The organism is Lunatimonas lonarensis (genome assembly GCF_000390185.1).
Classification (GTDB): domain Bacteria; phylum Bacteroidota; class Bacteroidia; order Cytophagales; family Cyclobacteriaceae; genus Lunatimonas; species Lunatimonas lonarensis.
This window is the reverse complement of record NZ_AQHR01000029.1, coordinates 1-57,671: the sequence shown is the minus strand read 5'-3', so window position 1 is coordinate 57,671 and position 57,671 is coordinate 1. Positions and strand designations below refer to the sequence as shown.

The window sequence follows — 57,671 nt, the reverse complement described above, 5'->3', positions numbered from 1 at the left end:
ATTGCGGACCGGCCTGAAATGTTTGACGTGATCGTCACGCTCAATCTATATGGCGATATCATTTCTGATGTAGCGGCCCAGGTGACCGGTTCTGTTGGGTTGGGCGGATCATCCAATGTGGGTGAAGATGTGGCGATGTTTGAGGCTATACATGGTTCTGCGCCCGACATTGCTGGTATGGACATAGCAAACCCCTCAGGGCTCCTGAATGGTGCCATCATGATGCTGGTGCATATCGGGCAGCCTGAGGTCGCCGAAAAAATAAGCAATGCATGGATGAAAACCATGGAGGATGGGCTGCATACAGCAGATATCTATCAGGAGGGAATTTCCCAAAAGAAGGTCGGAACGCAGGAATTTGCCCAAGCGGTCATCGATCGGTTAGGAATGCAGCCGGAACACATGCAGCCGGCATCCTTTGCCAAAGGTGGTGAGGAAGGATCCGGTACGCTGGTTCTCAAAAAAAGGGAACCTGCTAAAAAGCAGCTGATCGGATTGGATGTATTCATAGACTGGAAGGAAGATGGAAGGAATCCCAACGTAATAGGGGATCGGCTCCGACAGGTGGATGCGGGTGGATTGAAATTGAGGCTGATCACGAACCGTGGTGTTAAGGTGTATCCTGACGGAATGAAGGAAACCTTCTGTTCCGACCACTGGAGGGTTCGGTTTTTGACTTCTGACGAATCGGGCATTACCCATGGGCAGGCTATCGATGTATTACAACAAGTGCTCGAGTTGGGCTTTGACTTCATCAAAACAGAACATCTCTACACCTTTGATGGTGTACGTGGTTTCTCCCTAGCGCAAGGAGAATAATCTTTTTTGGCAATCCATCCCTTTTCCACTTTAGGGGATGGGTTGCTTTATTTTCAGTCATTCGAAAAATTTTCCGATACACATGCGAGCGCCCAAACGAGTTTTGATCATCACCTACTATTGGCCTCCGAGTTCAGGTTCTGGTGTTCAACGCTGGCTTAAGTTCGCTAAGTACCTGCCGCAGTTTGGCTGGGATCCGGTGATTTTCACTCCCGAGAATCCTGATTTTGAATTAAAAGATCCCTCCCTCCTCTGTGAAGTTGATCCTCAGCTGGAAGTACTGAGATTTCCGATATGGGAGCCCTATCAGCTTTTTAGATACCTGAAAAAGGACGGCATTAAAGATCCGTCGGTTATCTTGGAAAGGAGGAAGAAATCATGGCTGGATAGGCTCGCCATTTGGATAAGGGCAAATACGCTGATTCCGGATCCGAGGGTGTTTTGGGTGCGTCCATCCGTTAAGTTTTTACGTGAAATAGCCGAAGTGAACAATTTTGCTGCAATCATCACAACCGGCCCTCCCCATAGCATGCATCTGATAGGGCGGAACCTAAAGCGGGCAACAGGGTTGCCTTGGTTGGCGGATTTCCGCGATCCATGGTCTGCTTGGGAGTTCTTGGATACACTTCCCATGACTGCAGGGGTACGAGCCAAGCACCGACAGTTGGAGGATTCTGTTTTTTCCGAGGCAGATGCGTTAATGACCATCAGCCCTACCTTTCAGGAAGAAATGAAGCAGTTGACCAATCGACCTGTGCATTTGCTCACCAATGGCTTCGATGAAGCGGATCTCCCTTCAGATTTTTCCTACAAGCAGGAATCGTATGACATCTTCGAAGTAGTTTACACAGGAGTCATCGATGCCATCCGAAACCCTCTTCCATTTTTGCATGCTTTCAGAGAAGTGTTTCAAAAATCCGGAGAGGCTGTTCGCTTAACATTTGTGGGAAAAGTCAGTGATCAGGTTAAGGAATTTGTGGCAAAGGACCCATGGCTTGCCCAACGAACGGTATTTCCCGGATATATAAGCCACGAAGCCGTTTTTACCTATTATGGGAAAGCCCATTTGCTGCTGCTGATTCTAACAGACACCAAAAATGCCAAGGGAAATATCCCTGGAAAACTCTTTGAATACCTAGCAACAGGTAGAAGAATCATCGCGTTGGGTGACGCCGAAGGGGATGCAGCAAAGCTTATACATCATGCAGAGGCAGGTCGGGTCATAAGTCACACCAAACCCAGGGAAATAGAAAGGTTTCTTTCGTTGGCATTTGAGCTCCGTCGTACCAATCCCCCAAGGAAAGGCGTTGGCCGCTATTCAAGAAGGAACCTTACTGGTTCATTAGCCGAAATATTACGTGAAATCGAACTTGCCAAAGACGGAAAGGAATAACGTACTCGTTACTCGCCGGATGATCATAGGTTTTGAGATTCTACCGAGGATTGATAAAGGCATTGCCGATCTTTGGTTTAGAGCGGGTTTTGACCGCTGAAAAAAATATAGACAGATGTCAATGAGGATTCCCTTTCTTGACCTGGACAAAGTCCATCAATCACTCCAAAAGGAGTTGAGCAGTAAATTTCAAGAACTGGTTCGTACCAGTGTTTTCTCGGGAGGGAAAGAGGTGGATGCCTTTGCCGAAGAAATTCGTAACTACCTTGGCGAACCATTCGTCATACCCTGTTCCAATGGAACAGACGCACTGGAAATAGCGATGAAGGTACTGGGGATTGGTTACGGTGATGAGGTTATCCTGCCAGCTTTGACATGGGTTTCCACGGCTGAAGCGATAAGGAATGTGGGTGCCGTTCCGCGGTTTGTGGATGTTACTGCCGAGGGGCTGATTGACCTCGATAGCATCGAGCAAAAGGTTTCCTCGGCTACGAAGGCTATCGTTCCCGTCCATCTTTACGGTAAGATGGTAGGGATGGATCGGCTTAGCCGGATTGCCGAACGATCTGGCTTAAAGGTGATTGAAGATGCCGCGCAGGCGTTTGGAGCCTTTAGCAATGGCAGATCGGCTGGTTTATGGGGAACCATCGGTTGTTTCAGCTTTTATCCAACCAAGAATTTGGGAGCACTCGGAGAGGCAGGGATGTTGGTGACAATGGATGCCGAATGGGCGAAACAATGCAGGCTTTGGGTAAACCATGGTCAGGTAGCTCGTAATGAGCACCTTATCTCCGGAAGAAACGCAAAAATAGATACGCTGCAAGCCGCCTTTTTACGCATCAAGCTGCGGCACTTTTCAGGGATGCAGGGCTTACGAAAAGAGTTGGCGGAGATCTATCTGCGGCGGTTACGTGGAATCGATGAATTGATTCTTCCCACAGGTATCTTGGGGCACGACCATAATGCCCATCTTTTTACCGTTCAGTGCAGACAACGCAACCAACTGAAAAGCTATCTGGAAAAACACGGAATCGGATCTGCGATCCATTATCCCCAAATCTTGCCCCATATGTCCCCGTTTTTGGATGGGGTTCCTTATCCGGTGGCCGAAACCGTTGCAAAAACCACGCTTTCTCTTCCCCTAAACACCGGCCTAACGCAAGAGGAGGTACAGGAAGTGGCTGAAGTGGTGGCGCGATTTTTTGAATGAGCCTATGGTTTATTGAACTTTTGCAAAATCGGTGCGATTTTTTCCCGTATCCAGTATTCAGACTCAGGAGAGACCGCCCACAGTTTAGCTCCAATGCCGAAACAGCAGACGAGAACAGTGCTTTTTATTACTACGTCAAATATGACACTATCGGGGCTGGGAAGTAGGAACCGGGCTACTGTCCAGCTGGCAAGTCCGATAGCTAGAATTTTAAACAAAGCAACGGTGAAGGGATTGAACCCCAGTCTAACTTTGATGTAAACGAATTTGATTGCATTGTACAGCAACATGGCAATAAGGGATGCGAGGGCAGCACCTTCTATTCCCCAAATGGGGATTAGCCAACTGTTTAAAAAGACAACGGCCACGCACATGATTACAGTAGCTGTAATGTTAAACAGGTAGTATTTGGAAAATACGATGATCTCACTGTTTACCGAAAACAAGGCATCGGTAATCTTTCCCAGCCCGATAAGGAAAACCACCCATTTGCCTGCCTGATAAATATCCCGGTTAGGTACGAAGTGATAGAGATTATCGATGTTTACCCAAATTAGCAGAAAGACCAAAAGACAAATCAGTAGTTGGTTGACAGCTACCTTTTTGTAGATCTGATGGATGTCAGGCAACTGGTTGGCAGCAAACTTTTCGGAAATCACCGGCATGATCACCTGGGAGATGGCCCGACGGGGCATTTCGATGACGACGGCTATGGAAAACCCGATAATATAAACCGCATTCGCATCTAGTCCAATCATAGAACTCACCATTAGGCTATCGATCTTCATGATCAGTAGGGCTCCTGCCGTGCCTAGAAGCGTGATGAGACTGTAATTCAGAAACGACGACTGGAACTTTCTGTCCAAATTTTTCCAGTCCAAGGTCAGTTTGAACAGATTACGTTTGACCATGTACGTAAGGGTAGCAACCAAAGCCAAGAAGTAAACCAAACCCAATCCCCACATCAACTGATGGAAGGAATATAAATCGAACAGATAGCCCAGAACCAATAGGGCCATGAGAAGTCGAAGAAGCACGTCTCTGATGAACGAAGGGATCGCTACTTTCAGGTAGGATCGACAGAAAGATTCAAGGATGGTGCTTAGGAGCGAAAACAGTGTGATAAGAAGTGCGACCAGTAAATAGTCATTTACCTCAGGAGAATTCTGGGCAAATAGTGAAATGATGGAATCTTTAAACCCCCAGAAGACCGCAGCCAGCAGAGTGAATCCAATTATCCCGACGACCAAGGTCTGGGTCAAGAAGGGGAACTTAGAACCATCCACCAATGGGAAGAAGCGGGTAATTCCGTTGCCTACTCCGAGTTGGGCAAAGGGAACCAACAGGATGGCTAAATCCTGTATGGTTTTGAAAAGGCCCACCTGTTCGGGCTCTAGCGCATAGGGCAAAAGCCATAGCACATTGAAATACCCGACGACTACCCCCATATAGGCGAAAAGAGTGGTCAGAAGACTTTGCCGTGCGATGGTGTTCAAAGGGATATTCTTTTAGTTTGGCTTGGCCGCTTATTTTGACTGATCAATGATGCCCAGTAGTTTTTCCTTTCTCAGTGAATAGGAAAAATGGGTGGTTATCCGATCGCGGGCTTGCCGTCTCTTTTCTGCCAGTGTTTTGTCGGTTGCCAAGTTGTCAAAAATAGTACAAAGTAATCCAAAATCTCGCTTTTCAAGGATAAAGCCCGTATTACCGATAATATGCGCAATCTCTCCCACCTTTGAGCCGATCGGGACGCATCCGCAAAGCATGGCTTCTGCCAGGGCATTTGGAAAACCTTCAGAGGCGGATAGCTGCAAGTAGAATTGGCTTTGCTGGTAGGCCAACCTCAGGGATTCCTTATCCATTGCGGGAGCGATGGTCACGTTTGGAAGTGCAGTGGAAAAGCGGTCGTCACCCACTAGGGTAAAATGAAAGTGCTTGAAGCGATGGGCAGCCTCCAAAATTAGGTCTATACCTTTCACCTTCGCCCGGTTACTGGCAGTGATACCGGTTGCAACAGTTAAAAACGAAAAATGCTTTCGGGCATTGCCCGGATCATTCCAAAACGCAGCATCGAAGCCGTTATGTATAACCTGGATAGGAGTGGCAAGGCCTGGTATAAGGTTTTTTAGTCCTTGTTTTTCAGGTGCCGCGGAATCGTAGCGATAGTCTGAAGCCACCAAGGCCTCTGAAACCGGAACAATCAGTGCGCAGTTCTTAAAGCTGAAGATACTAGCTTTCCGTAGCCATTTCTTTCGGTAGTTTCCATAATTGATGTGAGGGAGGTGCATCGCATCTGTGCCACCACACTGGATGATCACTCGTTTGTGGAACAATTTCCCGAAAATCACCGGTAATACTGTGTGGTATCCTCCAAAGAAGCACAGGTATTGGTCAGTAAAGGGCAGCAGCACGCTCAACTGGAAAAACTGGATGAAAAAGTAGACAGGCAAAAGGGCGGGTTTATCCGTAAAGGTCAAAAACTGCAGGTTGGTTTTTTCCCTGAGCATTTCCAGGTCTCGTTGGATAAATGCCGTACTAATCGGTGCAACATAAATCAACATTTAGGACACTAGGTTAATCCTCCCAAATCGGTTTTGGATCCGTTCGAAGAAAATGACCCATTTTGAGCGATGCGAGACTTCTGTGAGCGGTTGCATTTTTCTAAAGACGAAATATTGATAATCTTTTTCGTTGTAGAACACCTTATAGTTTTCCATTTTGTCCAAGTAAAAACCACTTGTAGCAAGGTCGCCGACCAATCGGGCAGTATCCAGTGGCTGGTCGATCACCTGCAGTTTATCGGACTCGTTTTTGATCATCCACTCCAAAAACCTGGGAGCGGGAACATGAATAAATAATACCGTTTCCGAATGGCTATGGCGGCTGACGGTTTTAAATAACGCGTGATGATCCTCAACAGGTATATGCTCCAGAACATCCGGAAATACTATGAAGTCAAACCTAAGCCCCGGTTTATCAAAATCCGACATGTCGGACGTTTCAAAAGACAGGTTCCGGTATTTTGTCCACAGCTTTTCCGCCTGTCGGATACTCTCTGGACTAATATCAACCCCCAGTACAGATCCCTTGTCAACTATCTTGGCCAAAAGGTGACTGACAGTGCCAATACCACAGCCTACTTCCAAAACCCGGTGATTGGGTTTCAGACCAGCATCCACCACTTTTCTAAGAATACTGAAATGCCTTGAGTTCACCCCTACCTTAAGTTGCTTGTCGGCAAACTCATCGTAAAATTTGGCTACGTTTTCAGACATGATTTAAGCTGTTTATTTGGTCAAATAAGGACGTAAATGCATCAAAACTACCCCAAGGAGAGTCAGTACGAGTAGGTACTGGGTAATGTTCATAACGGTCAGAGCTGCTGAGTAGGAGCTAGGCTTGAACTCAAAGACTACCCGAGAAGATCCGGACGGAACCGTCAATCCTCTCAGGAGGTAGTTGACACGTAAGATATCCGCAGGTTCGCCGTTTATGGTGGCTTTCCACCCGGTCGGGTAATAAATTTCAGAAAAAACCACTAATCCGGCTTCTTCCGCATTTATTCGGTACTCCAACCTGTTAGGAAGATAGCTTTCTAGGGTTACCGTGCCCTTTCCAACTTTTCTCGAGATTTCCGGTATCTCTGATACGGTCACCTGCTCTTTGGTATCGATCCCTGCAAGTGTATTGATTTCTTCCTGATTGGAAGAAACATCGATGATTTCGGAAGGAAACCATGCAGGACCATTGGCCTGGGGATTTCTGAAAACGGCGTTTTCGGCACGTCCGGCCATGATATACCTTGTATTAAGCATATTTAGCACAGGGATACTGTTGAAATCAAAATTACCCTCCTGTGCCTTTTGAATGAATTGGTTCATTTCAGGCGTAAGGATGTTTTCGATCAATTCTTGGTACCTTCCGAGCTTGGCCCCATGATACCCGCCGATGCTGTTAAACCGATAGCTAGTGCGTGCTTCGTTAAAAGGGTTTTGAAGATTAAGTACTCGGAAGTATTCGGTATCCTGAAGGATTTTTTGGTCAGCGGGACTGGCCGCGAAGTATTGTTGGGTTGGATTTTCGCTAAAACTTTCGGCATCCAAGTATCTTTTATTGATACCCCAAACGTCTACGGTGATCAGAACTGCTACTCCCAACAGGGCGGTCAACTTGCTCAATTGTCTCTTCAGAAGTGTAAAAATCAATCCACTGGTCAGAGCCAGAAAAACCAAGCTACGGAATGCATCTGCCATTAGCATGCTTTTTCTATCTTGGCGCAGTGCTTGCTGCAGCCAGTCCGGATAGGAAGCCTCTGCATTGCCCCGATAGCCCATAATTCCCGCAATGAGAATAGCGAGTACTAAAACTCCAACCACAACGATAAGGGAGATCCAGAATTTCCGGATGGTTTCTTTTTCATGACTACGGGCTACCAAGTTTTCGAGTCCCAAAGATCCTAATACAGGCACAGCAAACAGCGTCACTCCAAGAGCCATCGATACGGCCCTAAATTTATTGTAGCCGGGTAGGTAATCGAAAAGAAAATAATTGAACCACTCCAGATTCTTGCCCCATGAGAGGAGCAACGTAAATACGGCTATCCCTACGAAAATATTTCTATGCAGAGGACGGGCCATCAATATCCCAATTATGAACAATAGCACCATAATGACACTGCCATAGATAGGGCCTCCCGTTCCCGGTTGATCTCCCCAGTAGGTAGGCGCTCCGCGGACAAACTCATTAATCTGCGCGGGTTCTATGCCCTGCCTTCTCAGGGCTTCCTCAGAAGCAGAGGATTTGGGCAGGGACTGCACACTGCCACCCCCGAAATAATTGGGAATAAGGAAGGTGAGGGTTTCTAATTTCCCCTGAGACCAATGAAAGGCATAGTCCTTATCCAAACCTGATTGGGTAGTTTGGTTAGCATCAAGGTTGCTGACCCCCCGAGTGGAATACTTACTGTATTCCAACACAGAGGTGAGTCTTGTGGCATTTCCAAGTACTCCAAGCAAGGCACCAATCAGTAGGAACGAAACAACTCCGGCAAATACGGTCAGTTGCTTGTTTCGGAAAAAATACACCAATTGGCCGACGCCATATATCAGCACGCATATAAAGGTGTAGTAGGTAATCTGAAGATGGTTAAATTTAAGCTGGAGAAGAATGGCAAAGGCGGTAATCAACGCGCCGAGGGCTTTTTTTCCAGAAAAAGCCAGGTGTACTCCGGTAAAAACAAGGGGGATTAGGCAGATCGCCCAGATTTTTGCATTATGGCCCGCTTCAAGGCTCAGTAGGTTGAACGAGTTAAAAGAAAATGCGATTGCTCCGCCTACAGCTATCAGGGGACGAACTCCGAAACTAAGTAGCAGGATGTACATCGCCACCATACCAAAAAACAACGACCCTATGGGGTGGGGGAGTCCGAGGGTGATTACTTTAATAATGTAATTTGTAATGTCCCCGCTTGGATTACTATGAATTAGGTACGAGGGCATTCCGCCAAACATACGGTTAGTCCAAAGTGTTTCTTCGCCTGACTCCATTTTGAAATCAATAATCTCTTTGGCAGACCCCTCCCACTGTAGGATGTCTGATTGAAAGATCAATTTCCCTTCAAAGACGATTGGAGAGAAATACAATAGGGTAATCAGGTAAAAAACGGCAATTCCAAGTAAATGCGGAAGTAGGTCTTTTTTGAAATCAAAAGGCATGGGTCAACGATAGGGTTGGCAAATCTCTTATCGGTGCAAATTAAACATTAATCTCCACTTCTAAAATTTATAATTTTGCCGTCCTTTGAGTACCCGATCTCCTAGGTAGTAGCCTATTGACAATTCATGGGAGTTGTTTCGGTAATTGTTCGTGGCCGTAAGGTTAAAGTCATGAGCATAGCCAAACCGTATATAATCGGTAACAAACAGGTCTAACAAGACAACCAACGCTTTTCGATTGCCTTCGTTTCGGATGCTTGACCGATAAGAGGTTCCTACCCAAAAACGATTGTTTAACAGAAACATGGCATTGATATCATAACTCAAAGGGCCAGAAAAATCATCCCGGATTAGTATGCTGGGCTTAAATGTAGTCTCTACTCCCAGGTCGAAAACTCCCCCCAGCTGGAAGAAGTAATGCAGATTGTGGGCAGCAAGTACTACATCCTGATTTTCAAGATTTTGCCTTCCAACCATATTAAAAACGCTCAATCCGGCAAAGAGAGTTTCGGAATGGAAAAAAAGACCGCTGTTTATGTTTGGAATGAAAAGATTTACGCGTTCCATGGGAATGGTAGCATCCGTTGCATCGTCCGGGTGTAACCTGTTTCCGTCTACACTGTGTTCCGACGTGCCGGCACTGACCCCTAAACCCAAGAAGGAGCGATCTCCTGTTTTGATTCGATAGGCATACGTCAACAAGACACTTTGGAGGGCCGATGCACCTAACCTGTCAGATAGCAAGGAAGCCCCAAATCCCATCGATCCATCCCTGGAGGCCATATCACCGGTGATGCTGAAGGTCTCCGGTGAGCCAGGAAACGACACAAACTGGCTTCGGTAACTTGCCTGTACAAAAGGGTCTACCTTGTAACCCGCATAGGCCGGGTTTATATGTAGACTATTAAAGGCGTATTGGCTAAACTGTGGTAATTGCTGTGCACGCGTTAATACAGGGCACAATAACAGGGAAGCCGTAAATAACAGCCCAAGTCCCTGCAGATAACTGCGTAGAATCCGGATTATTTTATCACTTGCACCCATCCTTTATACCTTATTTCCTCCCCACTGGGTAAATTTCCTGACACTTGGTAATAGTAGGTTCCGGCATTTAGTCCAGCCGCATCCCAGTCATTTTGGTAATCTGCCGATTGGAACACCGGATCTCCCCATCGGTTAAAGATTACCAACCGAATTTTGTCGAATTTATGATCTGCCCGAATGATGAACGTTTCATTTTTACCGTCGTTATCCGGCTTTATTACATTGGGAATGAACAATGGATTTACTCGCTTCGAAACCTCTGCCGAATTATCCGTCGGATTTGGGTCATTGATTTCACTTGCTACCCAAGCTTCATTGGTAAACAAACCGTCTGCAAGAGCAAGTACCCGTAATCGGAGTGTTAGGATACCATCTACCGGAAAGTGGCTTACGTTCCACGTTTGTATTTGGCCTGAGTTCAATAAAACAGGATTCATGTCGCCACCGGTAGTTTCGAATTCCCAATCCAAAAACCGTAAGCCCTGAGGTATTCGATTATTGATCAATACATCAATTCCGTCATCTATGCCATTGTTTCGAACATCGATCTGATAGAAAAACTCATCACCATCAAAAATCTCTACCAAGGTGACGGTTTTGGTGATCGTCAAATCGGTTTCCCTCGCACGTACGATAAGCGGCGGACTCGAAGCCGATGCGGAGAAGTCTTCTACCGAGACGGTCACTTCGTTGATATACTCGCCATCCCTCGTTGCTATGACGTCAAAACTGATTGAAGAGGTTTCCGAAGGAGACAGGCTATCCACTATCCAGACATAATTTTCAACAGAGGATTGAGACGCGGATAAAAACAGAAGTCCGCTTGGAAGCTGGTCGTCCAATTTGATGCTTTCCAAGGGAAATGGGCTGTTGTTTGTTGCCGTAATGGTAAAGGTTATGATTTCCCCTTCAACGGCGCGTTGCCTATCTACCTCTTTGGTGATAACCACATCGATGGCACCTATCCAAACCGTAACGGTGGCCAAACTACAATTTCCCGGTATTGCCGCCTGACACAATTGATAGGTGATCAGGTAGTTTCCAGGGGTTGATCCGGAGGGTAGGATCAAAAAGCCATCTTCGTCAATCCTTGCCTGTAGGTTTACCGCTCCGCCCGTTTCATTGGTAGTAGAAACCAATTGATAGGTAACTTCGCCAGGTGTAACTGGCCTCCCCAGAAAACGGTCGTTTTCTGAAATTGGTAATACATTTTCTTGAAATCCCTTCAGGGGGCCATACGAATCGTCTGCTGCTAGGATAGGGGCTACCTGAACCTCAACCAATATGGCATTGCTTATGACCTCTCCGCAGAGCTGATCTCGTGCGATGCGCCGGAAATAAGTGTCGCTCAACAGGAGGCCTGGCTCAATTGCAGTTCCGTTCGCCTGGGGTATTCCTATCCAACTCGCTCCATCAGAAGACTGTTCCCAAGTGAACGAAATTGGCCCTTTTCCCCCTTCCGGATCTGCTCCTGCAATTGGCGCTACCGGTTCCAACTGAAAGACTACTTGATTGCCCTGGATTTCGGGATTAGTCAGTGGCGGGTACAGGCGAACGGTCACAGCCAAGCGTTCCGCAGAAGGGCACCCCTCTATTACCTGCTCTGCATAGTAGGTGTTTTCATTTACTAGGAGGGTTTGGGGAGCAATAGGTTGATTTCCCGAAGGTGTGGAATGCCAACGTATGTTTTCTCCAACCAGAACAATGTCTTCCAAAGTTAGCTCCCCTGATTCACAAAACTCCTGAAAAGCATCTCCTTCTGGGGCGTTTACAGGAGGCAGAATGGTTAGTCTAACGATGGTGCTATCTTCCCCAGAGCACAATCCAACAATCTCATATCCAAACTCATATACTCCCGGTGCCAAGCCTTCCGTATCCCAAAGGTTACCTGCCAGATTTCCCGTTTCATTGAAATCCGTCCAAGTTCCATAGGTGCCAAAGGGTGCAGACAGGTGGTCAAAAAGGTTGACCGTGGTGCCGTAGCATATTTGCGCCTCTTGGCCTATCCCTGCCTGCGCATCAAGCTGTTCGGGATCGATGGTGAATTCAAGTACTTCGTTTATACAGCTGGCAGGGTCAGGATGGGAAATCCGCACCTTATAAATGCCTTGGTGGGAAATAATCGAAAAAGGCGCAAATGAAAGCGTATTTTCGCGGCTTAGGATTATTTCCGGTGCATCTTCCCGGTACCATTCGTAGCTGACCTGTTCAAAAAACGGTAGACGAAGCTCACCGTCTTCGTCTTCGCAAAGGTTGCGGGGGGTGATAACGGGGAGATTGTTTTCGAAAAGGGTAAGTGCGGTGGTGGAGGTAGTACCGCATCGATCCACGGTTCTAAATTGGTACCTGCCAGGCTCGAGGTTGCTGAACAGGGGGTTGGTTCCGTTTTGGACGTTTACAGGTACACCGTTTATCGAGATTATGCTAAACGTCACCGGATTGTACCCATTTGTTGCCAAGTATACATCAAACGAATCATCGCCGCATGAGAACGCATTGACGGACTCAATGACAGACCTCCCGGCGAATGTGAATTCTTCGACCGGCTCAATGCAAAAGGTGAACCGGCTTTCCCCCGGCAATATGTCCTCACCGTTGCGAAAGGTCCTTACGGATTTTACGATTCGGAATTCTCCGGTAAAGGAAAAGTTGAAATTTGTCTGCCCATTTGCCAAAAGTATCGAGTTCGTATTGGTTAATTCCGAGCCATCTACATATACTCTCCCCGTTCGGGGGTGCACCCATTCACCGGTACGGATGTCTTTTTTTTGAAGGCCAAATCGTAGATTTTGTGCCGGCGGAATATCACTTTGGTAGTTAAGAGCTATATCAAACGATCCGCAATTTTCCTCTACATGTATTTCTTCCGTGGTAGTGGACGTGCCCACGATGGTTACGGGTCGCCTAAAGGTAGTCTCTCCACAGCTGGTCGAAACTTCAAAAACGTAGTCTCCAGAAGGCAGTTCAGTGAGCAAAAACCTGCGTTTATCGTCTTTGCTGATGTGCTGAGAGAGGTCAATAGGGTAAGCAGATGAAAAACTTTGGGGGCCTTGCATTAGGGTAACCGATTCCAAAAAGTAATCGAAATTCATCAATTCCAAATCGCCAAATCCCGGAGCGCAGCTTTTGAGCACGGTGAAAGATGGTGCGGAGACGATGGTGCGGTGGTTTACTGAGATGGAGGCGGTGTTTCCACAGGCGTCTTCGACAGAAAGCGTATACGTGCCGTCAGGAATGGGATTTGCAGGACTTCCAAAAAAAATATTTTCCTCAGTGTAAGGGCCCGGATATTCGCTATTGGCTACTGCGGGGTCAAACCCATCCGGGAATCTGTCGAATCGAATGGTGAACGGAGGAACAGCAAAAAGAGGTTTAACGGAAAGGCGCCTCATACCACACATTCCAGCGCCCCAGCGCAAATCATCCGAAATAGCTATCTTCCGATTGACTTCGAAGCTGATCTTTTCCGAACTCAATCCGCAATTATCCACCGCAGAGATGGTGTAGCTATATCGATTCTCCGGAAAAAAGGGAATCTCCGTGAAAAACATCCCCCCTTCCAAGTCACTTTCATTTACCGTCAGGTGGATCGTTTCGAATAAAGATGCAGACGGGTTAAAAACTTCGAGCGTGACTTCCAGCGGAAAAGCGTTGGATAAATAGGGAGTCTGAAGGGCATGGCCCACCGTAACCGTACTGCAACTTGGAAGAAGCGGTTTAAACTCCTGAATAGTGGGGTTGATTCCAAATCTGAGACTTTCTAATCGATAATTCTGAGTTCTTGTTTCCCCACATTCGTCTGTGACCCGAATGGTGTAACTTCCCTCGCTCAGACCGGAAAACACGGGGGTTTCCTGAGGCGGGAAGGCCACCGGCCCAATTAGCTCGAAGGTTTGCGCTACGCCCTCATTGACGACTACCTCTATCACACCATCCTTTTCACCGCAGACGCTTTGGGATGCCACTGAAAACCGAAAATCTTTCACATCCTGTGCTACGATTGCATTTCGGTCCAATGAAAAAGGCTGTCCGCCGGATTCCCCACCCGCGGTTACGCGGTAAGTGCCGGCAGGAAGCCCAGTGAATTCACCGGATGCATTTGATTGGATCGGATCATTCAAATTCGGGACAAGAAAAAGATCAAATGACAAGTTGCTAATATCATTTTGGTCAACACCTGTGATGCTTGCTGATATTTTTCCATTTTCCGGGCAAGTTGCTGACTGGGTTGAAAGGGTCAAAGAGGGGCTATTTTGCCCTTTTGCATACTCATTTGGTATGATCAAAGAAAAAGAAAATACAAGCAGAATAAGTACCTGCCTGAGACTACCCGGTGCCAACGAAGGTAGCAAACACATAAATGACCTAAAAACCAACTGCAGCAATTTCAAAACCTAAGTGGCCTCGCTACTCGCAAATCTCGAGCCACATTCAAAAATAACGGATTTATTTTAATTTTGGTTTGTTTTTTTGAATACACAGAGAACACTGTCCTTTTCGTTAGCTTATGATGTTGTCTCTTTGAAGCGCATGTACAATTGCCTTCAAGAGGTTTAGGGCAAAGCGGTCTTTGATTTTTTCCTCCAAAAATCGGGCATCATAAATCGTTTGGGAGCGTAACAGTACAGTTAATATTTTCCCCAACGTCACGATGTCCAAGTTGTAAAGACCACTGGGGTTACTGTAGTATTGCTCAGCCTCGTGTTTCCAGGATTGCCAGTCAAAAAAAGGTACCAACCTTAATTTCAAGACCGTATCTAGCAAACGCACGTGGATACCTTTTAAACCTAAGACTTCATAGGAGGTATGTTCAAAATTTATTATACCCAGCTTTTTTTCCGCTTTATAGAATTTGAGTTCCAATTCATGGATCACATCGAGTAAAGGCTTAAGGTTGCCACTCTTTAGATTCTTACAATGTTCGGGAAAATGGCTTATCGGTATGAATAATGGGGTAGATTCTTGTATCATGTTCATGATAATTAGTTTTAATCCCTTATTAATTTTAACACAATTGTTTTAATATAGTTACAAAAACTTAAAATTTAGAATGATAAAACTACCTAAACAGAGATATTGCTCTGTTAGGCTTTTTCAAACTCAAACCCAATGCCATTTGTAGAACCAATCGCTTTGATCTCTAATCATTTGATAATGATATGATTTCGGGGTGTAAGTAACGACTTTTTTTCTACCAAAAAAATACCCTGATCGGGGTATTTTTACATTCAAAATGCATGATTTAAGCTTTTGAATTGGACAGATGTCTTTGATAACAGCTGGATAGCGGTACTGGGGTACAGTGAGAAGGATAAAATGCCTTCGCGAAATAACCTTTTTTGGTTCAAATTTGGTGATAAATAAATTTGACTTTTAAATTTAAAAAATAGAAAAATATTTTCTTTCTTTGTTTCTGATGAGAGGTGCCTAAGTGGCGGAAATGCATTAATGAGCCGGAATACTTTTAAACGAATTTATTTTAATTATTTTTGTACCTCCAAAAACCGACTCCAAAATCATGTTCGATAATCTTAGTTTCAAGTTAGACCGGGCCTTTAAGACCTTAAAAGGTACTGGAACCATCACGGAAATCAATGTAGCAAGTACTGTAAAGGAAATCAGACGTGCGCTGATAGACGCAGACGTTAACTACAAGGTTGCCAAAGATGTGACCGATCGGATCAAAGAAGAGGCATTGGGACGAGATGTGTTGATCGCTGTTTCCCCCGGTCAATTATTGGTGAAAATCACACAGGAGGAGCTTACCAAACTCATGGGGGGGGCTAAGGAGGATATCAACCTAAAAGGTGATCCTGCTGTCGTTTTGATTTCCGGACTCCAGGGTTCTGGTAAGACGACTTTTTCGGGTAAGCTGGCTGCTTTTTTGAAAAAGCAGGGGCGTCAGGTGCTGCTTGTTGGATGTGATATCTACAGGCCCGCAGCCATCGAGCAGCTCAAAACTCTCGGCGGTCAGATTGGAGTGGAGGTATATGCCGAGCCGGAGAATAAAGATGCGGTGACCATCGCTAAAAATGCCATTGCCCACGCCAAGAAAACCGGGAAAAAAACCGTGATCATTGATACGGCCGGCCGTCTTGCGGTAGACGATAAAATGATGGATGAAATCTCCGTCTTAAAAAGCACGGTGAATCCTTCTGAGACGCTTTTTGTAGTCGATTCAATGACAGGGCAGGATGCTGTCAATACCGCAAAGACTTTTGATGAGCGCTTGGATTTTGACGGAGTAGTACTCACCAAATTGGATGGGGACAGTAGGGGCGGAGCAGCGATTTCCATCCGCCATGTGGTAAACAAACCCATTAAGTTCATCTCCACAGGAGAGAAAATGGAAAATTTGGACATTTTCTATCCCGACCGGATGGCCCAGCGGATTTTGGGGATGGGCGACGTGATTTCATTGGTAGAAAAAGCCCAGCAATCCTTTGATGAGGATGAAGCGAAGCGGATCAATGCCAAAATCAGAAAGAATCAGTTTAATTTCGACGATTTCCTTTCCCAACTGGAGCAAATCAAAAAGATGGGAAACATAAAGGACCTGCTAGGCATGATCCCTGGTATGGGTAAGGCCATGCGCGGCTTGGATATTGACGACGACTCCTTCAAGCCCATAGAGGCGATCATCAAAAGTATGACCCCAGGGGAGCGGGAGAATCCTGATATCATTGATGGAAGCAGAAGAAAGCGGCTGGCAGCCGGAAGCGGTAGATCCATTCAGGAGGTCAATAATTTGATGAAGCAGTTTGGTGACATGAAAAAAATGATGAAACAGATGAATAATATGGGGGGTGCCAAAAAGGCTCTAGGTGCTCTCGGAGGGCGAAGAAGGTAATAGGTTAATGTAAAAAAATAGTCACCGACTGGTAAATCGGTGACTATTTTCAGGGTGTTTTCAGTCTTAGATTAAAGCCCATAGGTCATTTGAAATTTTTAATCCCCTTCATTGTAAGGAGTATATAGGTCGATTTTCGCTGTGTCGATTTCCAAAAGGGTAGGGACATCCAATTCCAACACGGCCTCACGGTTTACAAGTTCAGCCATTACATCCATTTGTTGACCATAAGGCGCGTCTTCTTGATGGATTTTGTTAAAAAAGGCCAGCAGCTCTTCGTTGCTGTATTCTTCGTACCGAGCTTTCCGCTCGTCGATGATTTTCGTTTTTTGTTCGGTAAGCATTTCGTCCTTACGACCGGCAATTTTTTCTTTGTAGTTGCTGATCATCAGATCAAGTTCTTCTTTATCAGAGAAAGGGGCAGCTGTCACGACTATTTGGCTGGTTTCGCCCTCAATGTTGACGACCGTTAACGTGTCCATGTTTTGTAGGTAGTACTCGTCGCCAGTTTCCAAGTCTAGGATTCTCTCTTCTTCGAACACGAATCGTTGTTCGGACGCTTTTTGTTGACAGGAAGTTGTGATTAAGATGGATAATGCTAAAATACCTAAAGTTTTCATAATGTTATTTTTTTCTCTTGCTATCTTACGTGGGATTCTTTAATAAAGTTCTGTTTTGATTTTTAGTAAATAAAAAAACCTGAACCGTTTAAAGGTTTGTCCTAGCGAGAGGATTACCTTAGTAAATGGTTCCCAGAACCAATTGGTATCTAAAAATGAGCAAAATCCGTGCAGAAACTGCCTGAGTGGAAGTTAATATATCCACTTTTCCATAAACTTCAAAAATCCATCCTTATAGTGGTCGCTCACAGCGATGCTGATTCCTCCCAAGTTTATGGTGTTTTTGGTAACGGATTCTATGTGGTCTAGCGAAACGATATAGGACCTATGAACCCGCATGAACTGGTCTCTTGGAAGGATTTCTTCCAAATTTTTCAATGAAGTGAGTGACAAAAGGGGGTGTGGCTTGTCAATCAGGTGTACCTTCACATAGTCCTTGTATCCTTCAATGCAGATGATATCTTTTAGAAAGACCTTCACCAACTGGTATTCGACCTTTAAAAACAGGTAGTCTTTTTGAGGTACCGAAACCTGAGGAGGAAATTGGGCAGATTGGGTAATTTGATAGGCTTTTGTACTCGCTCTCAGGAATTCATCGTAACCAAACGGCTTTAATAGATAGTCCAATGCATTCACTTTGTATCCTTCCAACGCAAATTGATCGTAGGCAGTGGTGAAAATGATTTTCGGTCTATTTTTATTTTTATGACCCTCCAAAACCCTTGCCAGTTCCATTCCCGTAAGACCAGGCATTTGAATATCCAAAAAAATGAGATCAACTTCCTTCTCATGTATAAAGCTCAGTGCTTCGATAGCGTTTTCAAATTTTCCCACCAATTCGAGGAAGGGTGTTTGGGATATAAATCCACTTACCAAAGCGAGGGCTAACGGTTCGTCATCTACCGCGATACATCTGATCTTTGAATCGGCCATGCCGACAAGTTAGCGATTTTTTTGATCGGAACAGATCAACCTAGGTTGATAGATAAATCTACTCGGTAGTTTTTCTCGGGGTTGGTGTCGTCTATAAGCAGCGTGTGTTTGTTCTTATACAGAAGTGATAACCTTCTTAGGGTGTTTGCTAGTCCAATGCCTTTTCGGTTGATTTCAGGACTCGACTGATTTTTTTCGTTGATTTTATTTTCTGTCTGAAGTTGCAAACAGTTGCCTTCCATTGTCAGGTTAATTTTGATATGGCTCTCTTGGCCTGCGGTCACGCCATGTTTGAAACAATTCTCGATAAAAGGTAGCAGTAGCATGGGCGCAATCATGATGTCCTCTACCTTCTCTTGGACATGTATATCCAGTTTTACTTTCTCAGAGACGCGCATTTGCATCAACGAAATGTAGTCGTTGATGAAATTTACCTCGCTGGAAAGCAGTGTTTTGTCCTTTTCCGTTTCATACAGCACATAGCGCATCATCCTCGATAATTTTAACAGGGCAGCTTTGGCCTTCTCCACGTCAAAGTTGATCAGCGCATAAATATTGTTTAACGTATTGAAAAAAAAGTGGGGATTGATTTGGGCTTTGAGATAGGATAGCTCAGAGGATTTCTTTTGCTCCTCCAATTGCCGCCGTACCAGGTCCTCCATTTGCCATTTCTGCACGGCTGCTATGCTCGTACTTATGCCGATACTGAGTGCGTACTGAAGGTAGAAAACGATGTCCCACGTATAGCTCTTTGGTTTTGGTACATACGCTTCACCGGGCCGGAAGGCCTCATGCATAATTCTGGAAAACTCAACCCAGCTATCGTATTTTTGCAACAAAAGCACAAAAAGCAGTCCGGTACCCAACGCAATAAACAGGTACTGCCCATATTTTTCTTGAAAAAGGAACCGCGGAGCAATAAAGAAAATATTTCCGTAGAAAGACCAGATGAGTATGGTCAGAATCAAACCTTGCTTGATCCAAAATTCAGCAGGAAGGTCGATTTTCCAGGATAGTGGATTGATCACAAACAAGGCCAAGGCTACGAGCAACCATGCAAGGATGTGTACCACTACCGTAAGATTCTTTCGAAATAGGGTGGGTTTCATTTTTTTCTTTTTACGCCTAACGAATGCCCAGACGGAAGGCGGTTCGATTCAGCCGTTACATCTCAGAAATCGACTTTTTAACGGATTGTCGCAGAATCCAATCCCACAAACTTATATGGATACAGGGTAAACTTTTACGATATTATACGGTTCCTCAAATTATGTCGTCAAAATTCCCAATCCAATCGATAAAAGCCAACAAAGTGCCTTTGGGAAATAAAAACGGCTCATCAGCGGGTTTCGTCTATAAAAAATGGGCTTTCGTCTAATAGATTTTTTACTCGTGTGTGCATGCCTTTTATTTGCTGTTGAATTTTGAATAACTAGACCAAACAATGAATTTTAAATCTTTGAAAAATATCAACTACCTTATCGGTGTATTAACAGCGGTCGCAGCATTTTTTGGCAATGATTTCTCCTCTTTTGCCCAAGAAAATGGACCTCGCTACCAAATTACGGGAAAAGTCGCCGACAAATCCGATAATCCTGTTTCCTACGCATCGGTGATCCTTGTGGATGCCGAATCAGACCGAAATGTGGCTGGAGCGGTAGCGGACGATGACGGAGAGTTTTTCATAACCGGATTCAAAGACGGAAAGTATAAACTCAGGGTTTCCTTTATGGGATACAATTCTTCGTCGCCCATCGATATTGAAGTGACTCCCTCCAGTAACTACTTTAATCTTGGTAAAATTGAGCTTGCCGAAGAGTCAGTCGCTTTGCAGGAAGTAGTGGTGCAGGGTCAGCGTCAGTTGATTGAGGAGAAGGTAGACCGCACCATATACAACGCCGAAAATGATCTGACTACGGCTGGGGGGGATGCCTCAGACGTGCTACGGAGAGTGCCTATGCTATCTGTTGACCTTGACGGTAATGTATCTATGAGGGGTAGCAGCAACATTTTGGTTCTGATAGACGGAAGGCAATCGGCTATTGTTGCCAATAACATAGCTGAAGCTCTAAAACAAATACCGGCAGAGGAGATCAAGTCGGTGGAGGTCATCACATCGCCCTCGGCAAAATACGACGCGGAAGGTACTGGCGGAGTTATTAATATAGTGACAAAGAAGAATAAACTTCAAGGCCTTTCATTGAACATCAATAGTAGTGCCGGTCTTAGAGGATCCAATTTAGGTGCCAATGCCAGTGCCAAAAAGGGAAAGATGGGCTGGACTCTTGGTGGTTTTGGGCGTGCTGGCTACAACATCCTTGGAGGATTTGAAAACGAGCAGACCCTGATAGACCCCAGCGGTAACAATACCCGAATTCTTCAATCCGCCGATACGAGGAACAATATGTTGTTTGGAAGGTATAATCTGGGGTGGGACTTTGATATCAATAAATTTAATTTCCTTACGGCTTCTGTGAGTGTGGGCGTAAGAAATATGCGCAGCCGCCAGAATGGATTGCTTACCGATACGTTTAGGGAGCAGCAATTGCTTAGTTCGGTACTGAGAGATGTCAACACCGACAATCTTTCCAATTCAGTTGATTTTAATTTTAATTACACAAAGACCTACGAGAAGCCGCAGAAGGAGTTTTCGGTATCGACCCTCTACAGCAGGAACAACCTTACCAACGATTTTACCAATAGCCTATATAATGCCAGCTTTGATGATATCATCTTCAGGATAAGGAACGACAACGAAGGAATCAATGAGGAATTCACCATCCAATTGGATTACGTTACCCCTTTGGGAACGGGAGGCAAACAAATCTTGGAATACGGTGCAAAAAATATCCTGAGAAAAGCTGTCAGCGATTTTGCCTATTTCGAAGCAGACGGGCCTGGTGCTCCTTATGTTCAGAATACCGATGTCACATTTTCAAACCAATTCAACTACGATCAAAACGTAACGGCAGGCTATTTGTCACTTACGCAGAGTTTCCTGGAACATTATACGTTGAAGGCTGGCCTGCGCTACGAGTATACGACCATTCAGGCCGATTTCAGGAATTCGGAAATGCCTGCGGATATACCAGACTATGGGGTTTTTGTACCAAGTGTGAACGTCGGTAGGAAACTGTCAAACGGCAACATGATAAAAGGAGCCTACAACCGTAGGATCCAGCGTCCCTCACTGAATTTTCTAAATCCAAATATCCAGGCAGCCAACCCGCTCCAAATCACCCAGGGCAATCCTTTGCTGGATCCGGAGTTGACCGATAACTACGAAATGTCCTATAGTACCTACATCAAGGGTTCTTCGTTAAACATTACATCCTATTATCGAAATACCACAGGGTCAATTCAGCCGTTGCGTACCATTCAGGATGACGATGTGATTTTTACTACCTTTGAAAATATCGGAAGAGAGCAGGCCTTTGGGTTAAGTGTTTTTTCCAATGTCAATGTTTCAGGAAAATTCTCGTTGAACGGTAGTGTTGATAGCTTTTTTGCAAGATTGGACAACGGACTTGACGACCCCATGTTTGCGGCACAGAATGAAGGTTTTGTGGTGAGTGGCCGGTTATTCGGAAACTACACCCTTCCCAAGAACTGGCAGATTCAGGCCTTCTCCTTTTACAGGGGACGAGCCGTTCAGCTTCAGGGTACAGCAGGAGGGTTTGGTATCTACAGCTTGAGTTTCAACAAGCAATTCAATGAGCGTAAGGGAACGGTTGGTTTTGGTGCAGAGAACTTCTTTACGACAGAGTTTAGGATAAGAAATGAGTTGTATACACCGACAATTATGCAACAAAGTGTGACATCCTTGCGAAATATGAACTTTAAGGTTAACTTTTCCTATCGAATCGGTAAGCTCAGCGTCGATGGAGGTCAGCGAAGGAAGAGACGGGGAGTTACCAATGAAGATCTAAAGCAAGAAGGTGGTGGCACCATGATAGACAATTAAGACAGTTTGGGATTGAGTTTAATAATAAAGAAAAAAGGCTTCCGCGTGGAAGCCTTTTTTCTTTACATTTATTTTAGTTATTAAATGACTAGTAGGATTAATCCCGATACAATACCTTTTTCACCGCGTCAATGGTTCGCTTCGCATTAGGAAGTGTAGCTTCAATATAGGTTGGAGCGTAACTAAGCGGGATATCCATGGAGTTTACGCGTAGAATAGGCGCATCCAGGTAGTCGAATGCCAGTCGCTGTATATTGAACGCCAGATCGGTCGCAATTGAGGAAAGGGGGTTTGCTTCCTCGACAATTACACATCGGTTTGTTTTTTTGACAGACTGAATCACGGTATCGTAGTCGATAGGCCGAACGGTTCTGAGGTCAACGATCTCCACTTCTATGCCTTCTTTGGCCAAAACTTCCGCGGCCTCATAGGCTACTTTGATGATTTTCCCAAAGGAAACTATGGTCACATCTTTTCCTTTTCGCTTGATGTCGGCCACACCTAATGGCAACAGGTATTCTCCCTCTGGAACCTCCCCGCGATCACCATACATCAGTTCTGATTCCATGAAGATTACGGGGTTATTGTCCCGTATGGATGCCTTTAGCAATCCCTTGGCATCGTAGGGGTTTGAAGGAACTACTACTTTCAAGCCTGGCGTGTTGGCGAACCAATTCTCAAAATTGGATGAATGCGTGGCACCTAGTTGACCGGCATTTCCAGTCGGACCGCGAAAAACAATCGGAACGGAGTATTGTCCTCCGGACATGGAGTACATTTTTGCAGCGGAGTTTATTATTTGGTCGATGGCTACCAGCGAAAAATTAAAGGTCATAAACTCGATGATGGGTCGAAGACCGTTCATTGCGGCACCTACACCCAGACCTGCAAATCCAAGCTCAGAGATGGGTGTGTCATAAACCCTTTCTGGCCCAAACTCATCCAACATGCCTTGGCTAGCCTTGTAGGCACCATTGTACTCGGCTACCTCTTCACCCATCAGAAAGACATTTTTATCACGTCTCATCTCCTCTGACATCGCGTCCCGAATAGCGTCTCTAAACTGTATTTCTTTCATGTATACGCAAAATTTTCTATGGTCGTAAAAATAGAAAGGAATCTCCCAAATACCAAGTTCACGAGGGTAATTAACTTTTTGGCAAACCTCGGCGAATCCCTGTTTCGCTTGGAGATATCAGAATATACATCTTTCTTAGTGCATTGGATCATTACGACAGCCGCATGAAAATCTCCGTTGCTATTATTTCCGATTCACATGGCTATATTGATCAAGGCGTTATACGACACTTGGAGGAAGTGGATGAGATTTGGCATGCAGGGGATATTGGTTCGTTCGATGTGATTGGCTGGTTTCCCGAGGGGAAAATACATCGGATCATAACCGGTAATATTGATGATCACAGCATCCGCGAAAGGTTTCCGGAGGAATTAGTGTTCGAAGTAGGCGGGCTTCGAGTGCTGATGCTGCATATTGGGGGAAACCCGGCAAGGTATGCAAAAGGTGTTAAGGCAAGGATTAGGGAAGTTAAGGCTGGTCTGTTTGTCTGCGGTCACTCGCACATTTGCCGGGTGGAATACGACCGCGGTCTCGAGTGCCTATACATGAATCCAGGTGCGATCGGTATGCAGGGATTTCATCAGGTGCGCACCATGCTGAAATTTTCGATTATTGAAGGAAAACCAACTGATTTGAGGGTAATAGAATTAGGGAAAAAAAGAATGCCCAGCTCAAATTAACGGAACTGGGCATTTTAATGAGAAAGGTTTTTTCGGACTAACTCAGTTCGAAAAGCTTTTTTTGATTTCCTCAACATCTACGTTTTTGATTACAGGCTTGGCATTCAATTGCTTGATCTTAAGCACTCTTGTGTTTTGTCCCTGTCGTTTTCTTCGGAGCTTTCTTTTTAATGTAGTAACGGCCATCTTTATTCAGGATTACAAGTGATTTCAAATGAGGGGCAAAGATAGGGTTTTATTCTAAATTTCCCACGGGATTTGCTTTAAAAATAGCTGTCTCCCACAAGGCTCGTGCAAAATGCTGTTTATTCTTAGCAGCTTTTGATACCTTTGGGCAAAATTTAGCAATTGATGAGCAACACAAAACCCAGTCTCCCCAAAGGTACCCGTGATTTTGGCCCGGTAGAGATGGCCCGGAGAAACTATATATTGGAAACGATCAAAGATACCTTTCGTCTCTTTGGTTTTGAGCAATTGGAAACCCCGGCGATGGAGAACTTATCTACGCTGACCGGGAAGTACGGTGATGAGGGAGATCAGCTATTGTTTAAAATTTTGAATAGTGGTGACTACCTCAAAGGAGTGACGATAGAAGAAGTAGCACAGGGAAGCAGTGCCATTCTGCCAAAAATTGCGGAAAAGGGTCTTCGCTATGATTTGACGGTTCCTTTTGCCCGGTTTGTTGTGATGAACCGAAACGAGTTGGTATTTCCTTTTAAACGTTTTCAGATTCAGCCCGTCTGGAGAGCCGATAGACCACAGCGGGGCCGGTACCGTGAGTTTTACCAATGTGATGCGGATGTGGTAGGCACTGACAGCTTGGTATGTGAAGCAGAGATATTGTTGATGATAAAACGGGTATTTGGGGCTTTTGGCCTTACGGATTATACGATTAAAATCAATAATAGAAAGATACTTACGGGTCTCGCTGAGTTTATCGGTGCGCCCGGAAAGGAACAAGAACTCTGTGTTTCCATAGATAAATTAGATAAAATCGGATGGGAAAAGGTGAAAGGGGAGTTATTGGATAGGGGATTTGTCGCTGATGCCATCGATAAACTCGCTCCTATCGTCAGAAGGGAGGAGGGGCTCAATGCGGATACACTCGGGTTTTTTCGAGAGATATTGGGAAGCAGCATCGTTGGCTCCATGGGTGTAGATGAGTTAAGTCAGGTTTTGGATTTATTGGAGGCGATGGGAGGGGATCAATCCCATGTCAGCTTTGATCCCATGTTAGCCAGAGGCTTATCATACTATACGGGAGCCATATTTGAAGTGAAGATAAACAACGTTTCCATTGGATCGGTGAGTGGTGGGGGAAGGTATGATAATCTGACGGGCGTTTTTGGATTACCGGATGTTTCTGGTGTTGGATTTTCCTTTGGAGTAGACCGAATTTACGATGTGTTGCTTGAACTGGGACTGTTTGGAGACGTTGCGGCTGCTCCGGTGGATGTGTTGATCACGCATTTTGGACAGCAGGAAATGAATTACGGCTTGGGGATTCTATCTGAGTTACGCGCCCTTGGGATTTCGGCAGAAATATATCCTGATACATCAAAAATAAAAAAGCAGTTTGCCTATGCCGACAAAAAAAACATACCTTATGTTATCGTTATTGGATCCGAGGAAATGAATTCTGCAAAAGTGACGCTAAAAAATCTTCGTAGCGGTGAACAACATACCGACAATTTGAACAAAGTATGTGAGGTTTTGGTACAAAAAAAGCGGTCACCAAACGATTGACCGCCAAATAATTTAATCAACTTTAGCAATTGAACTGATAGGGATGGCCAAGCCTCCTTTCAGGGTGATGAACTGAGACCCTACGCACCAAATGGTGGTTTCGATTTGATAGGCTTTTTTGTTTTCCGCTTCAAAGGTTATCGAAACTTTCCCTTTGGACCCGTTGCCCAGTATCTGTGCCCGATGTAAATCGTGATTTCTGAGTTTCTTTGCCTCCTCATCTACAAGCACATCCGTCTTTGAGAAGGTTATTTCTCGTACGGCTTCCTTGTCTATCTTTAGGATTTCCTTTTCATAATTTTCCATGTCGTAGTTAGTTAGGGTTTTGGACTGTGAATGGCTTTCAGATTTTTGTTACGGTAATTTAGCAATTGTAGTTTCAAATCTTGCTGAAATTTATTTTATCGGTACAATAATGGGATTTTATGGGTATCATGGAATTAAATATTTTTCACTCCCAAGCCTGTCGAAATGAATTATTATATATTTGCGGTCAAATCAAAATACAAGTGCATATGTTTGATATCATGTCCATGATGAACAAGGTGAAGGAGGCGCAGGCCAAAATTAAGGCAGCCCAACAAGAGTTGATCTACCTTAGAGCCGAGGGGGAGGCTGGAGCTGGCTTGGTGAAAGTGATCGTCAATGGCGAACGCAAGGTCATAGACATGATCATTGACGATTCGTTGGTCAACATGGAGGATAAAGAAATGCTAAAGGATTTGATCGTCGCTGCCAGCAATTTTGCGTTTCAAGCAATTGAAGTGAAGATAAAGGAGAAAATGAAGAATGCCACCGAGGGGATAATGCCATCAATCCCTGGCATGGACTTTGGCAATATGTTTTGATGCGCTGCGCCGCTATTGTCATTCTTAATTTTAACGGGGAATCGATGCTCCGCCGGTTCCTACCGTCGGTTGTAGAGCACAGCGTCCATGACCTTATCGTAGTGGACAATGGCAGCGACGATGGATCGTTGACTTTTCTTCGCAGTCATTATCCAGCCGTACGGATAATACAACTTGCCTCCAATGTGGGCTATAGCGGAGGCTACAATGAAGGTTTGGCCCAGCTTCAGGGCTCTTATGAATTTTACCTATTGCTTAATTCCGATATGAGCGTAACTCCCGCTTGGGATCTGAAGATGGTTGATTTTTTGGTGGAGCATCCCAAGATGGCCGTTGCGCAGCCAAAAATCCGCTCAATTAATCAGGAAGGATATTTCGATTATGCTGGAGGAGCCGGTGGATTTTTGGATTCCTTTGGCTATCCGTATTGCAGGGGACGCATCCTGCATACATTGGAAGAAGATAGGGGACAATATCAGGAATCAATTAACTTGGATTGGGCTTCCGGTGCCTGTTTTTGCGTTCGTGCATCCTGCTTTCACGGGTTTGGAGGCTTTGATCCTATGTTTTTTGCCCATATGGAGGAAATAGATCTATGTTGGAGGCTCAGATCCGCAGGATGGGAAATAGGCGTGAACCCAGAGGTAGCCGTATTCCACTTGGGGGGCGGTACCCTACGCAAAAGCAATCCCAGAAAAACCTACCTGAATTTTAGAAACAGCCTGTTCATGCTTTACAAAAATCTTTCCTGTATCGCGTTTATCAGGGTTTTCGTGATGAGGATGGTGTTGGATTTTGGGGCATTGATCCATATTGCCTTTTCAAACGGCCTTCAACATGCCTGGGCCATACATAAGGCATATGTTCATTTCCTGAAAAATTACCGGAAGCTTCCTACGTCTCCACGGAACCCCGCCAAATTCATATCATCCAAACAAGCTCACGTCAAGAGCATAATTTTGGCGTATTATTTGCAACGTAAAACCCGGTTTGGAGATTTTGATTAATCAAAAAGTGCCGGATTGGCCATGCGTCGGAAATATTTCTTCAGTTTCATCATCATTGCCAAGCTTACATACAGAATAATGGGAGACCCTAGCGTGATAAATGAAGCATAAATGAAAAACAACCGGATACTGTCTATGGGGAAATTAAGTTTTTCCCCTAATTTTGAACACACTCCGAAGGCACTTTCTTGGAAATATAGTTTAATCTTTTCCATACAGGTATCATTAGATGTTTAACTGGATAAATAAAAATTCATTACTGAAGATAACCTCGACAACCTACGTTTGTTATGTTTAAACAGCCAATTTACAATTTTCTTTTCGTACTCCTTTTGTTTTCTTCCTGTAGCATTCAGCAAGTTATAAAAAAAGTTGAAAATCAAAAAATTTCGGTAAGTCCGGTTCCCTTGGAACGTTACGGCGATTCCGTGAAGTTTGAAATTAAAGTTGAGTTGCCTAGACAAGTTTTCCATAAGAATGCGAACTATCGGTTGGTTCCAGAATTTTATTTTGGAAACCAAACAAAGGTATTCGAGGCCGAAGGGCTGGTTTTTGAAGGAGCAAAGATCGAGCCATCCGTAACGCCTTCAAAAAGGCAGTCCTTTGCGATGCGATTTGAGGATGGTATGGAGTCTGGTACCCTCGAAATGTACGGACTCGCTTACAGTAATAGGGGGTGGTTTAAAAAGAGAACGAGAAGTTATGTCCTGGCCCGCGGGGTAAAGAATTCTCCATCATTGACCCAATTGGGTCAAATTTACGAAACAGGAAATATTGCAAGAATCGGTCTTTACGTTCCTAGGGAAGGTATCGAGACCTACGGTATGTTTTTGGAAGGATGGGAGCCTTTAATCAGTGCATTGAGGTCGTATAGTGGGCTAGGTTATGACGAGAAGGCGGAGATCATAGATTTGATTCAAGGGCGGGGAGACTTTACCTTTAAGGAGCGTCAGCTCCAGCAAAATCCAAATTATGCGGCTTTACGAAGGGATATCATATTGGCCATTCCCAATCTCACCTCGGGACTGACTGCCATTCAAAAGACTCCTATGGAGATCTCTGTCTTGGCCCACCACATCATAAATAACAATGCGGTCCCCCAGGTTCTAACCGAGCAGGAATTGGCCTATGCAGCGGAAAATGAGCCTCGGATAATGCAGAAGAACAAGTTGTATTTTGCAATGGTGAAGGGGTATCCCAGCGTGTTTTCCTGGAATAACCTGGGGGTAACTTACCTAAACTTATACCATCGGGAAGTAGACCGATCAAAGAAGCTTGGACACCTAAATGCTGCCAGGGATGCTTTCGATAATTCAAACGCCATTTTTCAGAATCCCTTTGCTTCTTTTAACCAGGCGCTGATTACAGCCCTCTTGGGAAATTATTTGGATTCCTATCAGGAGTTTTTTATCAGTATGAGCCTGACCCAATCTGAGGGTATCCGAATGCTCCATCAGGCGAAGTTGGGTGCAGTATCTATTTTAAATGGCGATTATAGGCTGGCGGCTATGCACCTAAATCAGTCAGAGCGCGACCAAGTCAATCTTTTCAACCGTGGGTTAGCCTATCTGATGATGCAGGATTATTATAATGCCCTTATTTCTTTTGAAGATTGCGCGGTAAAGGATATTGAAAACGGTTATCCATTTTACGGGTTGGCATTGATAGCGGCCAGAAACGGCGAAGACGATCGTTTTTTTGAGAACCTTCAAAAGGCAACCGAAAAAAATGAGTACCTGAAACAGCGTGCCATGGTTGATCTGGAGTTCCTTTTCTATCGGCAGGAGGATAGGTTCAAGGAAATTTTCCGCTAATTGCCGTCTCCGGGTTGAGTATGCAAACCAAGAAAGTAGTAGGAGTAGACGTGGGAGGTTCCCACATTACAGCCGGCTGGGTCGATCTACAGGAAATGAGATTGGATGATTCTTCAGTTGTTCGAAGCGATGTGGATTCTCTCGGCAGCAAGGATCAGGTACTTGATGGTTGGATACAGGTGCTTTCTCGCTTTGAGTTGAGCCCATCCGATTGTATTGGAATCGCCATGCCTGCCCCCTTTGATTATGAACGGGGTATTTCCCTTCTAAAGGAGCAAGGGAAGTTTAGGAGCCTCTACGGAGTCAATGTGAGGGAGCATCTGGCGAAAGGCCTGGGTATCCATTCAAGACAGATCTTCTTTTCGAATGACGCGGCTTCTTTCCTTCAAGGAGAGGCTTTGTTTCAGCGTTTTCCACCGAACGAAAGAGTGATTGGCATCACCTTGGGAACGGGCCTGGGGTCAGCCTATCGATTTGGAGAGCGGGCAGTGGATGCCGAGCTTTGGTCATCACCGTTCAAAGCTAAACAAGCTGAGGATTATTTGGGGACCAATTGGTTTGTGAAGTGGGCAATGGATGTCTCTGGATTAAGCATAAGTGGGCCAAAGGAACTGGTCCTGACAGCCCCGGAATTGGCACATCGGGCTTTTACTGAGTATGGGAAAAATCTCGGTGAATTTCTGGCCAAGCCTATCCGAGAGCATGGAATAGAGCGTGTAATTTTGGGAGGGAATATAACTAAGGGCCGTAAGTATTTCCATGAGCCATTGCTTAACCAACTGAAGGAAAAGCAGGTAAATGTCGAAATAAATTTTAGCCAGCTGGGTGAAAACGCCGTATTGTTGGGAGCCGCTAGCAATTGCGAATATCCCAAGGGCAATATCTCCTGATTTTTGGTATATTTGGAAGTCGTTTTTAAAAAAAGTAGTTGTTTTATCTTAATTGAACCGCAGATCTATGAACATTGAGAAGGAGTTGACAAAGGAAGAAGTTTTTGGGCAGGTTCGCGACTTTCTGGCGGCAAGAGGGTTGGGAATCAGCGCGGAGGATTCAGAACGTCCGTGGGGTGGGTTTTTTGTTATCGAAGAAGGGCAGATTGGTTTGTTTCGATCTCTCTTTTTTCCGGAAGTGGAATTGACCGATTTTCAATTAAACAACAAGCTTAGCCCAAAGATTTTGTTAGTGGCTCCGGAAAGGAGGCTTTCTTGGCAATACCATTTTCGACGGGCCGAGATATGGAAGTTGATTGTTGGAGAGGGGGCAATCATTCGAAGTGATACCGATGAGGAAAATGAACCTGCTTCAATGGTACTAGGAGAAGTGGTACGCCTTAGACAGGGTGAGCGGCATCGCCTGATCGGCTTGGGATCTTGGGGTGTTGTGGCTGAAATATGGATGCATACCGATCCTACCTATCCCTCGGACGAAGACGATATCGTGAGGGTACAGGACGATTTTCAACGGAAATAAAATCAGTTATTTACAGGAGGGATTGCCGAGAAGGTGTTTTTTCCGGTGAGCGAAAGCACATAGTCCGCGATTTTATCACCTTGCCTTACACCCTCCTCGATTGCATCCCGGAAGTGAATTCCGCCATAGAGTCTGGAGATGGCTGCCTCATCCGCAGCCTGTAGGAAGGAGGTGAAGTCTCGTTCGGGAAGGCCAAAATACACCTCTGAGGTATCGGTAAACTCGAAGTTATCCCCAAAATAATCGGTCAATAGACGGGCGCTCACACGGGAGATCACGCTATGTCCGCTGGTGTATTCTGGAAAGGGAGGGGTTTGCAGAAGTGGCTGCCAGGACTCATCGATGTATTTGTTGATCGCCGTAATAGGACGTATTCGATCGCTCTGGTATTTCTCCGCCCAACAGCTTACGAAGGCGTCGTGAAGGGATAAAGCAAGTACGGTGTGTATTTGGACTGTTTCGGCAAAGCTGAGGCCGGCCTGTTGGCTTGCTATGCCCGTGATGCCCATCCAGTGTCCGCCGGGGGATATTTTTTTTATGCCTATTGCCATATGTCCGCTATAGGAAACAAAGAAGGGGTTGCAGTCCCAGAAGTTCGCAATCAACTTTTGCTCGTCAGTAAGCTGGCTTGTAACGCTATACACTTCGTTTAGGAGTTCAACGAATGGACTTTCTGGCTTGTCGGAAAAAGGTACCGGTGGAGCAGGGTAATAGCCGTCCAGGTCGGTCAGGAAAAAGGTGCGCAGTGTACGCCATTCAGGATCAATTGCCGCCATGTAGGCCGGAGGCGTCGGATACCACCGTCCCGGCCTAGGACTTGGGCTGTAGCGTCTCAGAGTACTTAATTTGCCGTATCCATCCTTGGACGCATAAGCGACCACTTGGCCGGCAACCTGTTTTGCATAGGCGATATGGCGCGAAATGTCTGACTTTCGAATTTTCCGATCTTTTACGTATTGGTCGATTAATTTTTCCTGGCTACTTATCAGATTTTTTCCTGAGGGCATAATGGACTTACCCACTTCCAGCATACAATAGGTTGCACAAAACTCAATATTTAGGTTCTTTTTGGACGATCCATCAATAGAAATGGAGAAAGGCTGGACAAAGCTTTGATAAAGTGCCCCATTGCCTCCGTCAGGATTAAGATCCGCCACTACGGCATAGGCACCCAGCGTAGCGTATGCGTAGAAACGGGCAGCTCCAGGGGGAGTGGCCACATCAGTCACCATGACCTCTGTTACAGAAAACAGATGATCTATAAAAACACCCGCCTCTTTTGGAGACGAATGGGTTAACGGAGTGAAGTTAGTCGCTTGGGCACTGTTTAGGTAAACCAAAAAAGCAACCAGCCAACTGAGAACGTTCCAACGCATAATTTTTTATTCTCTGATTAAATCAAAGATATCGGAAAAATCCGAAAATGGCCAGTATTTCAGTGGTTACCGGTTCTATTAGGATATTTCTGAGTTGGGTACGGGTGTGCCGCTACTACGTTGAAATTCCTGTTCATCAACTAGGGAAATAGCACCCAATATAGCTGAATCGTCGCGCTCGGATACATAAATTTGAAGATTGTCCGAAATGGCTTTGTAAGGAAAGGTGCCAATAGCTTCCATCATGGTTTTTTCAAACAGTGGAAACGCCTTTCGGATGGATCCACCAATCACGATGGCTTCAGGGGCATACGTGTACAAAATACGGGTTATTAGTGTTCCCAAATGGGTGCCGTAGGTTTCGAAAGCATGGATGGCAGATTTATTGTTTTCCGATGCTTTTTTGGCCAATCTTTTTGCTGTGTCTTGGTATCGCTCTTTGAAAAATTTACTGGAACAATAATCCTCAAACGTCTTGTCTAAGTAGCTAACTCCCCCCCATTCTCCCGCGCCACAGATAAATCCGGTGTACAAATGGTTATTCGCGATTACTCCTGTACCAATTCCCGTGCCGAGCGTCATTCCAACCACGTGGCGATGAACCCTCGCCGGCCCAAAGTGGTATTCCCCCAATGTGAAACAATTGGCGTCGTTATTGACAACTACAGGAACATTAAATCGCTGTTCCAGGAAATCTTTGAGCTTTACTTTTTGGAAGGAAGGGATGTTGGCAAGGTTATATACGATACCACGGTCGGGGTCCACTAATCCGGGTATGCCAATGCCTATGGCCTGGAAGTTATAGGGCAGATAATGGGCGATCTGATCCGAAATGGCTTCCAGAATATACTCCTGCGATTCGGAAAAAGGTGTTTTGTTTTCCAATCGTTCGAAGATCACACCTTCGTCATTGAGACCAGAGCTGATCTTGGTTCCGCCAATGTCTAACCCTACTATTTGGTTTTTAGCTACCATGCTGAAATTCTTTACCGAAATAATTACTGCAACCCACTTGTTATGAACTCAATTTCTGGCCGATGGGTCTTGGTTTTATAGATTTACGCTAGTTGGCAGAGAAGCACGTTATGCCTGAGATTTATCAGGCATAACGCAAATTCCTCTTGTTTCCAAGATGGGTTAGAGCATTCCCTCGGTGGACTTTTCCAATTCCCGCGCTTCCCGCAGGAACTCTTCCACATCCATTTCCCTGAAAAATATCAATCCATGGCTGGATCGTACTTTTGCTGTTTCATGCTGGTAGAAGTAGTTTTTGCCCAGTAACAGCTGAACGTCTGAGAGCTGATTGACCCAAGTATTTTTGGCGAGGGTGCTGAATTTGCCATTATGGGCATAGCTCGGGAAGGAAGCATTTACTTGGCTGAGGTAGCAGTTGGTAAAGGAATCCTCCATCACCGAAATATCACCCAAGGAAACGGGAACTATCACATTGGCCTCCGCTGCATCAAACTTAAACCAAACGTTTCGGTATCCGATTATCTTGAAGTTGCTAAGATCTTCTTCTTCTCCCCATTGGCGCACTGCCTCTGCCGTTGCCTGAAGTACTTTATAGTGGGTGTCAGGGCCACTGCCCTCCGGATCCAAGGTTAGGCTGAGCTTGGTGGGTCGGATATCCCGGAGCATGTTGAGGATAGGCTCTACGTCTCGTTTCTTATCCGGCTGCTCGGTAAAGATATCACCCGTGTAGAAGCCAAGGCGAAGGTGGTGTACGTTTTTCACCTGAACACCAAAGTGCGCCCAAACCAATTCTTCCTCAAACTCCCTTATCATGCCTTTCAGCGTTTGGATGTTCTTCGGGTTTTTCTCCCCGTCATAGGAGTTTTTAAGCACTGTGATGATCTCATTGATTTGATCCCTAAGTTCCATTGTTGATTTGACCCCGTAGATGAAAACAACGGCACGTACCACCCGATGGCAAAGTCCCCTTAGCCGCTCTTCTGCGTTTCCGGAGGCTACGTTGGTCAGGTAATGGTATACGTCCTTGTCCATTTTCAGCTTATAGCCGGTATCAAAAAAGTCATCGTAACGAACCATCTGTATACGTCCTTCATCCAGAAACCGCTTGGTGTTTTTCAGTGTGTCTATTACAAAGGTGTTCGTGACGGCCGTGAATCCAGAAGTCAAAACGGCAAAATGAGCGGTATTAGAGTTTTCGTGAAGCTGTTTGGTAATATGGGGCAATATACCTAGGGAGATATCATCGTGATGGGGTCCGGTATGCAGCAGGACTTCGTTTTTCTCTTCTGCAAGGCCCCGCTCTATTTTCTCGCTAATGCTTTTGATGACGTCGTTTACCGTTTTTTCGTTTAAATTCGGGATCAGCGCCGTATACCGATCATTTTTCAGATCCTCTAAGGTAACGCGATGGCCGTACTTTTTCAGTTTTTTGCATAGGTCCAAAACCGCTCTCTCTGATTTAAGTTCTGTCCATTCACCTTCGGTGTAAAATCGTTCTACACTGTCTTCCAACTTTACCCCAGCCCCTTTGGTAAGGTAAAACCTGCCAGCTTTCAGTTTTTGAAGCACGGTGGCGGGGTAGAGGTTCGTCATTTCCGATTCCAGTGAGGCTTTTACGATGGGAGCCTTGGCTTCACCGGCAGCAATGATGATCGCCACCGCGTCCGGATTATGAACGATAGTCTCCAAACCGATCGTGATTACCAGTCGGTTTGCGGAAATCTCAATTCCACCGAGGTCTCCGGCTGCTACGGCCTGGGTTTCAAAATTGGTTTCAGTAAGTCGAGTGGTTGAAAACAGATCAGAACCTCTCGTGTTGAAGGCAATGTGTCCATCAGGTCCAATGCCACCTAGGAAGAATCCAATGCCGCCTTTTTCACGGATTTTGGCTTCGTATTCTGCACACCATTTATCAATCAGATAGATGGATTCCTGCTTCAACTTTTCCGCTTCTGATTGCGCCTCCCTAAAGCGAAGCGACAGATCTACCTTGAAGTCAGGAAAGATTTCCCGGTAAGATTTCCCCTGTGCCAGGGGGATTCCATCTGAATTTATCAGTAAGGCCTTCTTCGGATCCAATCCAAATCCTTCGATATAAAATTTATTGACGTAATGGTAAAAGCTGTTTTTTTGGGAGGATGAAATCGGATAGAATTCATCGATCTGCACAAACTGCAAGTCCTTTAGGACGGGTTTTTTAACCTGGGAAAGGTTGTATTTCTCCCTGATTTCCATTCCCTTCTTTTTTTCCCAATTTTCGAGCAAAAACTGCGTCCATTTGATGAAATACTCGGGGGTTTTTCCGGTAGGAAGACTGATCACACCATTTGGGTTATCAGCTGCCCATTCCAAAAACCTGCAAGCGGTCATCAATCCCAATTTTGGAAAATTATCAACAATGAGATAGGGTATCTTGCTGGTGATTTTTGTAATACCCGAATCTCTTAAAAAGGCTTCTTCAGCAGGTGATAAAGGATAGTTCGTTAACATAATGGCGTTTATTTTTACTTACTTCTCTGTGTGGTTCAATTGTAGTTAATGCTATCTTCAAAAATATGCTCGTTTACGATGGCAACCGCTCCCATCAATCCGACTTCACTTCCCAGTTTCGAAAGTTGGATCTCTGTTTTCTCACGCAGTTTTGCCATGCTGTAAATGTTCAATGCCTGTTGAATTGGGGTAGTAATGTATTGATTTGCCTCTGCGATTGCACCTCCCAGAATAATCAGCTCTGGGTTAAGTAGTTGAATAAGGATGGCAATACCTCTTCCCAAATCAAGCCCCACGTCTGAAAGGATGCCTATCGCACGTTGATCGCCGGCAATCGCTGCCTCTACGATGGTCGAAGGATCCAGATCAGCCCCTTTACCCTGCGCCATCTTTGCCAATATAGACTCACTGTCCAGAGCAATCGCCTCCTTCGCCAGACGAATCACGGCTGTCCCAGAGGCTACCGATTCCAGACAGCCTCGTTTTCCACAGGAACAGGATATGTCTTTGTTATCGAACAGAGGCGAATGGCTGAATTCCCCGGAAAACCCCGAGAAACCGCGGTACAGTTTCCCATCTATGATAATTCCCAAGCCTATTCCCCAGTCCACAAACATGCCCAGCACATTTTTTAACTCCCCAGTCTGAGCAAACTTAAACTCCGCCAAGGTCTTCGCACGAGCATCGTTTTCGATAAATACTGTCCGGCCAATTTTTTTGCCCCAAATCTCTTTAAGACTCTTTTTGGCGGATTTTAGGTAGGTATGATTGAAGCCCTCTACTCCATCCACTAAGCCCGGCATGGTAATCCCAACTGCAATTATCTTTTCGCCGGGGATTCCCGATCCATTGATTACCTCCTGACCGAATTCGTATATCAGGTCTATGGTGGCCGATTCACTGTTCAGGGGTATGTTCTTGGTATACACCTCCGTTACACGTCGGTTTTTTGTATTAAATATGGCTGCCCTGCCGGAAAACCGGTTCAGGTCGATGGCTACTACGTAAAAGGAGTCCTCAGCAAGACCGTATAGGTCTGGCTTTCTGCCTCCCTGGGACTGTCCTCTACCTTCCTTTACAACAATCTTTTCCTCCAACAGGTCGGAAAGCAGCAGATTGGCAGTTGGAAGACTGATGCCCACCATCTGACAGATATAGCTGGCTGTGTTGCTCCCGCCAGTATACAATTCCTTAATAATCTTGATTTTGTTGATGTAGTTTTTGATTTCAACCACACCTTCTTTTTTGTCTAATACTACTTTCGGGTCTATTAGGTTCATACCTGTTCAAAATTAATGCAAGTTAATAAAAAATTTTATTAATTAATACATACTTAGTTTAAAATATTTTTCAACATTTATCACTACATTTGGCCTACAAGCAGGGCTCGCGAGTTTCATGAGTCAGATTAAGGCATAGGATAAGCGAATCTTCCTTGCTTGAAATGTTTCGTAAGTTGTACTTAAAATTAGTGAAACAAAAGCGATTTTCTAAAAAAAGTTGTTTTTTCACAGCCTTTTCTAACCATAACGATTAAAATTTGATTGATTGCCATGCAAGGAAGAAGAAAATTTTTGAAAAAAACGATTATTGGCGCTGGAATAGGCCTGCCTGTTTCGTTTGGAACGGACTCCTTTGGACTAACAACCGGCCCGGTTGGTTCCAAGCCCTTGGTGCTTTCCACCTGGGATCACGGTATGGCGGCCAATGAACGTGCGTGGGAAGTTTTGCATCAAGGTAAATCTATAGTGGACGCAGTTGAAGAGGGAGTAATGGTTACGGAGCGTGATATGAGTAATCTTTCCGTAGGACTCCAGGGGCTACCTGATCGGGAAGGGATCACCACGTTGGACGCCTCTATTATGAAAGGAGATGGGGCCTGTGGGGCAGTCGCCTTTGTCAGGCAGGTAAAGCATCCCATTTCCCTGGCAAGGTTGGTGATGGAGAAGACACCCCATGTCATGTTGGTAGGAGAGGGAGCTAGGCAGTTTGCTATTTCCGAAGGATTTCCGATCGAGGAGGAGGTTTTGAGTGAGAGGGCAGGAAAAGCCTACCATGAATGGAAAAAAACATCTGAGTACAAACCGATCATAAATATTGAGAATCACGATACCATAGGAATGATTTGCATGGATGCCAACGGTAATATGGCTGGATCCTGTACAACCAGCGGACTTGCCTTTAAAATGCATGGCCGGGTGGGTGACAGCCCTATTATAGGTGCCGGGCTTTATGTCGACGACCAGGTTGGGGCAGCTACTGCCACTGGACTTGGCGAGTCAATTATCCGAATCAGCGGCAGTTTCTTGATTGTGGAGTTGATGAGGCAGGGGAGAACACCGCAAGAGGCCTGCGAAGAAGCAGTCCGCAGATTGATAGCAAAAAGCAAAGGGATAGAGGATATCCAGGCTGGCTTTCTAGCATTGAACAAGGATGGGGAATATGGTGCATATGCGGTTCATCCCGGGTTTAATTTTGCGCGGCACATACCGGAGGCGAAGGGTATGATTGATTCTTCCAGCTACTTTAAGAAGAAATAGGCGATGATTAAATTAGAGGTGCCTGTTTACACCGTGGAGGCGGCAATGTTGGCTGCGCAACACGGCGCCGATAGGTTGGAGCTTTGTGCCGATATAGGGGAGGGCGGAACAACCCCCAGTGTTGGGCTTCTGTGTTTTTTAAAGGAAAGGGTCACCATCCCCATCATGGTGATGATTCGTCCCAGGGGGGGGGATTTTTGTTATTCTGAGGAAGAGGTACAGGTAATGGAGAAAGATATCCGCCTCTTGGATCAGTTTGGTGCGGATGGTTTTGTCTTCGGTGTTTTGACAGCAGATGGCTCCGTTGACGAAGCGGCTAATGGAAGGTTATTGCGGGCAGCAGGAGGAAAGCCCTGTACCTTTCACCGTGCTATTGATGTTTCCAAAGACCCCATGGAAGCTTTGGAGGCAGTCATTAGGTGTGGTTTTCAACGTGTGTTAAGCTCCGGCGCACGAAATTCGGTAGGTGAGGGGCTGGATAACCTGAAGACAATGATGTGCACCGCAGGCGATCGGCTCATCGTGATGCCTGGAGGAGGGGCGCACCCCGACCACCTAAGGCAGTTGGCAACTACCGGATACCTTCGGGAAGTCCACAGCAGTGGGAAAACCTATAGGCCTACTCTCAGCCGGTTTGAGTCGTCGGATGTGGAGCTATCTGCGGATCCGGAGAGCTTTCGTAGGATACTCACGGTGTCACCCGAAAAGCTTCAGGCCTACAGGCGGGAGATCGAGTCCCTTTATTTTACCGACTTGTAGGTTTATTTAACAGGATTCATCAATGATGATTGGTTGAAATTTGGTTTTTTCGGTTTAATTTTTTACATTCACAGAATACATTAAACCCAAAAAGCCATGGTAAAGAGTTTTCAAGGAGTACGGGAAGTTCCCGTCAAAAATGGAAAAGATCAGAAAATATCCGTCAAGGATTTCATGACGGTCAATGTAATTACCTTCCATCCGGATGACAGCATAGATCATGTGATCGAGGTTCTGACCAAGAAGAAGATATCTGGAGGGCCAGTGGTGGACAGCACCGGAGGATTGGTAGGTATGATTTCAGAGGGTGATTGCCTCAGAGCGATTTCTAAAGGGCAGTATACCAATACCCCCCGATTTCCGTCACCGGTGTCTGAACTGATGACAAAGGAGGTCATTACCATGCACCCGGACATGTCTATTTTCGATGCCGCCCAGGAGTTTTTGGAAATGAGGATACGAAGGTTTCCGGTTGTGCGCAACGGCAAGTTGGTCGGGCAATTAAGTGTGAGTGATATCGTCCGTGCCATGCCAAAGCTGAAGTCTGCCACTTGGTAAAGTTGGTTGGTTTGACATGTTTGATCCTGCTATAACTTTATACTGTGTTTTCCGGAAGCTTATAGATAGCCGGCTATTCGGTAAATGGTAATGCCGAGCCATTCCTTGACCAGTTTGTGCCAAATCAGCAAGGAACCCGGACTAGGCTGAATCAGTCCTTTCCAGTCAATTACGTGATCGTTTCCATAGTAATCGACTGGAAAGGTGTGCACGTTTATGCCTACTTTTAGGAAACATCGTTCCGCCCTGTATATGTGGAAGGCCGAGGTGATCAATAAGTAGGTTTCGTTAATGGAGTAGTTTTGTGATAGCAGTAGATCCTTGGTCAGCTGGGCATTTTCGCGCGTATTTTTTGCTTGATCCTCAATCAATATATCATCTTCAGCTACCCCGCCGATTACCATGAACTCAGCCAGCTTTCTGGCCTCGCGTTGATCGTTTACGGGAGCGAATCCCTGTCCTCCGGATACTAGGATTTTTTTGATCTTACCTTCTTTATAAAGTTGTACTGCGTGTGTCGCCCTATCCGCTCCCCTATCAAAAAAAGTTCTATCGGCAGCGGTTTTGCTCAGATTGGTGACTCCGGTAAGTACAATGCCCACTTCATAGGTGGGTAGGTTCGCGATGGATTTGTAAGGAGGTTCCCACCAATTGATCAGAAGATTGGCAACAAAGCCATTGCTGAAAACATAAAGTAAAAGCAACCCTAGGATTTGTAGCCGTCGTTTCCATACCCTGTTTGGGAAAAACTGGCCTGCCAGGAGCAATAAAAAGCAAATTGTCAATGGCATGACCAAAAAGGAGAAGAGCTGGGAAATAGCGAAAAACATGATTAATTGAAGTTGTAGTAAGTTGCGTAACAGCCGAACGGATGGAACCTAGGCAAAAATAGGTGAATTGGCGAAAATCAAAAATTTTCCGTTAGTTCGAAGGAACGAAAGCCGTTTGAAATGGTTTTGATTCGCTTAGGATACAGGCGCAACCAGATGGTGCCACTCAGACAGGAAAACTCGGATGGCTTTTATGCTACGCTACCGTTTGATAACGTATCTGCAGGGCACTTTAAATCCTTTTTTTAATTCATGCCTTCATGAGGTTTTTGTAGTGATTGGTCAGTTGGTTTCGGCAATGTGAAGAAGAACGTACTGCCTTTTCCAGGTTCAGAGGTGACGCCGATGGTTCCCTTGTGGATCTCGATGATGCGTTTGCAGGACGCCAAACCTATGCCGGTCCCGGGGATTTTGTCATGCGTGTGCAGTCTTTTCATAAACCCAAACACCTGCTCTGCAAATTCCTGATCGAAACCAATGCCATTGTCACGGACAGCCACTTTGATTTCCGATTCGCTTTCTTCAAATTCAACCTGTATCTGGGGCTTGGCCTCAGAGCGATATTTGATGGCATTGCCCAAAAGGTTCTGAAACAACCGTACCAGTTGCACTTTGTTGCCAAAAATCATCGGTGAGGTGGGGATAGTGATTACCGCATCGGTTTCCTCTACCTGATCTTTGATAAGTTCCAGTGCTATTTCACAGACCTCATTTAGTGAGACTTGGGTGAACTCAGTTTCTTTCCCGTCAATTTTGGCGTGCTCCAGCAGGTCCCGGATCATCAACTTCATTCGGGATGAATTACTTTTGATTATCGAAAAATACCGATCGAGGTCACTGCCCCCTTGAATCTGCCCCTTTTTTTCAATTTGCGAGATCATGCCTGTGATCGTGGTAAGGGGCGCTTGGAGGTCATGGGAGGTCGTGTAGGCAAATTGTTCCAACTCCTGATTTACCTCTTTAAGACGCTTTACCATCAATTCTGCTTCTTTTCTTGCTTTCATCAATTCCAGCTCATATAGTTTTCGCTGGGAAATATTCAAAACGGAAAGCCTATAGATAGACTGGGATTCTAAGGCAATCCCCACGCGTTTACCATTGATCAACGTGGGGATCTTGTTGCCATGCTTGTCCACAAAATCCAGGTTGATTTCGGAAATATCGCCATGCATCTGAAGTAATGGGAACAAGTGTGTTTGCATATAGATCTTGCCTCCGATGCTTAGAAGATCCTCCACTAGCTTTTTTTCTACGATCTCAGTTCTTTCATAATCCAGCCATTTCAACAAAGTGCTGTTTATGTTCACGACGACCCCATCGGATCGCATGGATAGGTAGCCAAAAGGTGCGTTTTGGTATAAGTCCTCTGCGTCTTCCGTGAATGTTTGGTTCGTTTTCAATAGGAAGAACGTAAGAAAATTTTCAGACTCTCAATAACTTGATCCGGGTCGGTAAGGTGAGGACAGTGCCCGGGCGACTTCAATACCACCAAACTACTGTTAGGTATTTGTTGATGTACGTACTCCCCTACCTGAATAGGCGCAATGATATCCGGATGGCACTGAATGATCAATGTCGGAGAGGAAACATGAGCGAGATCCTTCCGATTATCTCCCAAAAAGGTAACCTTGGCAAAATGCTTGGCTATTTCGGGGTTCATACTGCAAAAGCTGTTTTTGAGTTCCTCTGAATACTCCGGTTTATCCGGGTTGCCTATGATTACGGGCGTAATGAAACTCGACCAGCCCAAGTAGTTACTTTCCAGGGTATCCACCAGTTCATCTATATCCTTCCGGCTGAATCCTCCTATGTAATCCAGCTCATTAATATAACATGGTGAGGGACCTACCAAAACCAACCTATCAAAAAGGTCTGGCCTTGACTTTTCGGCCAGTACACCTATTATACTGCTAACCGAATGTCCTACAAAAACCACCTTTCTAAGATTTAAGTATTCGCAGATTTCAATAAGGTCATCTGCATACCCTTGAAGAGAACTGTATTTTTCAAAATTATAGGCACTTTGGTCAGATTTACCGGACCCCACATGGTCAAACAGGACCACTCGGTACTCATCTTCAAAAGCAGGCGCCACAAATCGCCACATGTTTTGGTCGCATCCATACCCGTGGGCAAATACCATGGGCTGTTTTTCATTGCTTGAAATTTTTATGTTGTTTCTTGCTGCGATGTTCATGATGTGGTTGTGGTTACTCAACGTAGAATATCCCTTCATTTCGTTTGTTTCATCCAAGATCAGCCCAGCGTGAAAACCGATTACATGGCCTTTTGCGGGGCTGTAGGACGTCCCAGGATTTGGTTGTGTTTACTGTTTGACTTCAACAGCTTGTTGGCTCGTTGCATGGGTGTCGCTTTAAATATAGTAAATTAGTTTTTCAATCCAACGGGTTTTCTGGCCAAATGGGGTTTTGTAAGAGAGCATAAAATCACCCCTTTCGCGAGGCCATAGGAAAATGAGTGGATCGATAAAGTTCAAAAATAGGCCTGCAAACAGGCTAACGTGGATGGGAAAAAAACATCCCCACATCATGTACGATGTAGGGATGATAAAATCAAAGTACCCCTTTGGTACTTGGCAATTGGTTAAGCCGGTTGATATCCCTGGCCACGGCCATTTGGATGGATTTGGCCAGTCCTTTGAATATCGCCTCGATTTTGTGGTGTTCGTTGTCTCCTTCCACTTTGATGTTGAGGTTACATTTGGCTGTGTCGCTGAAGGATTTGAAGAAGTGGAAAAACATCTCGGTAGGCAGATCGCCTATTTTTTCCCTTTTGAACGTTGCCTCCCAGACAATCCACGGACGTCCGCCAAAGTCGATGGCAACCTGCGCCAGGCTATCGTCCATTGGTAGCAGAAATCCATAGCGCGTGATGCCCTTTTTATCGCCCAATGCCTTGAGGTAGGCTTCTCCCAATGCCAGTGCGGTATCTTCTATGGTGTGGTGCTCATCGATATGGAGGTCTCCCTGTACCGATATTTTCAAATCCGTGGATCCGTGGCGCGCCAGCTGATCCAACATATGGTCAAAAAAGGCCAAGCCTGTCGATATATCGCTTTTGCCCGAACCGTCCAGATTGAGCTCTATTCTGATTTGTGTTTCAGAGGTGTTTCGCTCAACGGTGGCTTTGCGGGGAGGCATTCGGAGGAACCGGTAAATCTCGTCCCAATCCATGGTTACCAGATCTGCTCCATCCACCGGCTCTTTTCCTATGAATATGGCTTTGGAGCCCAGGTTTTTCGCCAGTTCCACGTCTGTTTTTCGATCTCCGATCACATAAGACTCGGCAAGGTTATAATCACCAGTCAAGTACTCGGTTAGAAGACCTGTTCTTGGCTTACGGGTAGGGGCGTTTTCATGCTCGAAGGACTTGTCTATATGAATGGCTTTGAAGAACACATTTTCCTGCTCCAGCGTCTTCAACATCTTGTATTGTGCTGGCCAGAAGTCAGCTTCCGGAAAAGAGTCCGTTCCCAAACCGTCTTGATTGGTGACCATCACGAGCTCGTAATCGGTTTCTTCCGCAATCTTGCGCAGGTTTGAAATAGCTTTGGGTATGAACTCGAGTTTTTCGAGGCTGTCTACCTGAAAATCGGTCGGCGGTTCTTTGATGATCGTGCCGTCACGATCTATAAATAAAAGCTTTTTCATTAGTTGAATATTTTTTCAGTCAATAACTAAGGTCTCGCGGGGTATGAGCCTCAAAAAACACGCCTGCTTACGAGTCGGGTGCCTTTTGATTGTTCAGCATCACGCCGCCTTCGTGCGCTTGACCCGCGCGGAAATCAAGGTGTTCACTCGTACCTCGAAAGCAAGGTCACCGGGTTAGCCTATCCAGCGCTTCCACCAGTTTTTCGTTTTCCACGGAAGTACCGACGGTAATCCGAAGACAATCTTCACAGAGGGTAACTTTTGAGCGATCCCGCACGATTATCCGCTGCCTAACTAGGGCATCGTAGGTTTCCTTTGCCCGATCGATTTTTACCAGAAGGAAGTTTGCCTGTGAGGGAAATAGCTTTTGGACACTTCGGAGTCCCAGCAGCTTTCCGGTGAGTTTTTCTCGCTCCTCCAGAATTTCGGAAATCATGGTGTCCACCTTTTCCAAATTGTCCAAAGCATCCAAAACCGTGGCTTGGGTCAGACCGCTGATGTTGTAGGGCGGCTTAATTTTGTTCAATATGGCGATGATTTCAGGTGAAGCGTAAGCCATGCCCAGCCGTAGGGATGCCAACCCCCACGCCTTGGAGAAGGTCTGCATTACGAGCAGATTGGGATACCGCGCTAGTTCAGAAGTAAAACTTGGCTCATCGCTAAAATCAATGTAGGCTTCGTCGATAACGACCAATGCCGGGAAGTTCCTGAGCAATGCATGGATATCCTCTCTCTTCATCCGATTTCCGGACGGATTGTTTGGGGAACAGATAAATAGAATTTTGGAATTAGGCGTTGCCGCTTCCAAGATCGCCGGTACGTTCAGCTGAAAATCTGCGGTAAGGGAGACCCGGATGGTCGCCACGTCATTGATACCCGCACTTACCTCATACATGCCGTACGTAGGGGGCAAAAGGATGACATTGTCCACTCCCGGTCGGCAAAATGCCCGAAACAACAGATCGATGGCTTCGTCACTGCCATTTCCCAAAAACAACTGATTCGGCTGGACGCCTTTTATTTCTGCAATCCTTGCCTTTAAATCTTGTTGATAGGGATCGGGGTAGCGGTTGAATGCCGTATCCGTAATCGACCCGTAGGGGTTTTCATTGGCATCCAAAAAAATCCCTTCTTTACCGCTATACTCATCCCTAGCCGAAGAATAAGGCTTGAGCGAAGCGATATGGGGCCTAAGGAGCCGGTTTAGTTCAAAGCCCATTTTGTTTGTTTCGGTTTATATGATCCAATCGAAGGGAAACGGCTTGCTTATGAGCTACTAGGGATTCATTTTCAGCCATTATCTCCACGGTGGGGCCGAGGTTTTGTAGCCCCTTTTCAGTGATTTTCTGATAGGTGATTTTTTTTACAAAACTGTCGAGTGAAACGCCGCTGTGGTTGCGGGCATACCCGTTGGTCGGTAGGGTGTGGTTTGTGCCTGAGGCGTAATCCCCCGCTGATTCCGGGGTGAAATTACCCAGAAACACCGAACCGGCATTTACGATGCGGGAACAGACTTCCTCTTCATCACTTACGGACAATATCAGGTGCTCGGGAGCGTACTCGTTTATTAGATCTATTGCTTTGTCCGCATTGGGGATCACGATTGCCACACTGTTGTCGAGCGCTTTTTGGGCGATTTTTTGGCGGGGAAGCGTTTCGACCTGGGCATCCACCTCTTTGAGGATCTTTTTTGCCAGTTTTTCCGAATCGCAGACCAGCACCACTTGACTATCCACTCCGTGCTCGGCTTGGGAAAGCAGGTCTGACGCTACGAAGGCGGGAACCGACGAGCCGTCCGCATACACCAGCACTTCCGACGGGCCTGCGGGCATATCAATTGCCACGCCTTTTTTTACAGCCAGCTGCTTGGCTGCCGTCACGTACTGATTGCCCGGGCCGAAAATCTTGTCCACCTTGGGTACAGACTGAGTCCCGTAGGTAAATGCGGCAATCGCCTGGGCACCTCCCGCCTTTATGATCCGGTCTATCCCTACCAAACCTGCGGCGTAAAGGATTGCGGGGTGAAGTTTTCCCGCGGGGTTAGGGGGTGAGCAGAGGACGATTTCTTCGCAGCCGGCTAATTTGGCAGGAATTCCCAGCATTAAAACCGTAGAAAAGAGTGGGGCAGTGCCTCCGGGGATGTAAAGGCCTACTTTTTGTATTGGTACACTTCTGCGCATGCAGGTGACACCGTCCATGACCTCCATTTCCAGGTCTGGGGTTTTTTGTGCCTCATGAAATTTAAGTATGTTCTCCCTTGCCTGTTGGATGGCTCGCTTGAGTTCATCCGAAACCTGCTGGTCTGCTTCCGCAATTTCCTCCCTGGTCACCAGCAGCCGGTCGATTTCCACGTGATCGTATTCCAAGGCAAATTTACGCAGCGCTTTATCTCCCTGCCGCTTGACCTTTTGCATGATGGGTTTTACGATTTTTTCGATATCCTTCAGCTTGATGGCCGGCCGTGCCAGTTCTTTTTTCCAGCTGTTTCTTGGAGGATTTACAAGGACTTTCATAGAATTACTAATGTCATTTCAGCATTGATACTTGCCATTTGGTTGGCAATACGTCGGGTTGTGGACGAATACCCAATAAAGAGGTTTTTATCTGTCATAACCGGTTTATCAAAGGACCATCTTTTCAATGGGAACCACCAAGATGCCTTCCGCACCTGCGGCGCGCAGTTCTTCGATGTTTTCCCAAAACTGGTCTTCGGCTATGACCGAATGAACCGAGGACCAACCTTCCTGTGCTAGGGGTAGGATGGTAGGGCTGCGCATGCCGGGAATCAGTGAAACGATTCTGTCCAGCGAACTGTTTGGCGCATTTAGCAGCACGTACTTATTGCTTTTTCCTTTTTGTACGGCATTCATGCGGAAAAGCAGCTTGTTTACGATATCCTGTTTCTCCGCGGAGATTTTTGGGTCTGCAATCAGGACCGCTTCCGATCGGAAAATCTCTTCTACTTCTTTCAGGCCGTTCATCATCAGGGTGGATCCGGAACTGACGATGTCGCAGATCCCTTCCGCTAGGCCAATGCTGGGCGCAATTTCCACAGACCCGCTGATTTCGTGGATCTCGGCTTGGATGTTTTTTGCAGTGAGGTAGTCACCAAGTATCTTGGGATAGGAAGTAGCAATGCTCTTGCCTTTGAAATAGTCAATGCCCATGTAGTCTTCACTTTTTGGAATGGCAAGAGAGAGTCGGCACTTGGAAAAGCCCAGCTTCTTCAACACGGTGACTTCCTTGTTTTTTTCGACTAATTCATTTTCCCCTACTATTCCCAGGTCTGCCACACCGTCAGCCACATAGCCGGGAATATCGTCGTCCCGAAGGAACAAGAACTCAATTGGGAAGTTGGTAGAGGTTGATTTTAGCTTGCCGGTTCCGTTGTAGAACTTGATGCCACACTCCTTGATCAGGCTGAGGGAGTCGTCACTGAGTCTTCCGCTTTTTTGTACGGCTATTCGTATGATGGTTTCCATGTGAATTTTGCAAGTGTTTGAAACAGGGTAGAAGAAAGGGAGGATTCGGGTGCCATTCTATCCCAGTAAATGGGAAATTGATCAGATTTGCCCCGAAACATGTGAGACACGATGATAATGCCCATGCACGACAGGATGTTGGGAAAAAATGCTATGCAGGACACGATAAGGGTGGCTTTGTCTCATACTTCTGGGCAAATTTAGCTACCTATTGCAAACATCCCAAATGTAGCTGCGATTTTATGCTTTGCCAGTAAACAAAAAATCCCCCGGGATACGCTCCCGGGGGAATTAAGCCTTCTGCTGTGACTCATGAAAAAATTGCCAGTTAAAAAAATAACCCTACTAACCAACTTCACTTACCCCTCAACCAACTTCACTCAACTGCACATCCACTTCACGTTCCAACTGCACAACCCTACTTCTATCAGCGATGAAATCTGTTTTGATTTCCTGCTGCTTGATGGAATAAAATTACTGCGTTCTAATCGGAATCAATGAATTAATCGATCAATGCGGTCATCAAGCAGGTGAATAGGGCGATTTGGTCGGTAAAAGGAAAGGGCGTGGTCATCGTGGTGATGTAGTTTTCTGCGGTATGCCTTTGCAAATGACGTGTGATAATTATGTGTCCATACCTACAATACTTGAAATACAATGGAGACTAAATTGACAATTAGGGTTGATGATCAGGTTATTAAAAGAGCCAAGATCTATGCAAGTAAAAACAAGAGCAGTCTTTCATAGATGATTGAATCTCACCTTGATGCCATCACCCAACAAGAGAAGAAACAGAAAAGCCTGCAATTAGCCATCTAGTAATGAGTTTGATCGGAGTGATTGATTTGCCTGTAGATAAAGGAAAACCGGTTTTGAGAAGGTTAAGGGTAATTCTGAAAATCTTGGCTTTGGATGATAAAATCATTTTTTTAACGCCTGGGCTGGGATTGGTTTCGCAGAAGATGTAAACTGTTTTTAGGGCTTACCATACTTATTTTTTAAAATAAAGTGAGTAAAGAGCATTATAGATAAACTTATATTTTGTTTCTATAAAAAATACCGTCTGTGAAATTTTGCGAAAAACATTTTTTTTAGAATAATAATGGGGTCATTTTCGGGTATAGTCTCCTCTTGATTTTATAACGCGACCGATTCTTCGCAAATGAGCATAAACCCAAAAAATAAAACCACCGTACCTATCATCCCTGTGCCTTATCGGCATGCGGCCACCATGGAAACCTTCAAAGATAAGACCGATGCCGAAATATGGAGGGCATTTGACGGAGGGGATGAAATGGCATTCAATTTCATCTACCGGGTATTTGCACCTGCCCTCTTTCGTTTTGGCAGCCAGTTTACCCAAGATCAGCCCACCGTACAGGACTGCATTCAGAATATCTTCATAGGCCTTCGAAAAAACCGGGGTAGACTAAGCGAGGTGAAAAGTATCAAATCCTACCTCTACAAATGCCTACAGCGGGACTTGATTCGGGAGTTGAACAAACGAAGAGAAACAAAGATCAGTCCGGATTCGCTTGACTATGGTTTTTTTGAAATAGAGGCATCCTTCGAGACGAAGTTGATACAGGATGAAAAAGAACAGGAGCAAAAGCGGACCATCCAACTGGCAATTGGTCACTTGACAGCAAGGCAGCGGCAGGCGATCCTGTTGTTATACGAGGAGGGGATGAGCTATAGGGAAATCGCGGAGGTCATGGAGTTGAACGAAGTTAAATCCGCCCGCAAGATCGTTTATCGTGCACTGGAAAGTCTCAAGCAATTTTTAAAGAAAGACGTATAGCCCATGCCATCTAATCTGAAATTTATCAAACCTATATGAGATACAGAGACTACAAGTTGGAGCATTTTCTTGCAGATGAGTTTTTCATTCAGTGGGTCAAGAATCCTGATGCCAACAACCGTCATTTTTGGGAAAAGTGGCTGCAGGAGCATCCGGAAAAAAGGGCCACGGTGCTTGAGGCTGCGCAGCTGATCCGGGCTGTGAAGTACCGTACGCATGTGGTTGTATCCGACTCCGTCTATGTGGAGGCATTTGAAAACATCCTGCGGGCATCTGGTCATGGGCTTTCGACGCAGGGAGACCTGTCAGGGATCTCTCAATGGTTCTGCTTTTTTACCCTGAGGAAGTTAGTGGCTATGCTGGTACTCGGCTTTTGTGCGTGGATGGCGTTTGTGCACATGATTCAACAACAGCAGGAGGTAGATCATGTAGTGGTGGAGGTTCCGCAGGTTACCAAGCAAAACCCCTACGGAATTAAGTCCTTGATTACCCTGACGGACGGAAGCAAGGTTCATCTCAACGCCGGCAGTTCCATTGCGTACCCCAAGGAGTTTGGCTCGGAGGCGCGGGTAGTCAGGCTGACGGGCGAAGCCTTTTTTGAGGTTGAACCGGAATTTGAGCGGCCCTTTATTGTCGAAACAGGCAATGCACGTGTCGAGGTATTGGGGACTTCTTTTAATGTCAATCAGCAGGACGGGGGCAACATCTCGGTTGCTTTGGTTACCGGCAAGGTGAGGGTAAAGGATGAATCGGGAAGCCTGGTCAACTTGGAACCCAATGAGATGCTCATAATGGAACAGGGCGGCAAACTGCACAAAACAGGATTTGATCCCCTGGAAGTGTTGGGTTGGAAGGAAAAAAGGCTTGTTTTCAAAAAAGATTCCTTTGAATCTGTCAAGCAGAAGATCGAGCGATGGTATGGCGTGGAGGTGCAGGTAAAGGGGAAATCGCCCCAAGGGTGGGCCTACACGGGGGTTTATTTGGACGAAATGTTGGAGAATGTGCTTACCGGGATTTTTTACACCTCCGGGATTACCTATAGGATAGAAGGAAAAAAAGTAACCATAACGAACCCAAGATAACTCAACGATGAAAAAGGAAGACAGCAGTTAACGACGAAGGCAGCATCCGTTCTGGGGGGAACGGGAAGCTGCCTCCTGGAGCCTTGTGTCCGTGGAAAGAAGACAAGGCTATGTTCAAGTACAATTCTTAAACGATTCAATATTATGAAAAAAAATATACTTAGGCAATTGCTTATGCTGTCTAAACGATTGATGTATGGTTTCCTGATTCAGGTTTTCTTTTGTTCGGTATTGCTGGCCAATACGGGCAATGCGCAGCGAAAGACCCTCGAAGAGGTCAAAATCTCGGTAAACCTGACCGAAAAGTCATTGAGCCAGTTTTTCAGGCTGGTGGAGTCAAAGACGGATTTTAGGTTTACGTATAGCAACCGGTCAGTTGATCTCAGTCAGAAGATTTCGATAGCGGCTACGGATGAAACCTTATACGAGGTGTTGGCAACTGTTTCAAAGCAGACCAACGCCAATTTTGTTCAGGTCAATAATAATATTCATGTCAATAGAATATTAGCTAACCAGCTCTATGATGGTGAAGGGGTTCTTGCTTTTTCTAATATTCAGCTGACAGGTGTGGTTGTTGACACAAAGGGGCAACCAATCCCAGGAGCAACAATATTTATCGAAGGAACGTCAACTGGAACAGCATCAGATATTGATGGGCGGTTTTCATTGCAAACACAAGAGGGAGCTGTCTTAATTATTTCATTTATTGGCTATCAATCGCAGCGAATAGTTGTTTCAAATCAAAGTACTTTAACAATAACATTGGTTGAAGATCAGTCTTCATTAGATGAAGTAGTTGTGGTTGGTTATGGTACCCAGCGAAAGGCAGATATTACAGGTTCAGTATCAAGTGTTTCTGAAAGTGTTATTCAGTCTAGGCCGGTTGCTAATTTTGAAGACGCCCTTCAAGGAAGGGCCAGTGGGGTTCAAGTTAGGCAGACAGGAGGAAACTTAGATGGAAGGTTTTCAATCAATATTCGTGGCGTTGGCTCTGTGACAGGCAGTAACGATCCTCTTATAGTAGTGGATGGTGTGCCATTGTTTAGCTCCGATTTTTCTACTATTAATCCTAAAGACATTGTATCAATGGATATTCTTAAGGATGCTTCCGCGACTGCTATATATGGTGCGAGGGCTGCAAATGGTGTAGTTATAATTACCACTAAAAAGGGAAAGGCTGGAAAAACCCAGTTTTCATTTAGTAGTGATATTGGGTTTGAGGAAATCTTCAATCGATTTGATTTGATGAGTACAGAAGAGCAAAGATTGCTTTTCGTTGAAGCCTTTAGAAATTCAAATAGAAGCACCTCCGTTTATGATGATCCCACTCACCCTACCTGGCAGGTTGATACTGATTGGCAGGAATTAGGGACAAGAACTGCATTAAGACAGAATTACAATTTGGGATTTAGTGGCGGGACGGATAAGACTCAGTTTTCTGGTTCAGTTGCCCATCTCGATAGACAGGGGACAATCATAAATAGTGATCTAAAAAGTTGGTTCTTTAGGCTAAATATCAATACAGAAATTAATGAACGGTTCTCGGTTTCTTCAAATCTTACGGGAAGCCATCAAAAACAAAATGTTCAAAACAATGATAGTTGGGGAGCAACCGGGTATAGAAGTTTAATTCATAATCATTCGTATACCCGGCCGTTTGATGAAAATGGTAATCTTACGGCAATTAATACCCAAGCTGCCCCGTATTTTGGCGCGAATGACAACCCATTGATAGATTTGATGTTGCCTACAAGGGAGAGTGATGTTACTAGGGTGCTCGGAAATGTGAAATTTGATTACAAATTAATGGACGACCTAACCATTTCAGCAAATCTAGGTGGTGATATTGTCCACGGAAAAGGGTATACCTATCTCCCTGTTTATCAAATTGGACTTTTTGTTAGACCGGAGGGCCAAGTAACAGTACCAAATAGACGAGAGATAAATTGGGTTTCAGATTTAACCGCAAATTACCAAAAAACCTTTCAGCAACATGATATTAAGATGCTTGTTGGATTTTCTGCGCAACAATTTATGTTTGATAACAGTACCGTTACAGGAATAGGGACGATAAATAATTCATTAAATCAACTCTCAAATCAAATCAACTTTAATGCAAGTGGTTCTAGAGTAAGTTCAGGGTTAGTCTCCTCTTTTTTCAGATTGAATTATTCGAATAGTGACAAGTACCTGGCAACCACCACTGTACGGAGAGACGGATCATCTAAGTTCGGAGAAGCTAGACGGTACGGAGTATTTCCATCTGGCTCCATCGCTTGGAGAATTTCAGAGGAGGGCTTTTTGAAGAGCAGTGAATTAATTGATGATCTTAAAGTTCGAACCAGTTATGGTCTAACCGGAAATCAAGAAATTGGGGATTTTGCATTTCTAACCCGTGCAATTGCCACTCCTTACGTTTTCGGTAATAGTCTAGTGGTTGGCAATTCACCCCAAAATATCGGTAACCCAGATTTACAGTGGGAATCGACTAGACAATTTGATGCTGGAGTGGACGTGTCATTTTTTGAAGGCAGGATTTATTTTTCTGCGGATTATTATAATAGAACCTCCCAAGATCTTTTGATCGCCACTCCCGTTGCATTGACAGCAGGTGTTAGTCAAAATCCAATTGTTAATCTAGGTTCTGTATTAAATGAAGGCATAGAGTTATCCCTAAATTCAAGGAATACGGTGGGAAAGATCGGTTGGAGTACAAATTTTAATATTTCTTTTAACACAAATAGGGTTTTAAATATCGGAACAAATTCCATCGGAGAATCATTGGAAATCCCGGGTGAGTTAATCCCTTTGTCTAATCAACCGGCAAATTTATCGAGAGCGGGTTACCCTGTTGGCGCATTTTATATGTGGGTATTTGACGGGGTTTGGCAGTTGGGCGAAGAGTCTATAGCAAGACAATGGGCAGACGCAGTACCGGGGGATCCAAAATATAAGGATTTGAATGGAAACGGGATATTTGATGTAGGCGATAAGACATTTGTTGGAAATCCTCATCCAAGATTTTTTGGAGGAATCGATAATTCGTTTGACTATAAAAACTTCAGTTTATCCGTATTTTTTGATTTTTCAGGGGGATTTCAAGTTTATAACACGGCAAGAAATCTATATGGTAGAGGTGTTCCTTTTGTTCAAAATCTTGCGGAGGTTAATGATTTTTGGACGCCTGAAAATCCAAGTACTAGGGTTCCAAGGCCGTCTCAAGGTGGCAACACGACAAATTTGGTTACTATGGTTTCTGATCGTTTTTTAGAGAATGGAGACTTTATAAGACTTAAGAATGTCGCTCTTACTTATAATCTACCATCTTATCTTTTTAGTGGTAAAACGATTGAGGCGCTCAAGTTTTCCTTGACAGGTACTAATTTGATAATGTTTACAAATTACTCCGGATTGGATCCGGAGGCATCGAGTAGGGCCAGTTTATTGTCCGCAGGTATTGATTATACTCCTTATCCACAGGCAAGATTGGTCTCATTGTCAGCACAAATAACCTTCTAAATTTAAGTCTTACATTTATGAATATTTATAAGAAAATTTCAAGGTCATTTATATTACTAGTACTAATTCAACAACAAGCCTGTAATTCTATTCTGGAGCCATCTCCTGAAGGAATTGTTTCAATGTCAGAGCTTTATACAACGGAAAGTAATATAATTACGGCATTAAACGGCGTTTACAACCCTTTGCTTAGTCTTTACCGTCAAAATATGTTGAGCCTTACAGAGCTTGCTAGTGACGATGGGTGGACCTGGAGGTTCGAAAATCAACCTGATTTGTTTATTGTAGACCCTACTTCAGGTCCGATTCAACAAGTTTGGGCCTCGAATTATGAAGGAATTACTAGGGCCAACGGGGTAATTGACAATCTATCTATGGTTTCCGACTTTTCCAGTGATGAGATGGGAAGACTGATTGAAGGTCAGGCTAGGTTTTTGCGCGCTTTTTACTATTTTAATTTAGTCCGGTTTTTTGGAGGTGTGCCTATTATCACAAGCGCTATAGTCACTAAAACTGATGCGGAACGTCCAAGAGGTAGTATAGAGGAGGTTTATACCCAAATTAGATTAGACCTTAACTCAGCGATTCAGCTATTGCCGGTATCCTATGGTGGTGGAGTGGGTCGAGAGCGAGGGAGGCCTACGTCCTTATCAGCTAAGGCATTACTCTCAATGGTTCTACTAGAGCTGGAAGACTGGTCTGGTGTGGTGAGTTTGTCGCAAGAACTGTATGGAACAGGAATTCTTTTAGCAAATTATCATAATAACTTCAATGGTTCACAAGAAAACAGTTTAGCTTCTTACTTCGAGGTGCAATATGGTGGTGTAATTGCTCAAACAACTACCAATAAAAGTGTTTCCTTAGCCCCTCCAGATTTTGAAAATGGGCTTGCGTTTATTTTACCCACAGACGATGGACTTGGTGGAGAGGGGGGAGGCCTATCTTCGGGTAACGGAATTGTGCAGGCATTTGAAGATGGTGATCTTCGAAAGGACGCTATCATCGATAACTATGGACTTTCTAATTTCATTGATCCTTCTAAACCAAACGGTAGCCTTTATTTTGTTAACAAGTACTACAACACCTCTGACCCGAGGGGTCTTAGTACATGGAATTTTCCTTTGATTAGATATGCGGAAATTTTATTGAACTTCGCAGAGGCGTTAAATGAATTAGAGTATCAACCTACAGGAAAGGCTTTTGAACTATTAAATGAAATACGAGTCAATGCAGGTTTAGAGCCGCAAACTTCTACATTGCTCAGTAATAAAAGTCTTTTCAGAGAGGCGATACGTAAGGAGAGACGGATTGAACTTGCATTTGAAACAAAGCGGTATTTCGATTTAAATAGGTGGGGTATCCTTGCCAACGTTGTTCAAGTACAAATGGATCTTACTAATCGGGTTTTCCCAAGGCAAAAACTAATAGCCCATCCGATAACAGGAAAGGATTATCATTTATATCCCCTTCCAGCAATTGAATTTGTCAATAATGTACAGTTAGGTGAGCAAAACCCAGGATATTGAGAATTCATGATATGAAAAAATTCCTTTATGTGATAGGGTTATTCACTTTAATATGTTGGGGATGTAATTCCCAAACCAATGAAGCGGGAAATTCAAATTCGGAACGGACAGCACCCAATATAGTACTTATAATGGCAGATGATTTGGGATACAATGACTTGGGCTGTTATGGCAGTGTTTCGATAAAAACGCCAAATATTGATCGGCTTGCCGCTTCTGGTTTCAGGTTTACCGATTACCATTCCAATGGTGCGGTTTGCAGCCCAACCCGTGCCTCTCTGCTAACAGGGCTATATCCCCAGGAAGCAGGAGTTGAGGGGGTGATTACAGCCAAAAGCCATAGAGAAAAAGGAATGTCTTTGGATAAATTTACCTTGGCGGAATATTTAAAGGAGTCAGGTTATTCTACAGCCATATTTGGAAAGTGGCATCTGGGGTATAAACCAGAATTTGGCCCCAATGCGCAAGGTTTTGACCAATTTGTGGGATTTGTAAGTGGGAATGTCGATTATTTCAGCCATATCGATCAGGAAGGATACGAGGACTGGTGGAATAATCAAAACCTCATAAATGAAGCCGGTTATTTGACTGATTTGATCACTGATAAGGCACTTGAACACTTGGATGAAATAAGGCCTGACAAACCATTCTTCTTGTATTTGGCCCATGGAGCTCCCCATTCTCCCTATCAGGGTCCCAATGATAAAGCAGATAGAACTGTCGGCGGTGATTTTCCGATCCAAGGCAGCCGCAAGGATAAAGAAGTTGCCTACCAAGAGATGGTTGAATCACTTGATGAAAATGTGGGTAGAATAATGGAATATCTTGAAAAAAACGGCTTATCTGAAAATACTATTGTGATTTTCTGCTCTGATAATGGAGCCTCTCGAACCGTTGGCTCAAATGCACCTCATAGAGGCTATAAAGGACAACTTTACGAGGGAGGACATAGGGTGCCGGCTATTTTCTATTGGAAAGACAGAATTCCTCAAAATGTTTATGAGAAATTGGTATTATCGATGGATTTGTTCCCGACAATAGCAGGCTTGTTGGGTTTAGAGGTTCCAGTTGATTTGTCTGGAAAGAACTTAGCAGGAATATTTGACGATACCAAGCCTATTACTTTGGAAGAAGATAGGGTAGTATTCTGGAGATTTGGAAATCAAGTCGCTGTACGGAAAGGTACTTGGAAATTGTTGAAAATTGGTGAAATATCCAATTTATACGATCTGTCTACCGATTTTCAGGAATCAACTGATATTAAAGAAGCTTATCCTGGTATTTTCCAAGAATTAGAAAAATCCTATGAAGATTGGGAAGCTGGTTTGACTGAGGAGATAATTTCGTTTTAATTGATCACACATTGTAGTGTAACATTGCAAATGGTTATACCAATATATTCCAATTTCCCTTATTGCTAATATTTGTGCTGTAATTTCAAGTATAAAAGCTCAAGCTCTTCTGGATGATTTCTCGTTGGGCGAGTTTAATCAATGAGTTCTCCATTTTTTTTAAAATGGGGCTCAATAGATGTTTTATCCATAAAAATTATGAATCAGCAAAAATTGAAAGACTAGTGTGTTCCCTTTACAGGGAAGCGAACAATTTTAAACCCGTCGTCACTTAATTTTATTATTGAAAGTGACCTTTCTGAAACGCTAGGTATACCCTAGGGTATGGTAAATAATATAAGAAATTAATTATTTGTAAATAAAAATTCGGCATGCTTGAAGTAATAGAAATTCGAACTTTATTTTTAATAGTCTTATTTGGCACCTCTATGCAATTAAAGGGGCAATCATCCAATTTATCCAATTTTCCTAATATCGTCTACATTCTAGCCGATGACATGGGCATTGGGGATGTGTCCAG

At 44.9% G+C, this 57,671-nt stretch carries 45 protein-coding genes (1 of these 45 running past the window's edge); 21 read left to right on the top strand and 24 right to left on the bottom strand.

Annotated features, from left to right (window positions below; all coding sequences use genetic code 11):
• The 3 genes from ADIS_RS04115 to ADIS_RS04105 all read left to right on the top strand — a co-directional run.
• Nucleotides 1–819, top strand: partial view of an NADP-dependent isocitrate dehydrogenase gene (locus ADIS_RS04115; protein WP_010853078.1) — the 3' portion only. The gene continues 639 nt to the left of window position 1, outside the view; the window shows 819 of its 1,458 coding nt (coding positions 640–1,458); its start codon lies beyond the left edge, outside the window; it ends in the stop codon at nt 817–819.
• A gap of 82 nt (nt 820–901) precedes the next feature.
• Nucleotides 902–2,212, top strand: a complete 1,311-nt coding sequence (locus ADIS_RS04110; protein WP_035804632.1) for a glycosyltransferase family 4 protein — start codon at nt 902–904, stop codon at nt 2,210–2,212.
• Nucleotides 2,213–2,327: 115 nt separating this feature from the next.
• Complete coding sequence (locus ADIS_RS04105) at nt 2,328–3,422, top strand: DegT/DnrJ/EryC1/StrS family aminotransferase (protein WP_010853076.1); 1,095 nt, start codon at nt 2,328–2,330, stop codon at nt 3,420–3,422.
• A gap of 2 nt (nt 3,423–3,424) precedes the next feature.
• Here ADIS_RS04105 and ADIS_RS04100 read toward each other — a convergent pair whose 3' ends face one another.
• From ADIS_RS04100 to ADIS_RS04065, 7 genes are all read right to left on the bottom strand, one after another.
• On the bottom strand, nt 3,425–4,918 hold the full coding sequence (locus ADIS_RS04100) for an oligosaccharide flippase family protein (protein ID WP_010853075.1): 1,494 nt from the start codon (nt 4,916–4,918) through the stop codon (nt 3,425–3,427).
• Between the two features lie 30 nt (nt 4,919–4,948).
• Nucleotides 4,949–5,983, bottom strand: coding sequence for a glycosyltransferase family 4 protein (locus ADIS_RS04095; protein ID WP_035804631.1), 1,035 nt, complete (start codon nt 5,981–5,983; stop codon nt 4,949–4,951).
• Nucleotides 5,984–6,697, bottom strand: a complete 714-nt coding sequence (locus ADIS_RS04090; RefSeq protein ID WP_010853072.1) for a class I SAM-dependent methyltransferase — start codon at nt 6,695–6,697, stop codon at nt 5,984–5,986.
• A gap of 12 nt (nt 6,698–6,709) precedes the next feature.
• Nucleotides 6,710–9,136: a YfhO family protein gene (locus tag ADIS_RS04085; RefSeq protein ID WP_010853071.1), complete on the bottom strand. Its 2,427-nt coding sequence runs from the start codon at nt 9,134–9,136 to the stop codon at nt 6,710–6,712.
• Nucleotides 9,137–9,196: 60 nt separating this feature from the next.
• The gene (locus tag ADIS_RS04080) at nt 9,197–10,180 is read right to left on the bottom strand and encodes a PorP/SprF family type IX secretion system membrane protein (RefSeq protein ID WP_010853070.1); all 984 of its coding nucleotides are present in this window, start codon (nt 10,178–10,180) and stop codon (nt 9,197–9,199) included.
• On the bottom strand, nt 10,159–14,331 hold the full coding sequence (locus ADIS_RS22170; RefSeq protein WP_010853069.1) for a T9SS type B sorting domain-containing protein: 4,173 nt from the start codon (nt 14,329–14,331) through the stop codon (nt 10,159–10,161). The genes ADIS_RS04080 and ADIS_RS22170 overlap by 22 nt, the downstream gene beginning before the upstream one ends.
• Before the next feature lie 349 nt (nt 14,332–14,680).
• The gene (locus tag ADIS_RS04065) at nt 14,681–15,157 is read right to left on the bottom strand and encodes a DUF6508 domain-containing protein (RefSeq protein WP_035804630.1); all 477 of its coding nucleotides are present in this window, start codon (nt 15,155–15,157) and stop codon (nt 14,681–14,683) included.
• Between the two features lie 541 nt (nt 15,158–15,698).
• On the opposite strand from ADIS_RS04065, the gene ffh reads away from it, so the two are divergent.
• Nucleotides 15,699–17,030, top strand: a complete 1,332-nt coding sequence (gene ffh, locus ADIS_RS04060; protein ID WP_010853065.1) for a signal recognition particle protein — start codon at nt 15,699–15,701, stop codon at nt 17,028–17,030.
• Between the two features lie 98 nt (nt 17,031–17,128).
• On the opposite strand, the gene ADIS_RS04055 is transcribed toward ffh, so the two are convergent.
• From ADIS_RS04055 to ADIS_RS04045, 3 genes are all read right to left on the bottom strand, one after another.
• Nucleotides 17,129–17,650, bottom strand: a complete 522-nt coding sequence (locus ADIS_RS04055) for a hypothetical protein (RefSeq protein WP_035804628.1) — start codon at nt 17,648–17,650, stop codon at nt 17,129–17,131.
• A 192-nt stretch (nt 17,651–17,842) separates the two neighbouring features.
• Nucleotides 17,843–18,583: a LytR/AlgR family response regulator transcription factor gene (locus ADIS_RS04050; protein ID WP_010853063.1), complete on the bottom strand. Its 741-nt coding sequence runs from the start codon at nt 18,581–18,583 to the stop codon at nt 17,843–17,845.
• 35 nt (nt 18,584–18,618) lie between these two features.
• On the bottom strand, nt 18,619–19,692 hold the full coding sequence (locus ADIS_RS04045; RefSeq protein ID WP_010853062.1) for a sensor histidine kinase: 1,074 nt from the start codon (nt 19,690–19,692) through the stop codon (nt 18,619–18,621).
• A gap of 335 nt (nt 19,693–20,027) precedes the next feature.
• On the opposite strand from ADIS_RS04045, the gene ADIS_RS04040 reads away from it, so the two are divergent.
• Complete coding sequence (locus ADIS_RS04040) at nt 20,028–22,547, top strand: TonB-dependent receptor domain-containing protein (protein WP_010853061.1); 2,520 nt, start codon at nt 20,028–20,030, stop codon at nt 22,545–22,547.
• Nucleotides 22,548–22,644: 97 nt separating this feature from the next.
• On the opposite strand, the gene ADIS_RS04035 is transcribed toward ADIS_RS04040, so the two are convergent.
• The gene (locus ADIS_RS04035; protein WP_010853060.1) at nt 22,645–23,625 is read right to left on the bottom strand and encodes a pyruvate dehydrogenase complex E1 component subunit beta; all 981 of its coding nucleotides are present in this window, start codon (nt 23,623–23,625) and stop codon (nt 22,645–22,647) included.
• 164 nt (nt 23,626–23,789) lie between these two features.
• Between ADIS_RS04035 and ADIS_RS04030 the strand changes: the two genes are divergently transcribed.
• Nucleotides 23,790–24,305, top strand: a complete 516-nt coding sequence (locus tag ADIS_RS04030; RefSeq protein WP_035804648.1) for a metallophosphoesterase family protein — start codon at nt 23,790–23,792, stop codon at nt 24,303–24,305.
• A gap of 351 nt (nt 24,306–24,656) precedes the next feature.
• Nucleotides 24,657–26,051, top strand: a complete 1,395-nt coding sequence (gene hisS / locus ADIS_RS04025; protein WP_010853056.1) for a histidine--tRNA ligase — start codon at nt 24,657–24,659, stop codon at nt 26,049–26,051.
• 12 nt (nt 26,052–26,063) lie between these two features.
• Here the strand turns inward: hisS and ADIS_RS04020 are convergent, their stop codons facing one another.
• Nucleotides 26,064–26,357: a hypothetical protein gene (locus ADIS_RS04020; RefSeq protein WP_010853055.1), complete on the bottom strand. Its 294-nt coding sequence runs from the start codon at nt 26,355–26,357 to the stop codon at nt 26,064–26,066.
• A 209-nt stretch (nt 26,358–26,566) separates the two neighbouring features.
• Between ADIS_RS04020 and ADIS_RS04015 the strand changes: the two genes are divergently transcribed.
• Together ADIS_RS04015 and ADIS_RS04010 are read left to right on the top strand one after the other, a co-directional pair.
• Entirely contained in the window at nt 26,567–26,899 is a 333-nt protein-coding gene (locus ADIS_RS04015; RefSeq protein ID WP_010853054.1) for a YbaB/EbfC family nucleoid-associated protein, read from the top strand.
• Nucleotides 26,899–27,906 carry a glycosyltransferase family 2 protein gene (locus ADIS_RS04010; RefSeq protein ID WP_035804625.1) on the top strand — a complete coding sequence of 336 codons (1,008 nt, stop codon included), beginning with the start codon at nt 26,899–26,901 and terminating at the stop codon, nt 27,904–27,906. Before ADIS_RS04015 ends, ADIS_RS04010 begins: the two co-directional genes overlap by 1 nt.
• Here ADIS_RS04010 and ADIS_RS04005 read toward each other — a convergent pair.
• Nucleotides 27,903–28,121 (bottom strand): PspC domain-containing protein, encoded by a 219-nt coding sequence (locus tag ADIS_RS04005; RefSeq protein ID WP_010853052.1) that lies wholly within the window; start codon nt 28,119–28,121, stop codon nt 27,903–27,905. The genes ADIS_RS04010 and ADIS_RS04005 overlap by 4 nt on opposite strands.
• Nucleotides 28,122–28,358: 237 nt before the next feature.
• On the opposite strand from ADIS_RS04005, the gene ADIS_RS04000 reads away from it, so the two are divergent.
• From ADIS_RS04000 to ADIS_RS03990, 3 genes are all read left to right on the top strand, one after another.
• Nucleotides 28,359–29,720 (top strand): hypothetical protein, encoded by a 1,362-nt coding sequence (locus tag ADIS_RS04000; protein WP_155907107.1) that lies wholly within the window; start codon nt 28,359–28,361, stop codon nt 29,718–29,720.
• A 20-nt stretch (nt 29,721–29,740) separates the two neighbouring features.
• Nucleotides 29,741–30,610, top strand: a complete 870-nt coding sequence (locus ADIS_RS03995; RefSeq protein WP_010853050.1) for an ROK family protein — start codon at nt 29,741–29,743, stop codon at nt 30,608–30,610.
• 67 nt (nt 30,611–30,677) lie between these two features.
• Nucleotides 30,678–31,190 carry a cupin domain-containing protein gene (locus ADIS_RS03990; protein ID WP_010853049.1) on the top strand — a complete coding sequence of 171 codons (513 nt, stop codon included), beginning with the start codon at nt 30,678–30,680 and terminating at the stop codon, nt 31,188–31,190.
• Nucleotides 31,191–31,192: 2 nt separating this feature from the next.
• On the opposite strand, the gene ADIS_RS03985 is transcribed toward ADIS_RS03990, so the two are convergent.
• The 4 genes from ADIS_RS03985 to ADIS_RS03970 form a co-directional block, all read right to left on the bottom strand.
• On the bottom strand, nt 31,193–32,566 hold the full coding sequence (locus ADIS_RS03985) for a vanadium-dependent haloperoxidase (protein ID WP_010853048.1): 1,374 nt from the start codon (nt 32,564–32,566) through the stop codon (nt 31,193–31,195).
• Nucleotides 32,567–32,644: 78 nt separating this feature from the next.
• The gene (locus ADIS_RS03980; RefSeq protein ID WP_010853047.1) at nt 32,645–33,541 is read right to left on the bottom strand and encodes an ROK family protein; all 897 of its coding nucleotides are present in this window, start codon (nt 33,539–33,541) and stop codon (nt 32,645–32,647) included.
• 162 nt (nt 33,542–33,703) lie between these two features.
• Nucleotides 33,704–36,031 (bottom strand): PIG-L family deacetylase, encoded by a 2,328-nt coding sequence (locus ADIS_RS03975; RefSeq protein ID WP_010853046.1) that lies wholly within the window; start codon nt 36,029–36,031, stop codon nt 33,704–33,706.
• A 35-nt stretch (nt 36,032–36,066) separates the two neighbouring features.
• Nucleotides 36,067–37,311 (bottom strand): ROK family transcriptional regulator, encoded by a 1,245-nt coding sequence (locus tag ADIS_RS03970; protein ID WP_010853045.1) that lies wholly within the window; start codon nt 37,309–37,311, stop codon nt 36,067–36,069.
• A gap of 273 nt (nt 37,312–37,584) precedes the next feature.
• Between ADIS_RS03970 and ADIS_RS03965 the strand changes: the two genes are divergently transcribed.
• The 3 genes from ADIS_RS03965 (at nt 37,585) to ADIS_RS03955 (ending at nt 39,888) form a co-directional block, all read left to right on the top strand.
• Nucleotides 37,585–38,571: a N(4)-(beta-N-acetylglucosaminyl)-L-asparaginase gene (locus ADIS_RS03965; RefSeq protein WP_035804623.1), complete on the top strand. Its 987-nt coding sequence runs from the start codon at nt 37,585–37,587 to the stop codon at nt 38,569–38,571.
• 3 nt (nt 38,572–38,574) lie between these two features.
• A complete protein-coding gene (locus tag ADIS_RS03960) occupies nt 38,575–39,330 on the top strand; it encodes a copper homeostasis protein CutC (protein WP_010853043.1) in 756 nt (251 codons plus the stop codon).
• A gap of 96 nt (nt 39,331–39,426) precedes the next feature.
• Nucleotides 39,427–39,888, top strand: coding sequence for a CBS domain-containing protein (locus ADIS_RS03955; protein ID WP_010853042.1), 462 nt, complete (start codon nt 39,427–39,429; stop codon nt 39,886–39,888).
• A gap of 59 nt (nt 39,889–39,947) precedes the next feature.
• On the opposite strand, the gene ADIS_RS03950 is transcribed toward ADIS_RS03955, so the two are convergent.
• From ADIS_RS03950 to hisG, 7 genes are all read right to left on the bottom strand, one after another.
• Nucleotides 39,948–40,718, bottom strand: a complete 771-nt coding sequence (locus ADIS_RS03950) for a YdcF family protein (protein WP_010853041.1) — start codon at nt 40,716–40,718, stop codon at nt 39,948–39,950.
• Between the two features lie 245 nt (nt 40,719–40,963).
• The gene (locus ADIS_RS03945; protein ID WP_010853039.1) at nt 40,964–42,118 is read right to left on the bottom strand and encodes a sensor histidine kinase; all 1,155 of its coding nucleotides are present in this window, start codon (nt 42,116–42,118) and stop codon (nt 40,964–40,966) included.
• The gene (locus ADIS_RS03940; RefSeq protein WP_010853038.1) at nt 42,115–42,954 is read right to left on the bottom strand and encodes an alpha/beta fold hydrolase; all 840 of its coding nucleotides are present in this window, start codon (nt 42,952–42,954) and stop codon (nt 42,115–42,117) included. Before ADIS_RS03940 ends, ADIS_RS03945 begins: the two co-directional genes overlap by 4 nt.
• 337 nt (nt 42,955–43,291) lie before the next feature.
• Nucleotides 43,292–44,389: a bifunctional histidinol-phosphatase/imidazoleglycerol-phosphate dehydratase HisB gene (hisB, locus tag ADIS_RS03935; RefSeq protein ID WP_010853037.1), complete on the bottom strand. Its 1,098-nt coding sequence runs from the start codon at nt 44,387–44,389 to the stop codon at nt 43,292–43,294.
• Nucleotides 44,390–44,555: 166 nt separating this feature from the next.
• Nucleotides 44,556–45,608, bottom strand: coding sequence for a histidinol-phosphate transaminase (hisC, locus tag ADIS_RS03930; RefSeq protein ID WP_010853036.1), 1,053 nt, complete (start codon nt 45,606–45,608; stop codon nt 44,556–44,558).
• Complete coding sequence (hisD, locus tag ADIS_RS03925; RefSeq protein ID WP_010853035.1) at nt 45,598–46,902, bottom strand: histidinol dehydrogenase; 1,305 nt, start codon at nt 46,900–46,902, stop codon at nt 45,598–45,600. The genes hisC and hisD overlap by 11 nt, the downstream gene beginning before the upstream one ends.
• 108 nt (nt 46,903–47,010) lie before the next feature.
• The gene (gene hisG / locus ADIS_RS03920) at nt 47,011–47,871 is read right to left on the bottom strand and encodes an ATP phosphoribosyltransferase (protein WP_010853034.1); all 861 of its coding nucleotides are present in this window, start codon (nt 47,869–47,871) and stop codon (nt 47,011–47,013) included.
• A gap of 657 nt (nt 47,872–48,528) precedes the next feature.
• On the opposite strand from hisG, the gene ADIS_RS23645 reads away from it, so the two are divergent.
• From ADIS_RS23645 to ADIS_RS03895, 6 genes are all read left to right on the top strand, one after another.
• Nucleotides 48,529–48,618, top strand: a complete 90-nt coding sequence (locus ADIS_RS23645) for a DUF6364 family protein (RefSeq protein ID WP_394330308.1) — start codon at nt 48,529–48,531, stop codon at nt 48,616–48,618.
• 415 nt (nt 48,619–49,033) lie between these two features.
• Entirely contained in the window at nt 49,034–49,672 is a 639-nt protein-coding gene (locus ADIS_RS03915) for an RNA polymerase sigma factor (RefSeq protein WP_010853032.1), read from the top strand.
• Nucleotides 49,673–49,707: 35 nt separating this feature from the next.
• Nucleotides 49,708–50,754 carry a FecR family protein gene (locus ADIS_RS03910; protein ID WP_010853031.1) on the top strand — a complete coding sequence of 349 codons (1,047 nt, stop codon included), beginning with the start codon at nt 49,708–49,710 and terminating at the stop codon, nt 50,752–50,754.
• Nucleotides 50,755–50,898: 144 nt separating this feature from the next.
• Nucleotides 50,899–54,273: a SusC/RagA family TonB-linked outer membrane protein gene (locus tag ADIS_RS03905; RefSeq protein ID WP_010853030.1), complete on the top strand. Its 3,375-nt coding sequence runs from the start codon at nt 50,899–50,901 to the stop codon at nt 54,271–54,273.
• A 17-nt stretch (nt 54,274–54,290) separates the two neighbouring features.
• Nucleotides 54,291–55,799: a RagB/SusD family nutrient uptake outer membrane protein gene (locus tag ADIS_RS03900; protein WP_010853029.1), complete on the top strand. Its 1,509-nt coding sequence runs from the start codon at nt 54,291–54,293 to the stop codon at nt 55,797–55,799.
• A complete protein-coding gene (locus ADIS_RS03895) occupies nt 55,796–57,151 on the top strand; it encodes a sulfatase family protein (RefSeq protein WP_238325369.1) in 1,356 nt (451 codons plus the stop codon). The genes ADIS_RS03900 and ADIS_RS03895 overlap by 4 nt, the downstream gene beginning before the upstream one ends.
• Nucleotides 57,152–57,671: the final 520 nt, after the last annotated feature.

What these genes read in the sequence shown, in the direction of transcription:
- ADIS_RS04110 (WP_035804632.1), top strand. Translation starts at nt 902, where the DNA reads ATGCGAGCGCCCAAACGAGTTTTGATCATCACCTACTATTGGCCTCCG.
- ADIS_RS04105 (WP_010853076.1), top strand. Translation starts at nt 2,328, where the DNA reads ATGTCAATGAGGATTCCCTTTCTTGACCTGGACAAAGTCCATCAATCA.
- ADIS_RS04095 (WP_035804631.1), bottom strand. Translation starts at nt 5,983, where the DNA reads ATGTTGATTTATGTTGCACCGATTAGTACGGCATTTATCCAACGAGAC.
- ADIS_RS04090 (WP_010853072.1), bottom strand. Translation starts at nt 6,697, where the DNA reads ATGTCTGAAAACGTAGCCAAATTTTACGATGAGTTTGCCGACAAGCAA.
- ADIS_RS04085 (WP_010853071.1), bottom strand. Translation starts at nt 9,136, where the DNA reads ATGCCTTTTGATTTCAAAAAAGACCTACTTCCGCATTTACTTGGAATT.
- ADIS_RS04080 (WP_010853070.1), bottom strand. Translation starts at nt 10,180, where the DNA reads ATGGGTGCAAGTGATAAAATAATCCGGATTCTACGCAGTTATCTGCAG.
- ADIS_RS04065 (WP_035804630.1), bottom strand. Translation starts at nt 15,157, where the DNA reads ATGAACATGATACAAGAATCTACCCCATTATTCATACCGATAAGCCAT.
- ffh (WP_010853065.1), top strand. Translation starts at nt 15,699, where the DNA reads ATGTTCGATAATCTTAGTTTCAAGTTAGACCGGGCCTTTAAGACCTTA.
- ADIS_RS04055 (WP_035804628.1), bottom strand. Translation starts at nt 17,650, where the DNA reads ATGAAAACTTTAGGTATTTTAGCATTATCCATCTTAATCACAACTTCC.
- ADIS_RS04050 (WP_010853063.1), bottom strand. Translation starts at nt 18,583, where the DNA reads ATGGCCGATTCAAAGATCAGATGTATCGCGGTAGATGACGAACCGTTA.
- ADIS_RS04045 (WP_010853062.1), bottom strand. Translation starts at nt 19,692, where the DNA reads ATGAAACCCACCCTATTTCGAAAGAATCTTACGGTAGTGGTACACATC.
- ADIS_RS04040 (WP_010853061.1), top strand. Translation starts at nt 20,028, where the DNA reads ATGAATTTTAAATCTTTGAAAAATATCAACTACCTTATCGGTGTATTA.
- ADIS_RS04035 (WP_010853060.1), bottom strand. Translation starts at nt 23,625, where the DNA reads ATGAAAGAAATACAGTTTAGAGACGCTATTCGGGACGCGATGTCAGAG.
- ADIS_RS04030 (WP_035804648.1), top strand. Translation starts at nt 23,790, where the DNA reads ATGAAAATCTCCGTTGCTATTATTTCCGATTCACATGGCTATATTGAT.
- hisS (WP_010853056.1), top strand. Translation starts at nt 24,657, where the DNA reads ATGAGCAACACAAAACCCAGTCTCCCCAAAGGTACCCGTGATTTTGGC.
- ADIS_RS04020 (WP_010853055.1), bottom strand. Translation starts at nt 26,357, where the DNA reads ATGGAAAATTATGAAAAGGAAATCCTAAAGATAGACAAGGAAGCCGTA.
- ADIS_RS04015 (WP_010853054.1), top strand. Translation starts at nt 26,567, where the DNA reads ATGTTTGATATCATGTCCATGATGAACAAGGTGAAGGAGGCGCAGGCC.
- ADIS_RS04010 (WP_035804625.1), top strand. Translation starts at nt 26,899, where the DNA reads ATGCGCTGCGCCGCTATTGTCATTCTTAATTTTAACGGGGAATCGATG.
- ADIS_RS04005 (WP_010853052.1), bottom strand. Translation starts at nt 28,121, where the DNA reads ATGGAAAAGATTAAACTATATTTCCAAGAAAGTGCCTTCGGAGTGTGT.
- ADIS_RS03995 (WP_010853050.1), top strand. Translation starts at nt 29,741, where the DNA reads ATGCAAACCAAGAAAGTAGTAGGAGTAGACGTGGGAGGTTCCCACATT.
- ADIS_RS03990 (WP_010853049.1), top strand. Translation starts at nt 30,678, where the DNA reads ATGAACATTGAGAAGGAGTTGACAAAGGAAGAAGTTTTTGGGCAGGTT.
- ADIS_RS03985 (WP_010853048.1), bottom strand. Translation starts at nt 32,566, where the DNA reads ATGCGTTGGAACGTTCTCAGTTGGCTGGTTGCTTTTTTGGTTTACCTA.
- ADIS_RS03980 (WP_010853047.1), bottom strand. Translation starts at nt 33,541, where the DNA reads ATGGTAGCTAAAAACCAAATAGTAGGGTTAGACATTGGCGGAACCAAG.
- ADIS_RS03975 (WP_010853046.1), bottom strand. Translation starts at nt 36,031, where the DNA reads ATGTTAACGAACTATCCTTTATCACCTGCTGAAGAAGCCTTTTTAAGA.
- ADIS_RS03970 (WP_010853045.1), bottom strand. Translation starts at nt 37,311, where the DNA reads ATGAACCTAATAGACCCGAAAGTAGTATTAGACAAAAAAGAAGGTGTG.
- ADIS_RS03965 (WP_035804623.1), top strand. Translation starts at nt 37,585, where the DNA reads ATGCAAGGAAGAAGAAAATTTTTGAAAAAAACGATTATTGGCGCTGGA.
- ADIS_RS03960 (WP_010853043.1), top strand. Translation starts at nt 38,575, where the DNA reads ATGATTAAATTAGAGGTGCCTGTTTACACCGTGGAGGCGGCAATGTTG.
- ADIS_RS03955 (WP_010853042.1), top strand. Translation starts at nt 39,427, where the DNA reads ATGGTAAAGAGTTTTCAAGGAGTACGGGAAGTTCCCGTCAAAAATGGA.
- ADIS_RS03950 (WP_010853041.1), bottom strand. Translation starts at nt 40,718, where the DNA reads ATGTTTTTCGCTATTTCCCAGCTCTTCTCCTTTTTGGTCATGCCATTG.
- ADIS_RS03940 (WP_010853038.1), bottom strand. Translation starts at nt 42,954, where the DNA reads ATGAAGGGATATTCTACGTTGAGTAACCACAACCACATCATGAACATC.
- hisB (WP_010853037.1), bottom strand. Translation starts at nt 44,389, where the DNA reads ATGAAAAAGCTTTTATTTATAGATCGTGACGGCACGATCATCAAAGAA.
- hisC (WP_010853036.1), bottom strand. Translation starts at nt 45,608, where the DNA reads ATGGGCTTTGAACTAAACCGGCTCCTTAGGCCCCATATCGCTTCGCTC.
- hisD (WP_010853035.1), bottom strand. Translation starts at nt 46,902, where the DNA reads ATGAAAGTCCTTGTAAATCCTCCAAGAAACAGCTGGAAAAAAGAACTG.
- hisG (WP_010853034.1), bottom strand. Translation starts at nt 47,871, where the DNA reads ATGGAAACCATCATACGAATAGCCGTACAAAAAAGCGGAAGACTCAGT.
- ADIS_RS23645 (WP_394330308.1), top strand. Translation starts at nt 48,529, where the DNA reads ATGGAGACTAAATTGACAATTAGGGTTGATGATCAGGTTATTAAAAGA.
- ADIS_RS03915 (WP_010853032.1), top strand. Translation starts at nt 49,034, where the DNA reads ATGAGCATAAACCCAAAAAATAAAACCACCGTACCTATCATCCCTGTG.
- ADIS_RS03910 (WP_010853031.1), top strand. Translation starts at nt 49,708, where the DNA reads ATGAGATACAGAGACTACAAGTTGGAGCATTTTCTTGCAGATGAGTTT.
- ADIS_RS03905 (WP_010853030.1), top strand. Translation starts at nt 50,899, where the DNA reads ATGAAAAAAAATATACTTAGGCAATTGCTTATGCTGTCTAAACGATTG.
- ADIS_RS03900 (WP_010853029.1), top strand. Translation starts at nt 54,291, where the DNA reads ATGAATATTTATAAGAAAATTTCAAGGTCATTTATATTACTAGTACTA.